33 protein-coding genes and 2 pseudogenes are annotated in these 46525 nt (G+C 42.8%); 13 read left to right on the top strand and 22 right to left on the bottom strand.

The genetic code is table 11. The annotated features are described in order from the left end of the window. Nucleotides 1–111: 111 nt before the first annotated feature. Nucleotides 112–921, bottom strand: a complete 810-nt coding sequence (locus tag AB4583_RS15995; protein ID WP_371725624.1) for a sulfite exporter TauE/SafE family protein — start codon at nucleotides 919–921, stop codon at nucleotides 112–114. A gap of 343 nt (nucleotides 922–1264) precedes the next feature. On the opposite strand from AB4583_RS15995, the gene AB4583_RS15990 reads away from it, so the two are divergent. Both AB4583_RS15990 and AB4583_RS15985 read left to right on the top strand, forming a co-directional pair. Continuing rightward, nucleotides 1265–2242, top strand: coding sequence for a DUF1852 domain-containing protein (locus AB4583_RS15990; protein WP_017064213.1), 978 nt, complete (start codon nucleotides 1265–1267; stop codon nucleotides 2240–2242). A 45-nt stretch (nucleotides 2243–2287) separates the two neighbouring features. Next, nucleotides 2288–3316, top strand: a complete 1029-nt coding sequence (locus AB4583_RS15985; protein ID WP_017062410.1) for a methionine synthase — start codon at nucleotides 2288–2290, stop codon at nucleotides 3314–3316. A 211-nt stretch (nucleotides 3317–3527) separates the two neighbouring features. On the opposite strand, the gene AB4583_RS15980 is transcribed toward AB4583_RS15985, so the two are convergent. From AB4583_RS15980 to AB4583_RS15950, 7 genes are all read right to left on the bottom strand, one after another. Next, on the bottom strand, nucleotides 3528–3929 hold the full coding sequence (locus tag AB4583_RS15980; protein WP_017062409.1) for a hypothetical protein: 402 nt from the start codon (nucleotides 3927–3929) through the stop codon (nucleotides 3528–3530). Then, nucleotides 3922–4371, bottom strand: a complete 450-nt coding sequence (locus AB4583_RS15975) for a GNAT family N-acetyltransferase (RefSeq protein ID WP_372118258.1) — start codon at nucleotides 4369–4371, stop codon at nucleotides 3922–3924. Before AB4583_RS15975 ends, AB4583_RS15980 begins: the two co-directional genes overlap by 8 nt. Before the next feature lie 81 nt (nucleotides 4372–4452). After that, entirely contained in the window at nucleotides 4453–5031 is a 579-nt protein-coding gene (locus tag AB4583_RS15970; RefSeq protein WP_017069666.1) for a DJ-1/PfpI family protein, read from the bottom strand. Nucleotides 5032–5408: 377 nt separating this feature from the next. After that, on the bottom strand, nucleotides 5409–5849 hold the full coding sequence (locus AB4583_RS15965) for a hypothetical protein (protein WP_372052203.1): 441 nt from the start codon (nucleotides 5847–5849) through the stop codon (nucleotides 5409–5411). 407 nt (nucleotides 5850–6256) lie between these two features. Further along, nucleotides 6257–6730 (bottom strand): response regulator, encoded by a 474-nt coding sequence (locus AB4583_RS15960; RefSeq protein WP_017063648.1) that lies wholly within the window; start codon nucleotides 6728–6730, stop codon nucleotides 6257–6259. Then, the gene (locus tag AB4583_RS15955) at nucleotides 6717–8072 is read right to left on the bottom strand and encodes an ATP-binding protein (RefSeq protein ID WP_372118253.1); all 1356 of its coding nucleotides are present in this window, start codon (nucleotides 8070–8072) and stop codon (nucleotides 6717–6719) included. The genes AB4583_RS15960 and AB4583_RS15955 overlap by 14 nt, the downstream gene beginning before the upstream one ends. Before the next feature lie 6 nt (nucleotides 8073–8078). Further along, complete coding sequence (locus AB4583_RS15950) at nucleotides 8079–9497, bottom strand: DASS family sodium-coupled anion symporter (RefSeq protein WP_372052205.1); 1419 nt, start codon at nucleotides 9495–9497, stop codon at nucleotides 8079–8081. A gap of 484 nt (nucleotides 9498–9981) precedes the next feature. On the opposite strand from AB4583_RS15950, the gene AB4583_RS15945 reads away from it, so the two are divergent. Together AB4583_RS15945 and AB4583_RS15940 are read left to right on the top strand one after the other, a co-directional pair. Continuing rightward, nucleotides 9982–12999, top strand: a complete 3018-nt coding sequence (locus AB4583_RS15945) for an EAL domain-containing protein (RefSeq protein ID WP_017069971.1) — start codon at nucleotides 9982–9984, stop codon at nucleotides 12997–12999. 122 nt (nucleotides 13000–13121) lie between these two features. Beyond that, a pseudogene (locus tag AB4583_RS15940) lies at nucleotides 13122–13232 on the top strand (DUF3103 family protein); the annotation flags it as partial. 146 nt (nucleotides 13233–13378) lie between these two features. Here AB4583_RS15940 and AB4583_RS15935 read toward each other — a convergent pair. Continuing rightward, the gene (locus AB4583_RS15935; protein ID WP_372118249.1) at nucleotides 13379–13696 is read right to left on the bottom strand and encodes a Dabb family protein; all 318 of its coding nucleotides are present in this window, start codon (nucleotides 13694–13696) and stop codon (nucleotides 13379–13381) included. A 214-nt stretch (nucleotides 13697–13910) separates the two neighbouring features. Next, the gene (locus AB4583_RS15930) at nucleotides 13911–14150 is read right to left on the bottom strand and encodes a hypothetical protein (protein WP_017069969.1); all 240 of its coding nucleotides are present in this window, start codon (nucleotides 14148–14150) and stop codon (nucleotides 13911–13913) included. 81 nt (nucleotides 14151–14231) lie between these two features. On the opposite strand from AB4583_RS15930, the pseudogene AB4583_RS15925 reads away from it, so the two are divergent. Beyond that, nucleotides 14232–14342: pseudogene (locus AB4583_RS15925) on the top strand (LysR family transcriptional regulator); the annotation flags it as partial. Nucleotides 14343–14469: 127 nt separating this feature from the next. Here AB4583_RS15925 and tnaA read toward each other — a convergent pair. From tnaA to AB4583_RS15910, 3 genes are all read right to left on the bottom strand, one after another. After that, nucleotides 14470–15942 (bottom strand): tryptophanase, encoded by a 1473-nt coding sequence (tnaA, locus tag AB4583_RS15920; protein ID WP_017069968.1) that lies wholly within the window; start codon nucleotides 15940–15942, stop codon nucleotides 14470–14472. Between the two features lie 760 nt (nucleotides 15943–16702). Further along, a complete protein-coding gene (locus tag AB4583_RS15915; protein WP_372118245.1) occupies nucleotides 16703–18379 on the bottom strand; it encodes a GTPase family protein in 1677 nt (558 codons plus the stop codon). Then, complete coding sequence (locus AB4583_RS15910; RefSeq protein ID WP_372118242.1) at nucleotides 18366–19481, bottom strand: YcjF family protein; 1116 nt, start codon at nucleotides 19479–19481, stop codon at nucleotides 18366–18368. The genes AB4583_RS15915 and AB4583_RS15910 overlap by 14 nt, the downstream gene beginning before the upstream one ends. A gap of 239 nt (nucleotides 19482–19720) precedes the next feature. Here AB4583_RS15910 and AB4583_RS15905 point away from each other — a divergent pair, with 239 nt between their 5' ends. Continuing rightward, complete coding sequence (locus tag AB4583_RS15905) at nucleotides 19721–20233, top strand: peptide-methionine (S)-S-oxide reductase (RefSeq protein ID WP_372052474.1); 513 nt, start codon at nucleotides 19721–19723, stop codon at nucleotides 20231–20233. A gap of 167 nt (nucleotides 20234–20400) precedes the next feature. Here the strand turns inward: AB4583_RS15905 and AB4583_RS15900 are convergent, their stop codons facing one another. Further along, the gene (locus tag AB4583_RS15900; protein WP_372118239.1) at nucleotides 20401–22017 is read right to left on the bottom strand and encodes a polysaccharide lyase 6 family protein; all 1617 of its coding nucleotides are present in this window, start codon (nucleotides 22015–22017) and stop codon (nucleotides 20401–20403) included. An 85-nt stretch (nucleotides 22018–22102) separates the two neighbouring features. Then, on the bottom strand, nucleotides 22103–23875 hold the full coding sequence (locus tag AB4583_RS15895) for a sodium:solute symporter family transporter (protein ID WP_171733577.1): 1773 nt from the start codon (nucleotides 23873–23875) through the stop codon (nucleotides 22103–22105). 508 nt (nucleotides 23876–24383) lie between these two features. Here AB4583_RS15895 and AB4583_RS15890 point away from each other — a divergent pair. Both AB4583_RS15890 and AB4583_RS15885 read left to right on the top strand, forming a co-directional pair. After that, on the top strand, nucleotides 24384–24995 hold the full coding sequence (locus AB4583_RS15890) for a toxin-antitoxin system YwqK family antitoxin (RefSeq protein ID WP_017069964.1): 612 nt from the start codon (nucleotides 24384–24386) through the stop codon (nucleotides 24993–24995). A gap of 1041 nt (nucleotides 24996–26036) precedes the next feature. Then, complete coding sequence (locus AB4583_RS15885; protein ID WP_017069963.1) at nucleotides 26037–26786, top strand: oligogalacturonate-specific porin KdgM family protein; 750 nt, start codon at nucleotides 26037–26039, stop codon at nucleotides 26784–26786. A 134-nt stretch (nucleotides 26787–26920) separates the two neighbouring features. On the opposite strand, the gene AB4583_RS15880 is transcribed toward AB4583_RS15885, so the two are convergent. The 3 genes from AB4583_RS15880 to AB4583_RS15870 all read right to left on the bottom strand — a co-directional run bounded on the left by AB4583_RS15880 (nucleotide 26921) and on the right by AB4583_RS15870 (nucleotide 30529). Next, on the bottom strand, nucleotides 26921–27664 hold the full coding sequence (locus AB4583_RS15880) for a 3'-5' exonuclease (protein ID WP_372051278.1): 744 nt from the start codon (nucleotides 27662–27664) through the stop codon (nucleotides 26921–26923). Continuing rightward, entirely contained in the window at nucleotides 27664–29526 is a 1863-nt protein-coding gene (locus tag AB4583_RS15875) for a DUF294 nucleotidyltransferase-like domain-containing protein (protein WP_050621193.1), read from the bottom strand. Before AB4583_RS15875 ends, AB4583_RS15880 begins: the two co-directional genes overlap by 1 nt. Before the next feature lie 283 nt (nucleotides 29527–29809). Then, on the bottom strand, nucleotides 29810–30529 hold the full coding sequence (locus AB4583_RS15870) for a FadR/GntR family transcriptional regulator (protein WP_017072471.1): 720 nt from the start codon (nucleotides 30527–30529) through the stop codon (nucleotides 29810–29812). Between the two features lie 342 nt (nucleotides 30530–30871). Between AB4583_RS15870 and AB4583_RS15865 the strand changes: the two genes are divergently transcribed. The 3 genes from AB4583_RS15865 to AB4583_RS15855 all read left to right on the top strand — a co-directional run bounded on the left by AB4583_RS15865 (nucleotide 30872) and on the right by AB4583_RS15855 (nucleotide 34061). Then, nucleotides 30872–31648, top strand: a complete 777-nt coding sequence (locus AB4583_RS15865; protein WP_372118233.1) for an SDR family NAD(P)-dependent oxidoreductase — start codon at nucleotides 30872–30874, stop codon at nucleotides 31646–31648. Between the two features lie 174 nt (nucleotides 31649–31822). Next, on the top strand, nucleotides 31823–32545 hold the full coding sequence (locus AB4583_RS15860) for a FadR/GntR family transcriptional regulator (RefSeq protein WP_017063624.1): 723 nt from the start codon (nucleotides 31823–31825) through the stop codon (nucleotides 32543–32545). Between the two features lie 148 nt (nucleotides 32546–32693). Continuing rightward, on the top strand, nucleotides 32694–34061 hold the full coding sequence (locus AB4583_RS15855; RefSeq protein WP_372118230.1) for an MATE family efflux transporter: 1368 nt from the start codon (nucleotides 32694–32696) through the stop codon (nucleotides 34059–34061). A 258-nt stretch (nucleotides 34062–34319) separates the two neighbouring features. Here the strand turns inward: AB4583_RS15855 and AB4583_RS15850 are convergent, their stop codons facing one another. Next, complete coding sequence (locus tag AB4583_RS15850; RefSeq protein WP_017069957.1) at nucleotides 34320–35357, bottom strand: polysaccharide lyase family 7 protein; 1038 nt, start codon at nucleotides 35355–35357, stop codon at nucleotides 34320–34322. Between the two features lie 538 nt (nucleotides 35358–35895). Here AB4583_RS15850 and AB4583_RS15845 point away from each other — a divergent pair. Next, nucleotides 35896–36756: an oligogalacturonate-specific porin KdgM family protein gene (locus AB4583_RS15845; RefSeq protein WP_017069956.1), complete on the top strand. Its 861-nt coding sequence runs from the start codon at nucleotides 35896–35898 to the stop codon at nucleotides 36754–36756. Between the two features lie 190 nt (nucleotides 36757–36946). Further along, nucleotides 36947–38785 carry a hypothetical protein gene (locus tag AB4583_RS15840; protein WP_372118227.1) on the top strand — a complete coding sequence of 613 codons (1839 nt, stop codon included), beginning with the start codon at nucleotides 36947–36949 and terminating at the stop codon, nucleotides 38783–38785. Between the two features lie 933 nt (nucleotides 38786–39718). Here AB4583_RS15840 and AB4583_RS15835 read toward each other — a convergent pair. The 3 genes from AB4583_RS15835 to AB4583_RS15825 all read right to left on the bottom strand — a co-directional run bounded on the left by AB4583_RS15835 (nucleotide 39719) and on the right by AB4583_RS15825 (nucleotide 45565). Continuing rightward, complete coding sequence (locus AB4583_RS15835; protein ID WP_017069952.1) at nucleotides 39719–41287, bottom strand: polysaccharide lyase family 7 protein; 1569 nt, start codon at nucleotides 41285–41287, stop codon at nucleotides 39719–39721. A gap of 426 nt (nucleotides 41288–41713) precedes the next feature. Next, entirely contained in the window at nucleotides 41714–43456 is a 1743-nt protein-coding gene (locus AB4583_RS15830; protein WP_372051281.1) for a polysaccharide lyase family 7 protein, read from the bottom strand. A gap of 237 nt (nucleotides 43457–43693) precedes the next feature. Then, on the bottom strand, nucleotides 43694–45565 hold the full coding sequence (locus AB4583_RS15825) for a methyl-accepting chemotaxis protein (protein WP_102428434.1): 1872 nt from the start codon (nucleotides 45563–45565) through the stop codon (nucleotides 43694–43696). Nucleotides 45566–46525 lie beyond the last annotated feature (960 nt).

Raw genomic sequence — 46525 nt, 5'->3', positions numbered from 1 at the left:
TGCTCGGCGCACAACAAAAAGAGCAGTTATGAAACTGCCCTTTTCTAATTATTGGTGGTTGATCAATTTATTCGTTTTTGTTCTGTATATTCACACTTGAACGATCTTTTATTAACGAGCAACCATGCTTGCTGCGATAACCACCAGCAGTACTGAGAAGATTTTCTTAATCGTTGGAACCGGTAAATGGTTGGTGGCTTTTGCGCCTAACGGAGCCGTAAACCAAGACGTGCATACAATACCCAACAGCGCAGGCAGATAAACAAAGCCAGCAAAGCCATCTGATAGAGCAAAGTGGCTGCTGCCTGAACTGATGTAACCTATCGAGCCAAACAACGCGATCACAATGCCACAAGCCGAGGCACAACCGATGGCCTTTTTCATATCGACAGAGAAGAACGTTAATAGCGGAACCAGCAATGCTCCGCCACCAATCCCTATCATTGCAGACAAACCGCCAGTAATGGTTGTCAGAACCGTTAATACACCTTTATTCGGTAGCTTTCGCTCTTTAGGCGCGTCACTTTTACTGCTTAAGAACATCTTAATCGCGATAAGAACCACGCTCACAGCAAACACGATACGAACAACCTTTTCCGGTAATAACGCCGCCATAAAACCACTAACCAAAGCACCTAGAGCAACACCCAACATGATCCAAGGTGCCAAGTCCCAAGGCACGTTGCCGTTCTTGTGGTGAGCGAGCGCAGAAGACGTTGAAGTAAATAGAATCGAGGCCAGTGAGGTCGCAATCGCAGCGACAACAACTTGGTCAGACGGTAGAACTTCTAAATACAGTAAAATGCTGCTTAACACAGGAACAATGATCAGCCCTCCGCCAATACCTAACAAACCGGCTAGAAACCCAACACCACTGCCCAGTAACGCACAGTAGAAAATCAACAACAGCAATTCACTCATTTCATCCATCTCTTAATTAAATTAATCGTCTTAAATAGCACACTATTAATGCGGTTATATTTCCATCAAGCTAATTAATATAACTGACACCGACTAAAATATTCAAACAGAATAGATCATGAATATTCCTCATGTTGAATGTGAAGTAATACCATTGTTAATGGTCAACCTATCAACGTATAAAAACCTTAAGCGATTAACTTTATACGACATTAATTCTACTAAGCATTAATTTCAGACAGCATAGCCTTCGATTCTTAATCCGGTCACAAGCAAAAAATAAAAGCCGTTTTAATACTAAAGACCGAGAGAATCAGAAAAAAAATTGGGATACCAAATCAGCATGAATAAAGAATTTAATTTTACGATTAAGAGCATTAGCCTCGACGAAAACTACCAGCCTGCAGACAGCACGCGTATCACTACCAACTTTGCTAACCTGGCTCGCGGTGACAGCCGTCAAGCGAACTTACGCAATGCACTACAAATGATCGATAACAGTTTCAACGCGTTAGCGCACTGGGATAACCCTAAGGGCGACCGCTACTCTGTTGAGCTTGAAATCATTTCTGTTGATATGGATATTGAAAGCAACGGCGAAGCATTCCCTTCAATTGAAGTGCTGAAAACCAATATTGTAGACCGTAAAACTAACGAGCGTATTGAAGGCATTATCGGAAATAACTTCTCTTCTTATGTTCGAGATTATGACTTTAGCGTACGTCTATTGGATCATAATAAAGGCCAAGATAAATTCAGCATTCCAGAAGATTTTGGTGACTTACACGGTAAGCTTTTTAAATATTTCGTTAACTCTGACGCTTACAAAAAGAACTTCAATAAACGACCTGTTATTTGCTTAAGCGTGTCAGATAATAAAACCTATTACCGCACTGAAAACCAACACCCAGTATTAGGTTTTGAATACCAACCGAATGAGTCTTCTTTAACTGAACAATATTTCAAAAAGATGGGCTTACAGGTTCGTTATTTCATGCCGCCTAACAGTGTTGCACCTTTGGCCTTCTATTTCTTTGGTGATCTGCTGAACGATTACTCTAACCTAGAGCTTATCAGCACCATCAGTACCATGGGTACGTTCCAGAAAATCTACCGACCTGAGATTTACAACGCGAACGCGGTTGCGGGTAACTGTTACCAACCAAACTTGAAAAACTTGGATCACTCGCTGACTCAAATCGTGTACGACCGTGAAGAACGAAGCCAGCTAGCTGTTGAACAAGGTAAATTCGCAGAAGAGAAGTTCATTAAGCCATACCAATCAGTTCTAGAGAACTGGTCGGCAAATTACGCACTTTAATCGTCTATTGCGCTCTCAAACCACCCAAGGATAGGCAATATTATTATGAAAACACTATTACCGACTTCAACAGCGGGCAGCTTGCCGAAACCGTCTTGGCTTGCACAACCAGAGACGCTTTGGTCGCCATGGAAACTTCAAGGCGATGAACTCACAGACGGCAAACAAGATGCGCTGCGTGTCTCTCTGCACGAGCAACAGCAAGCAGGCATTGATATTGTGAGTGACGGCGAACAAACACGTCAACACTTTGTAACGACCTTCATTGAACACCTGAATGGCGTTGATTTTGAAAAGCGTGAAACCGTTAAAATCCGCGACCGTTACGATGCGAGTGTACCGACGGTTGTAGGCCCAGTTTCTCGTCAGAAATCTGTGTTTGTTGAAGATGCGAAGTTCTTACGTCAGCAAACCGACCAACCGATCAAATGGGCTCTGCCGGGGCCTATGACCATGATTGATACACTTTACGATGCGCATTACCAAAGCCGTGAAAAACTGGCGTGGGAATTTGCAAAGATCCTCAACGAAGAAGCCAAAGAACTTGAAGCGGCAGGCGTGGATATTATTCAGTTCGATGAACCTGCGTTTAACGTGTTTTTTGATGAAGTGAACAATTGGGGCATCGCTTGTTTGGAAAGAGCCATTGAAGGGCTTAAGTGCGAAACAGCAGTCCATATTTGTTATGGCTACGGCATTAAAGCGAATACGGATTGGAAAAAGACATTAGGCACCGAGTGGCGCCAATACGAAGAAGTCTTCCCTAAGCTGCAGCAATCGAATATCGACATTATCTCTTTAGAGTGTCACAACTCTCATGTACCTCTTGAGCTGCTTGAGCTCGTACGAGGCAAGAAAGTAATGGTCGGTGCGATTGATGTTGCAACCGATTCGATTGAAACACCGGAAGAAGTGGCCAGCACTCTAAGAGAAACACTTAAGTATGTTGATGCAGACAAGCTCTACCCTTGCACCAACTGCGGCATGGCTCCCCTACCTCGCGAGATAGCCTCAGCGAAGCTTAATGCGCTAAGTGCTGGCGCAGAGATCGTTCGTAAAGAGCTTTCAGCGTAACGCTTTCCTAAAGAACAAAAACTATGCCTTTAAGCCTAAGTATCATATTGATGCTTAGGCTTTTTGTTATGTGAGTTGATGAGCTTTACGCGCTGCTTACCAGGTTTTATCTAGGTCTTGAGCATATAAAGAGATCGCTCGTTGGTACTCTTTAATCGCATCGCTATTCGTCGTGGAAACTAAAAGCTCAAGTAACAGCGATGTCGCTTCTTTATGGCGACCTAGTTCGACACGCTAACATACGGCTCCATTCTTCTTTGCTCATTGCGCCTTTAGAAAGGTAAATATTGTGTTTCTGCATTGCACCTTTCGTGTATGAAAGCTTGATGAATGAGCCAATTTCAAACGGAAGAAAGCTACGCTGTAAAGTCACATCACAAGCAACGCCATTTAAACGTACATGACCGTTCGTGATTTCAAACGAGCTATCGCGAAGCTTCCACCACAACATTAGAATTTTTATTAATGGAGGAACACAAATTATCAGCCCTATGGTTAGCAGCGATGAACGATCACCGTCTGATATCCAATAGACAAGACCTAGTGCAATAACAATAAACAGCAACTCTGAAAATAAGTATTTAACAAAATTTAGTTGGATACGGTTATCCATGACACTCTCTCAATGATGACCCTAAAGGCAGCTCCACTTCAACGAGCCCTTTCACTTCAGACAACTGAGTAAAACCTTTTGATTGATAAAGCTTAATGGCGGGGTTCTCACTGAACACGCGCAACACTAACTGAGCCGATGCTTGATTGTTCGCATGTTCAATAGCCAAATCGAGACACTTAGAGCCAAAACCTTGACCTTGACAGTCAGCTAATATCTGCAAATCCCTAAGAAACGTTGTACCACCGGCGTAACTGAAGCGGATAACACCAATACGGCTATCTCCCACATAAATTTCATAGTTATCCAGCTCATCCCAGCTGCGTAAAAACTGACTATGACCCCAAGCGATGCCACGAGCTTGGTAGTAACTCGCCATATTCGTTTTAGTGATCGATTCAGCGAACTTAGCATCGGAACCTTTGACCAACCTTACTTCCATATTGTGTCCTTTGTTTTCAAATCACATCTGAATACGGCATTGAGAAATGCCACATATGCTGAATCATTTTAGAAAGGTTAGTTATGTACATTCATGCCAACTGTACTCCATTTGACGCGCTACTTTCGAGGCAAATTGCAGACCGTAATGTACTGATACTAAATGTAAGCTCATATCTATACCTGCAGAAATCCCTCCAGAAGTTGTGAATTTTTCTGATGTCACCCATCGTTTATCACTGATCACATCTAAACCTGGAAACTGCAACGCTAAGTCGGAAATATCTTCCCAATGAGTCGTGACTGCTAATCCCTCAAGTAAACCAGCTTTAGCCAAAAGAAATGCACCAGTACAAACAGACACTACTTGCGAGGCTGAACCTGAAACAGAAGCTAACCACTCGAGTACATTTCGTTTGTTCATTTCGTCAGTGTGCGCACCACCAACGACCATTAATAAATCGATCTTTGGATGATTGTTTAACGAATAGTCAGCCAATACCTTGAAACCGCCACGAGCTATAACTGGTCCCGCATTTTCGGAGATTAAGAATACATTTAGATCTTCAGCACCTAAACGCTTTGCAGTGCTGAAAACTTCAAATGGGCCAGAGAAGTCGAGAACTTCTGCTTGATTATAAATATAGATTCCGATGTTCATTGCACCTCCATGTACAACTTCATTAATAACTAGAATTTACCATAAACATCTTGTTCGGCTAATTCATACAACCCATTAAGGATTCTTAACTTTACCCATTTTAGTCAGGATACCTTTGCCCTTCTCATAAAAAAAGATAAACCAAAGTAGACTGAAACCCACAAGACAAAATCAAGAGCGGCTAACTTGATATCAAGTGGTTCTGAAAAGATGTTATAGGTGTGCCCAAACTTTGCTTCAATTGATTTAACTAAAATCACTGTAACGATAAAAATCACAATCCTCATGGTTTTTCCTATCTATATCTTTGAACTAAATCGTACACATGCGTGTGGAAATTGTTTAAGTTATTCCAAGTATATAATGCGTTTACGGCCCTACATGTCATTGGCTTTTTCTATAAACCAAGTGCCTTTACACGGGCCATTGGTTAAATGCCAACGACCATCAAATCTATTGCCACTGCCATGTGCTGAAAATCGATAATCCCACTGGCGATGCTTGGCATATAGACGTAAGTCTCCATTTTCAGAAACCCAACCTTGTAGCGGCGTTCCATTGTAAGTAAGCCTGAGCGTGGCTTTGCCATCATTAATGGTTCCGGTGATGGTTGTGCGTTCACACATATTATTGCCAGTAGTATTAATACGACGACCTAGCCACTCACCGTCGAAATCGGTAGAAGGAACAAATTGGGGACCATCAGGAAGTTTAGGAAACGACTCGGAATTATTGGTCCCGAACCATTGAAGTTCACGGCCAACGAGGAAGAAGACAACAAAGCCAATTGATACTGCGATGACAAATCTCTTTTTCATGAGCCTCTTCCTAATCCACTGACCTTAAGAAAAGAACCCTAACATAATGAAAAGTAATAACTTACTATCAATTTAATTAATTTTGATATGTTCCACAAATTGCATTCAAATGTTGAATATAGAGAAAGCGGCATCGTACGAAGTTCTGCTGTATGTTCAGGGAATCGTTCCTGAAGAAAACACAATGCATCCGTTGGCGTTGGCGTTGGCGTATGAGTTTTAGACTAAAGCCAGCAACCAGTGTGTTAATAACTGAGTACCAAAACCTGAACGACTAAAAGAGGTAGGTAAAATAAGCAGCGAAAGATTACATCTTTCAAAGAAAAACCCTTCAGAAAGCGTCCTTCGGTGCATAGAATTTCAAGCGACTTACACTAGTGAATAATGTAAGTCGCTAACATAAGAGGCTAACGCAAGCGTCTGAACACAACCTGCTGGTCGAGCTCATTCTGATAGTCCGTGTAATCAAGCCCTTGATCAAATATGTACTCAGTGACAAGAGTACGAATGCACTCAACCAATGTGCTTGCTTGCCAAGGCTTTTCAAAGTAACGGTCGATGCCTGCTGCATTAATCGCATTGATGGTATCAGTATGAGTGGCCTGCCCCGTAAGAAGAATTTTCTTGGTATTCGGAAAGCGACTGTCATGGAACACTTCAGTGAGTAACTCCACACCCGTTTTCCCTGGCATCACATGATCAGACACGATGACGGTAATGTGTTCGCCTTCTGCGTCAAGTTCATCAATGAGATCAAGCACTTCTTGCGCTGATTCACAATCTTCAATATTCAGCCAACTCGCCAGCGGCTCTAAATCTTGTATCACTGCGCTCAGTACTTCTCTCTGGTCATCGACACAGATTAAATTAAGCTTCTCCATGTTCACCCTCTATTGGTAACTTGATTCTAAATACCGTTTTAGAAGCATCACTTTTCACAATAATACTTCCGCCATAACCTGCCACAATCCGCTTAACTACTGATAAACCCAAGCCCAATCCAAACGATAAACCACCTTTTTTAGTGGTGAAGTTGGGCTGAAATACCTTTCTACGAGTCGCCTCGTCTATCTCAGGGCCGTTATTCGCGATCGTAACTAATATCCTTTTCTTACTTAATCTGGTTTGAATCTCTATTGCGGCATCGTCTGAATTCGACATTGCATCACAAGCATTCTTTACAATGTTGACCCAAATCTGAACGAGCTCTGTTTTCGAGCCTTTAAAAGACGGTAAATCCGCAGGGCTCAATCGCACAGACACTCTACGTAACTCACTTTGTAGCAACGATAAGGCATGGTTAATGGAGTCGTTAATATCAACCGCTTCTTCGGTGTCGATATCAACTCTGCCAAGTTGTTTAACCGATTTTACGATGCCGACGGTGTGTCTAGATGCCAAACGCAAATCATGTAAATCACAGCCCATCTGCCAAAAACGAATCGCTTCTTCTGGTTTTTTCAGCCAATGCTTTGAAATAACGTCTGTTGCAGATAAAGCATCAATTGGAATCGCCTTTGCAAGAGAGCGAGCAATGTTTTTGTCTAAACCATATTTTCTTTCAAATTGTCGCCCACGTGTTCGTGCTTCTGACGACGACGTTTTCTGACCATGCATTAACCCAAAATCGAAAAATTGACTGGCTTCTGGATGCACTTCTTCAAGCAGATCCATGATGACCGTTTCAAGTCGACCAGATTTACTATTTACGACACCAATAGCGTTGTTAAGCTCATGAGCAATCCCTGCAGCCAATTGACCCAAGGTCGTCATTTGCTCAGCAGTATGTAACTTCTCTAGCGCTTTTTGTTTCGCTATCGCTTCTTGTGTTGCGCGGCGTTGACGACGCGACAACTCATTGACAATCACAGGTGTGAACTGTGCGGTAAGAGGACCAAAGTTACGTTCATCTTCTGCAGGCGTGTCTTTATCGATCCACGCTAACTCAACATCGGTTTTAGCAACAACCGTTGAAGATGCTGTCCAATTACCTGAAAAGAAGCTATGAACGCCTATAAAAGCCCCACTACCCGCGCTAAATACTCGCACTTGCGGTGTATTCGCATCGGTATAAAACCCTTCCAGTTCTCCACTAAACACATAATATAAACGAGTGTTTAACGCTGATTGTTCAATAATGGTGTTACCGGCACAGCACGTCACCCGACGTTCTGTTTGGTTAAAATAGCGCTCGATCAGTGCTTCTAGCTTTTGTTGATACACGTATCGTTATCCTATGTGACCAATTGAATGTAGCACCCACACCATAACAAAACTCAGTAGCACACCAACCACACCCAAAATAATACCGATTCTGGCCATTTGATTACTTTGCACATGACCAGTGGCATGAGCCAACGCATTCGGTGGCGTACTGATTGGCAGCGACATACCTAATGAAGCGGCAAAAGTCACAACCAAAATTAACGTTAGCTCACCGCCTAGTGGCGTGAGTGAAGCCATAGACGAACCTAATGCCGCCATAATTGGCATTAACAAGTTAGCCGTTGCGGTATGAGACATAAAGTTTGCCATTACCAAACACAAGAACGCCGCTCCGAACAACACCACATAGGGTGAGTAGCTATCAAACGGAATACTGTGTACCACGAGCTTTGCTAAGCCAGTTTTATCGAGCGCTAAACCAAGCGCAATACCACCTGATACAAGCCACAATACGTCCCAAGAAATTTTCTTCAGGTCTTCTTTATTGATGATCCCTGTGAGTGAGAACACAGCGACAGGAATCAGAGCGACGGTGTAAGAGTTCATGCCATGGCTTGAACCCATTAACCAAAGAATGATGGTCAGCGCAAAAGTGACGTACACTGCAATGGCTTTGGGCGTTTTAAGGAATTTACCTTTGATGCTTAGTTCAATTTTCTTTTGGTCAGCTTTGTACATAAAGCCTATTAAAAACCACGCTAACGCCATCATAATAACGACAAACGGCACACCAAATGCCATCCATTCACCGAACGTAATGAGGTTGTCACCAACTAAATATTTAAGTGCGATAGCGTTCGGAGGAGTACCGATCGGGGTACCAATGCCACCGATGTTAGCGGCAACAGGGATACAAAGCGCAAACGCTATACGACCGGGGTCTTTCGGGCCAAACACAGCCAGTACCGGCGTTAAAATAGAGAGCATCATTGCCGTTGTTGCTGTGTTAGACATAAACATCGAAAAGATACCAGTGATCAACATTAAGCCGAGCATCACAAACTTCGGGTCTTGTCCAAATGGCTTCAATAATACACGGGCTAAGTTTACGTCTAATCGATACTTAGTGGCGGCCATCGCTAAGAAAAAACCGCCCAAAAACAGCATGATGATTGGGCTGGCGAATGTCGCCATGATGTCGCTGTATTTTAACAACTCACCAAAATGTTCCTGCCCATGCTCAAACCTTAAAAAGATCAGCCCTTTATCCGACAACATCAATAATTGCAGAACGATAATAACAACAGACGTCGCGTAAATCGGGATAGGCTCGAACACCCAGCACAATGCCGCTAACAAAAAGATCGCAATAACGCGTTGTTGAATAATCGTAAGGCCTTCAAATGGAAACGCTGATAGCGGCATTACGAGGATAATGAAAGGAATTAAAATAGGGATAATGTATTTAATATAGGGGCGCATAGCACAAAAACTCTTCCTGAGATAACAACTACTTAGAAATTAGATTTACAGTTCTAATTTAGATCCGACAACGAATTATCGAACTCTCGCCACTATCTCACTCTCGGCTAGATCAATGATTATGTGATCACGATATCCCCTTTTTCGATTCTGTGCGCTACCTCTACGTTTGTATGTCATTTACTGTTGCAATTAAATTCAGGAGAGTGGTTTCTGCGTTTCTATTCATAATCCGTTCCGGTTATTCTAGGTACTGTCAGAACAGATCAGTCGCTTAAGTCATGTCCATAAATTGAGGACAGCTTCTGAGTAACCTCTCAAATATATGAGTTAGACTTACTCGGATTGTGCGTGGTTTTGCATTTCCTTTTGCCGTAAGTTTATTTTCAAGCTCGCTTAGTAGAGCATGGAAGAAATAATAAAAAGATACCTATTCTCCCCCGAAAACAGTTCTACACAACACAACTTTCGACCGGCTAATAACATGACTATTGTTACATCTAAAAAACGTCCTACCGTTGGCATTGTGCTGCCTATGCTCAGTGGCTTCTACATGGGCGAGCTAAATGCAACCCTTAGAAGGCTTGCGAAAAACCATAAAGTCAATCTGATCTTCATCCGCTCGGGTGAGCGAAGAGATTTTAAACTTCCTATATATTTTAATCATCTCGATGCCCTTGTGGTCGTTCTCCATGCAGCGACAGTAAAGTTGATCGAAGAAGCTATAAACGCAAACATTCCAGTCATTTCTATTGGAGCAAGCTATGCGCCGCTGCCAGTTGAGCAGTATTATAGTGTGCAAAGCGATGGTGTCACTAAGCTCTATGAATGGTTACAAAGTCAAGGACACGAAGAAATCGGCTTTTGTGGCGATCTCACTGTTAATGATATCAGGTCTCGCTTCAAAGCGTATCAACGCACGGTGATTGATCATAAAGGCTCATTCAACCAACGCCATTTCTTCCGCGTGTCGAATTGTTCTCTATCTGGGGGACGAGAAGCCGCAATAGAATTTATACAGCGTAAATCCAAATGCACTGCGGTTATCTGCGCAACTGACCACAATGCTGTAGGTATGATGGAGCAACTGTCTCACAGCAATATCTCGGTACCTGACGATGTCGCCATCGTAGGCATTGATAATATTTTCGTCGGTCAACAATTCAATCCCAAGTTAACAACAGTAGACCAACAGCTTGAGCTTCTAGCGACGCAAGTATTTCACCGCGTGTTGGAACGTATTTCTGGGAAGCCTTTTAATAATGCCAATAATAGTGTCCCGCAAAAGCTCATCGTTCATCAGTCTTGCGGTAACACAAACCCAGATCTCGAACATAAAGAAGATATCAACTCAACTCGCCAAATCCTCTTAAATGTGCAAGGGCGTTCTCCCGCTGAGATATTCGAAAATTTCTATTCACAAGCACAAGGAGGTTTTGACTCAATTAGAGATGCTCAAAGCCTTTACGGAAACAATCTTGACTGGGCCTGTCTCGCTGAGTGTAATTCGGAGCAATACACTATTAGGAAATGGGTAGAAAAAGGCATGACTCAGCCAACTACCCTACCGCAACAAACAGATATTCAAGACGATATTCGCAATTTCCCATTTTTCGAACGCTATGATCATTTCGTTGCTTCCATTCTTCCTATCAACTCAGGGCAAGAAGATCACTGGAAGCTCGTCGCTGTTGTTGATTCATTGCAAGATCACCAAGATATCGGTACACAATCGGTATTCAACAATTATTTAGATATGCTCGCACTGTTCATCGAGCGCGACGAGCTTATCAATACAAGTAACAATCGTCAGAAGAACTCCCAACAGTTGTTGCAACAGCTCAAAGTAGTATCTAACAGCTCAAACGATGGTATCTGGGATTGGGACTTACTAACCAATACTCTTGTCTGGAACAGTCGGTTAACCAAAATGATTGGCTGTCAAGATACCTTTTCTGATCGTAAGTTAGGATGTGACCATCTGTTCCAATATATACACTCAGAAGACTTAGAACTTCTCGAGTCCGCCATTCATAACCACTTAAACGAAGAAGTACCGTTCAAATGTGAATTCAGGATGAAGACGCAACATCGCGGATATATCTGGGTTCATGCCAATGGCTCAGCGGTTCATAATGCAGAAGGGCAGGCTGTGCGCTTCATTGGCTCAATGACGGATGTAACTCAAGAGCGAGAAGATGCGGAAAAGATTCAACACATGGCGTATTATGATGCGCTTACTGGCATCGCTAATCGCCGGAAAATAATGGAAAGCATCGCGCAACACATTGTGAATCGACCTAACCAAAAACGCGCGGTCATGTTGATGGATCTTAACCGTTTTAAGATTATCAACGACTCTTTTGGTCATCACGTCGGTGATGCACTTCTTTGCCACGTGACCAAACATATTCAGAACGTGCTATCAAGTGAACACCTTGTCGCACGTTTGGGAGGTGACGAATTCTTGTTTTTGTGTAATGTCAGTTCCGAAGCAGACATCAACGCACTCGCCACGCAGATTTTAAATGCCGTTCAAAATCCATTGATCGTTGATGATATTGAGATTATCAGCCAAGGAAGCCTAGGCATCGCTATGTATCCTTATGATGGCGTAAGTGCCGAAGAATTAATTAAGCAGGCCGACATTGCCATGTATCAAGCTAAAAAGCTGGGAGGACAAAGCTATCTCAACTTTCAAAGGTCAATGGCAAAAGAGACGGAAAACATAATCGAAATAGAGCACCAACTCAGTCGTGCCATCGCTCAACAAGAAATAAAGGTGCACTACCAACCTCAATATTGTGGGCAAGATGAAAAGATTACTGCTGTTGAAGCACTAGCAAGATGGGAATCTCCAACATTGGGGGATGTCCCTCCTGACCAGTTTATCGAGGTTGCTGAATCAGCTGGCCTAATCAGCAAGCTTGGTGAATGTATCATTCATCGAGTTTGTAAGGATGTTGAAGGATCTGAATGGCTACAAACCATGAGCCATATTTCCATTAATATCAGTGCAAAACAGCTGATACAGCCTCACTTCGCTCAAGAAATCATTCGAACTATTCGCCAATACCAGCTTCCTTTGACGTTATTCTGTATTGAGATAACCGAGTCAGCAGCAATTGTCGATTACGAGTTATGCATAAACTCACTTAAAGAACTACACGATGTAGGAATTTCTATCTCTCTTGACGATTTTGGCACGGGATTCTCTTCTCTATCTCTACTAAAGCAACTTCCACTAAGTGAAGTAAAGATCGACCGTTCATTTATCTCTGACATAACTCAAGGGCAGACCAACTTAGACTTCGTCAACACTATGATCATGATGGGTAAAAGCTTGGGCTATCGTGTTGTAGCTGAAGGGGTGGAAACTGCTGATCATAACCAACGCCTAAACGGACTGGGGATAGATCTGCTGCAAGGTTATTACTTCAGTAAACCTCGACCATTAAGTGAACTGGAATCAGAAGTGGCTATCAAATTGACTAGAGCTTAACCGTGGCACAACGGCATTATTTAAAAGTAATGCCATTCTTATTCACGCTTTGCGTTAACTTTACTGCCTATTGGCAGGTTAACGGAATAAAAATGAGCGTAAACAGTAGATGACATAAAGGTCGTTTAGAACCACAGATAGACCTCGTTGAGATGCCTTATCTGGACTACGACAAACAGACGTACTACCCCAATCAGACAGTTATCTTCTGGCCTCGCTACCGCTGGGGCGCAGGCGGGAATGCTGTCGCATCGTTTGCACCAGTCACTATTTCGCCAACAGAGTAAGTCGTTTCTTATTGAGTTAGGGCTTAATTGCTAGGCCCTAACCCTTCATTATTGAAGCTAAGTAAAACACAAGAGGCCTACTCAGAACCTAATTACAGGGAGTAATCAAACACGATAATGTCGTCTAGCAACGGACGAAACACATCTTTCAGCGCATCATGCTCAGGGTGCGGAAGGTAATTCTGACGGCCTTCTTCATCGGCGAACGTCATTAACACCGAGTGGGTATAACCTTGATTCTTGTTTTCAGGGCTGTCATTTAATCCCCATTCTACTGAAGTGACCCCTTCAACCTTGTTTGGCATCGCTTCAAACAACATCTTTAGTTTTTGAACCTCTGAAGCCTCAGCGTTTTGTTTAAACTTAATCAGTAGAATATGACGAATCATTCCCGTTTCTTTTTGAGTCATTCCTAGTCCTTTCGAGCGTTCGCTTACTGGTTTGTAATGCTTAACCAACACCGAGTCGCGTTCTTAAATTAGAGAACAACAAAATGCCACACGTTACACAACATGCCAAGGCTAGATCGCTAGAGTTTATAAAATACTCCACAACCCAATAACGAAAAATGCTGCACCCGAGGGCCCAGCATTTCTCATGACAATGGTAAGCACATCTTTAACGTTAATCACGACGACCTGTAAGCTGGATCGTTTGGTCTTGATCAACGTTCTTTTGGAATTTTATTCCGCCATTAGCGGCGTCATTTCTTCCTTCAAGCACTGGATCAGATTCAACACGCTCAGCCTTTACTTGATTGCCTTCGCTTCTCATCATATCGAGAGTACTCGCATAAGTACCGTCAGCCGCGAAAGCCGTGTTCATAGATAAAGCCATCAATCCAAGTGCGATTAACTTGTTCATACATCACCTCGTTGTATTTCTAATTCTTTGTTCGTTTGGTATCTGTGTTTTTGTTGGAGTAACTTTAACAATCGAACATGAACCATAGATGTGAGCTATGTGATGAGCTGCCGCCGCTCGCAAAAAGACGCACCTTTGAATCAGTGGTTATTCCAAATGTTGAAGTCTACCCTGAAAAACAAACAAGCGTAGTTCAGCTTTTAACGGGTTAACTACTTAAAGACTTAACTGCCTAACTCCCCTACCATCCAAAAAAAGAAAAGGCTCCCGAGGGAGCCTTTGATTATGTTTCTAGTGACTATTCGCTTATGTTTTTATTTTAAAATGCTTCTTCGAGCGTTTGTTCATTCTTTTTTTCTGTCTGTTTTTCAACGGTTTCAACCTCTTTCAAGCGCGCAGTGAAGTGTCTTAACACCGGCGGCTCGTAGGTAAAATCGAGCCCTTTCACTTGTCCTGCATTCTCTTTCACTTTTTCGAATGCTTCGATAATGAAGTCCATGTGTGTTTGTGTGTAGGTCGCGCGAGGAATGGTAAGGCGCAACAACTCAGCAGGACATGGGTGTTGTTCACCTGTTGCTGGGTCGCGTCCTTGCAGCAAAGACCCAATCTCAACCGCTCTGATACCCGCGACTTTATAGAGTTCGCACGCCAAAGCATGTGCGGGAAACTGACCAGCCGGGATATGAGGCAGCAATTTACCCGCATCGACAAACGCAGCATGACCGCCTGCTTGCTGGCACACGATGCCCATCGCTTCTAAGCCATCAACAAGGTATTGAACCTGGCCAATACGGTACTCTAACCAATCTTGGCGCATGCCGTCATAAAGGCCAACCGCAAGACGCTCCATCGCGCCACCTTCTAAGCCACCATAGGTTGGGAAGCCCTCTTGCACCACACACAAGGTTCGACACTCTGTGTACACATCCATGAAAGCGTCGTCTTTAAAGCACAACAAGCCGCCCATTTGCACCATGGCATCTTTCTTGGCAGACATAGCTAAACCATCCGCGTATTTGTAAGACTCACGCGTGATCTGTTCGATTGTCCAATCCTGATAACCCGCTTCACGTTGTTGAATGAAGTAGGCATTTTCTGCGTAGCGTGCCGAGTCCATGATCACAGGAATATCGTACTTCTGAGCGATTTCATACACGGCTTTTAGATTGGCGATAGACACTGGCTGTCCACCAGCAGAGTTACAAGTAATGGTGCTCACAATGTAGGGAACATTGGCTGCGCCCGCTTCTAAGATCGCTTCTTCCAGCTTCACCACATCGAAGTTGCCTTTGAAATCCGCGTTCACTGAGGTATCGAACGCTTCTTTGGTATAAACGTTCTTCGCCACACAGCAATTCACTTGGGTGTGGCCTTGTGTTGTATCGAAGAAGTAGTTCGACAAGGCGACCATTTTGCTGCGATCGAGCCCTTTCTCCATTTCACGCTTCTTAATAAGAACCGGAATGTAGATCTGCTCTGCACCGCGTCCTTGGTGTGTTGGAATAGTCAGCTCATAACCAAAGATATCTTTCACCGCATTCGACAGTGCGTAGTAACTGCGGCTACCACTATAAGCTTCATCACCCATTAACATCGCGGCTTGCATACGCTGAGTGATAGATCCTGTTCCGCTGTCTGTCAGTAAGTCGATAAACACATCATCACTGTCGAGCAAAAATGGGTTCATGCCCGCGTCGACAATGGCTTGTTCACGATAGGCGCGAGTTGTTCTTTTTACTGGCTCTACAACACGAATACGAAACGGTTCTGGTAGATGTTTGAAGTTTTCCATAATAATACCTTTCAATACATTCCGATCAGGTCGAAATGTATTTTCTTTAGATGTCACGAGTCCTCACTATTAAATTAATAGTTCCGTATAAAGATACACAGAAAATTAACAGTGAAAATAAACAAATTAAATAATGACTTATTAATCAAACCTAAACAGAGGCTAAGATAATTAGCGAGAACGACAAAAAACGAATACCCTACACGGAATAATAAGTGCGACATTCATACGTTCAAAGGTTATCAAAGCTGCTGATAGGTAAACAAAGCTCGCTGCTTTGCTGGCGCGTGACGCCTAGAGGGTACTACTCTGAAGAAAGGTGGAACGAGAGTTGGTGATCTAAGGTATACCAAGCTAACAAGGTTAGCCAAGTAGTTGATTGCCATTTCAGATACATGTTCACAATATATCCCTACGTTGAAATCAAGATGATCCGAAGTTTAAATATAGTGCAATTGTTTTATAAATACAGCTTAAAAAAGTATAAATGTGATCAATATTTAGAATGATGATTAAATACGATAGCGTGTTATATAAAATGTGAATCACAGCTGTTTATATACTATTAAACTAGTTCAGCGAGAACCTTAATAATATCAAATCCCTTTTGAAATCAACACCTCTCTAATAAGGGGCGAAGATAGCTGTTTTCTAAAAAAGCCATCATCTAATAAAGCCAAGATCCAAAACTCGCCGATCTAGAAAAGATAAATTCTGATGAGGCTCAAACCTCACCAGAACCGTATTCGCAGTGAATGGCTTACTTCTTCTTCACGGCTTGCTTGATGGCCATTTCAGCCAGTTTTGGTGTCGCCGCTTTCAATACGCTGGGTGCCACCTTCTTACCCACTTTGACTGCTTTATTCAGTTGGCCTTTAACCGACGAGCCTCTTTCCATGGCTTCTAAACGTTGGCGGTTTCTCTGAACGTTATTTGCGTCAGCGATACGCTCTATCAACGTCTGCCTTAAAGTATCTAAACCAAACTGTACCTTTTCTGGCGCAATCGCCAGCGGTAACACGATATCGGTTTGCAGCAATATATGATTGTATTCGAGCGCTTGAGCAATGATCTTCGCTTTGGTCGATGTTGGATTCTCTAAGTCATACGGTGGCTGCCAATCGTCTACAGGCTTTAATCTGTCTACCTGATTCACAACCGACACCACAATCGGTTTCTTGCGTGAGATGTTCTTAGGATCGTCATAGAAAGCATCAAATCTATCTTTCAATTGCTTATCCAAATCACGTGCAGACTGATTGGCTTTAAGCACCCATAGCACCACATCCGCTTGGGTCATCTCTTTCAGCATTAAGGCTTCGGTTTTAGGATTGCCATCAAGCCCCTGAAGATCAACAACGCGAACATCATTGTCGTCGACAAACGCGTTATACACCGTTGAAGTGTCGGTTGATGGCAGCACATCCACTTCTGCAACCAACTCTTGCTTGAGTGCATTGATAAGTGAAGATTTACCCGAACTGGTTTGTCCCACCAGCACGATTCGCACAGGCTCTAGCTCTGGAGCAAAGCGTTGTTCGTCGAGTTCAGAAACATCAGACACTTTAAGTGCCTCATCTTCAATGCTGAAACGTCCGCTGTAGAGGTCAATCGCCACCGCCGCAACTTCATCTAACAAGGCTTGTTTGGCGGCGTATTGCATGTCATCAACCACACCCCTTGTCATCGTTGCTGTCGCTTGTTCTCGTCCTAAATCAGAAATCACCTTGAGTGGATTCAAATACAAGTTTTTAAGGTGGTTACCCCAAATAGCCGCTTTGAAGATCTTCTGTCCTAGCTCACCGTATTTATCGTAGGCTTCGTAGCCCGCTTTGATGTAAGAAACCTTGAGATACTCAATGCCGGGGATATGCTCTCGCACTACCAATTTGTAGCGTCGGCTGACCTCTTCGAACAGCTTTAGCCCTTCAGGAATCGAAAAATCGAGTGATTTCTTATCAAACTTTTTCGCAACAAATTCAAGTACCTCTAAACCGGTTTGGTCTAGGTTACCCCACTCTATGTCGACCATTAATTGTTGGCGTACATGGTGTTTTGAATCATTCCAGATCGACAGTTCTTTTTGAGACCAATCAGCCGAAGCCTTAACCAATGCATCGTTGATATCAGCTTTTTTATGCTGTGATTCAGCTTCAGCAGTATCCTCGCCAAGGCCGCCACTCTCTTTATTCGAGAAAGACTCTTTATTTGAAGAGCGGCTTGAAGAACGGCTAGAAATGAATAAAGGAATGGTGAACACCAAGGTACTCACGGCAATGGCAATCGACATTTCGAGTAGATAACCGTATTTGATCGCCAAGAAGACACCAAAACCCATCATGATAATGCTTGGGAAGATCGCCGGAATCAGGGCAATGCCCCAGCGTCCGCTCGATAGCACCGCCAGTAATCGAAATAGGTTTCTAATTTTCTTCATAACCCGACGCCGCCTTTCCTTTTTTCAGAGATTCTTTGTAGATCTTCTGCATCTCTTGTTCAGACACTTCTTCACCTTTGTTCTTGTGATAGAAGTAAAAACAAGCCGCGCGACCTAAACCATAAGAGGTGCCGAAACTCATTGCCGCTGCAGCCACCGCACCTACCGTTTGACCATAAACTGGAATCAGCTTTATCAACTGTCGAGTGCCCAGCTTCATTCCGTATTGCAAAGCAAAGCTGCTTCCCAGAGTGCCTATCAACTCACTAAAGACTCTCTTATTCCATTCGACCCCATATTGATTGGCCAAGCTGTGAAGCATTTTGGCTTGAATCGTAGGTACCGACACCAAACCAACACCCGGAATCAGGTCACTCGCTGCGGCACTTCCTGCATACCAAAGCACTTCGTTTTCTACTTGATCAAAGTTGGCTTCTTCTTGCGTGGAATGTTCTTTGTCTTGCACCATCATTCCTATCACCGGAAGAATACTGCTCAGCTTTTCTAACAAGATGTCATAGTTGTAAACCGCTTCGCTGTTAGACATAGCGTTGTCATCCGTTTCGAAATCGACCGCTACCGATTCAAACTCTTTACCCCAAGCCTTCTCTACTTGGTTGGTGTTGAACTGAATTTGCCTTGCTCGATCTGGTTCACTGGAAGACAACACCGCCGTATGAACCAGCAACAAGTGTTTAATCTTCTTCTGTTTCTTAATCTGTTTTAGAGCCGTAAGCACAGCGGATTGTTCAGGTTCGTCGGCTTTCATTACAACGACTAACGCATTACCTGCCTGACCAATCTCTTCCAAATCCTCTTTCGCATCGTAATTCGCTTCGCTGAGTCCTCTGGTATCAAGAAACCTCATCACGGGTTTGTCTTGCGGAAACTCATACGACATCGCCGTCATGGTACAAGGCGCAAAACCATTGCCCACTTCTACAGAAGAGTCGCCCGTGACCGCTTGAATAAACGATGACTTGCCCACCCCCGTTTTGCCCAACAGCCACAATGTAGGAAGATGCTTGCGCTGATATTCATGAGCCTGAGTCAAGTCTGGGTTCTTGCTCGGATTAATGAAGTCTTTTATTTGATCAAACATGTTTAGAGTAACGCTCACTTGATGTTGAGATTCGAGTTGATGACAAAGCAATACTGACTTATATAATCACAAATCATATTAAACTTATGTTTGTTCAGTCGCACAGGTTTACAATGCCTAAACGCTTGTTTTTATTTGCGCGCTCATTTTTATAGACGCTTTTTTATACGTACGGGTATCATCGTATTGATTCGGGTACCTAACGAACATCAACAAACACAGAGAGCTCAAAGAGAAGTATGGAACAAATTTATTTAGCTGGCGGCTGCTTGTGGGGTGTACAAGAATTTATTAAGTACGTTCCTGGTGTTATCAGCACAGAAGCAGGCCGTGCTAATGGAAGCGCCCAGCCAACAGAGAACAAAACGACACAAAGCGACGGTAGACAAAGCGATTACAATGGCTACGCGGAGTGCGTACAAATTGAATTTGATCCAAACATCACGTCAGTCACGATTTTGATGGAACACTTGTTTGAGATTATCGACCCTTACAGCTTGAATAAACAAGGTGTCGATGTCGGAGAGAAATACCGCACAGGTGTATACAGCACTAATGCAGAACACTTAACCGAAGCTAAGCACTATGTTGCCTCTCGTGACGACGCCGACCGTATCGCACTCGAGATATTGCCATTGACCAATTATGTTGCCAGCGACGACATCCACCAGCATCATTTGAGCCTATTTCCTGAAGATCATCACTTATGCCATATCCCTTGGGATCTGCTGCATAAGTATAAATCACAGTAGTCACGACGTAAGATCGAGATAGTCACAACCTAAGATCGATAAAGCCTCAACAGACATTATCTGTTGAGGCTTTTTAAGTGTTAATGGTCAAGACAGCTATCGTGAATTGATTTGATAGCTCAAACCATTAAGCATTAGCCATTAAGTAATGACCCATAGCCAATAACTTACTTAGTCGTATTCTCAAGCACGTAGTCCGGACCCGCTGTTTCAGCCGTCACGACCGCAAGTTTAGACACGTCTGCACCTTCGCCTTGATAAGCGTTGATACCGTTCTCAACCGTCATTTTTGGCAGTTCAACCGAATAGCTTTCAATCAACCCAGAATCCGTTACTTGACCTACGTAAGTTTCGTCTGTGTAGGTTGCGCCGACTAATGGGTAATCTTGCGTTGCACGCACACTTACAAACTCAGGAGATTGCGAGTTATCAACCACGTTGTGTTTGAACGCCACATCAACGCCCGCATAAATGCCTTCCACTTCTGCGTTGTCAAACAAACTTACACGGTGGCTTTGGTTGCCGTAAACAATGCCCCACTCAGTGTCGACTAGAGAGTTATTCTCGATGGTGATGTTTTTCGGTGTCCACTGCTTGTTCAGCTCTTTGCCTTTCACCGATTGATCTAGCTGCTCACCATTCGCTACGTCGATAATACCTGTGTTAATAACAATGCCGCCACGTAGGTCAGCGTTGCCTTCGATCAAACCATCGCGGCCTCGAGTGTTTGCAATGTAGTTATTGCGAATCACATGATCTTCATCGTAGATACGGACGCCGCCGGTTAGGCGCTTTCCATTGCCAAGAATCATGTTGTTCTCAACCGTGTTGCCTTTTCCGTGACGCAGTGAAATAAGCGCGGTGCTTTGGAAAATAGTATTACCTGAGATCGTGTTGTCGCCCGACTTAATCGAGATAAGCTCACGCTCACCATCCATATCGATCATCAGGTTGTTCACGAACTTAGAACTTGAATCCCACTGTGAAGCTTTAGAATCACCAATACGGATCGCTTCCCAGCTGTTGCCGTTGTAACGAATCGCTTCTTTGATATCGAATTCATTGAATTGGTTAGGCTTTTGATCCATGAAGATATTATTTGCGATCAGGTGGTTGTCGGCTGTGTCATCTTTTTGTACACCGATCAAAGTGCCGCGTTTTTGCTTACCTTCGAAACGGTTGTTGATGACTTTGCCATCTTTACCCCATAGAGAAACCCATAGGTACTTTGGATACTCAGAACGACGCTCGTCTGGCTCGTACGTGTAATCATGGTTGAAGTAGTAGAATGTTGAGTTTTGCAGCGTGTTGCCATTACCCATCATACGTACTGCACCAAAGCGTTCGTTAGGACCGCCCTCAGTAAATACCAAGCCATCAAGCGTGATGTCATCGCCTTTCAGTTCAAACTGAATCAAACCAGTGATCCACGCAGAGCCTGCTTGCTCAGCCTTGATAGTGATGTCATTCGCCGTGATCGTCACTTGACCTAAGTTCGCGTATTTACCGGCAGGGATAACCACTTCGTCGCCATCTTTTAGGTTTTCAAATTGTGCTTTAAGCGCAGCCACTTGCTCTTCCGAAGCAACGGCTAAAGTGTCGCCATCTACCTCTGTTAAGCGGTCACTGCTCAATAGGTAACTACGGTCAATTTCGCTAACAGCAGGCGTAGCTTGTTCAGCGACACTGACTACGGGTGCTGTTTTTTCTTGTGTTGTACAGCCTGTTGCAAAAGCGAGTGTGAACGCGCTAATAATGCTTACCGATAATAGTTTTCTGTTCATCGTACATCTCACATTAAAGTTTGGATTATAAAAATGACGACCACCCGTTCAGGTGGCCGTGATGTTATTTAGGATGCGTATTAAATTAGCCTTCGGCTGGAGTCACTTCGTCTTGTTGCTCGACTTTGTCATCGACTGCTTTAACAAGTAACAGACCAACAGAGAACACAATCAAGCCACACAGAACGAATACCATGCGTCCCCACATTGGGTTTGGCAGTACGAACATAGTCATTACGCCCACACCCGCTACCGCGATAAGTGAACCCAACATACGACGTTGCTTGTTATCCAGTTTCTTCTGTTCATTACTTTCAGCAACTAGTGGCGTCGCTAGGTTGTTGAAGAACTTGTCTACGTCTTTCTCACGGTGCTCAGCAAGAGGCTTGTAGAACAGTGTTGAAAGAACAAAGAAGCCAGCAGTAAATATGATGTGACCGATAAGGCCGATAGCCACTTTCAGGTCAGCCCACTCACGGCCAGTTAGTTCATTTAGACCGAACCAGTTTTGAATCATGTCCGCAGTGATAACGAAACCAACGAAGTAAGAAACCACACCACCTACAACTAGCGTGCCCCAACCTGCCCAATCCGGTGTTTTACGGATGAAGAAGCCACAGAATGCTGGAATTGTCATTGGGAAGCCGATCAATGCGCCCACGTACATCATGGTGTCGAAAAGGCTCAGACCTTTAAGAGAGTTGATGAACAGAGCAACCAAGATGATCGCGATACCGAAGAAGGTAGACGTTAGTTTAGAAACAACCATTAGCTCTTTCTCTGTCGCTTTAGGACGAAGAATCGGCTCGTAGAAGTTCTTAACGAAGATACCTGAGTTACGGTTTAGACCTGAGTCCATTGAAGACATTGTTGCTGCGAACATAGCGGCAATCAGAAGGCCAACCATACCTGCAGGCATGTATTCTTGAACGAAGTAAAGGTAAGCGAAGTCAGCGGCTTTGCTGCCAGCTTCTGGGTAAGCAGCTGCTAAATCAACACCTTGACCAGCCATGAACCAAGAAGGCATGAACCAGATGATTGGACCAAGCGTCATTAGTACACAAGCAAGCAGTGCTGCTTTACGTGCGTTGTTTGAATCTTTTGCAGCAAGGTAACGGTAAGAGTTAAGCATGTTGTTGGTAATGCTGAACTGCTTTAAGAAGATGAACACAGCCCAGATGCTGAAGATGCTCATGTAGTTAAGGTTGTCACCCGTGATGAACGAATCCGTTGGGAAGTCGCTAATGATCTGCGTAACACCGCCACCGTGGTAAATAGCAACGACTGCACATGTCACCGTTACTGCCATGATGATAACCATCTGCATAAAGTCAGATGCGATTACCGCCCAAGAGCCGCCCGTCACTGACATAATCAGTACAACCAGACCCGTTAGGATAATCGTTGTTGTCATATCAAAGCCGAAGATACCCGATGCGATGATTGCTAGACCATTCAACCAAATACCTGCAGAGATAACGCTGTTTGGCATACCAGACCAAGTAAATACTTGCTCATTCACCTTACCAAAACGCATACGAATCGCTTCAATTACCGTCACAACACGCAGTTGACGGAACTTCGGAGCGAAGTAAAGGTAGTTCATTAGGTAACCGAATGCGTTCGCGATGAAGATAATCGCTACGGCAAAGCCATCGGTAAAGGCTTTACCTGCTGCACCAGTAAATGTCCAAGCACTGAACTGGGTCATAAATGCGGTTGCACCTACCATCCACCACAGCATATTACCTCCCCCACGGAAGTAATCACTTGTCGTACTTGTAAACGTTCGAAACATCCACCCTATCGCAATTAAGAATAGGAAGTAGATGCCAACTATCAGGGTATTGAGTTCCATCGTTAGACCTTTTATTTATGTTTTTTGTTGAGGTCACTATAAATAAATGGCAAGTATATTTGTACTACAATAATCCAAATGCGTGACAATGATCTTACAGTCTGACACTCAATTAATCATACAAGTGATCGAGTTCAAAGTTGCACCACCTAGGAGCGCAATTCCTCAAGTCAGTGCAGTTATCCGCACTAAATTTCGACCAAAACCCCGAAAAACATGAACAAAGTCTCTAAAAATCGAAGATTCATCGTTAAAAACTATTATTCTTGACGATCAAAGCTTAAAGAAGAGCAGCAAAAATATCGTTAGATATAATTTATAAAAATGAATTAAACCAACATATTTGTAGTACAAATAAGATCGATAATTTGCTTTTAAAAGTTCCCTATATTAGGCAGCCAATAATGAAAACTTGAAAACCACTATTAGATACTGACAGGGATACACGGAAGTGAAATGCTTTTAACACACCCGTTACACTTTCCCCGTCCAATAAAAAGGTGTCATTATGAAGAAATACGTTCCAATCTTAATTGCTCTTAGTACGGTATCTTCTATGAGCTATGCAGCAACACCGCGTGAAGATGCTGTTGACTACTTACAGATGCGTAAAGGCGTGGCTTACCAAGTAAACCATTCAAAACCTTTCACTGGTCAATTTGAACAGAAGTTCGATAACGGCCAAGTCGCGACCCAAGCTCAGTTTGCCGATGGCTTAGAACTTGGGCTAGAAACTAACTGGTATCCGAATGGCCAAGTCGCTTCTAAAGTGAATTACGTAAAAGGTGAACTGCAAGGCAAAGCTGAAACCTGGTATCCAAACGGACAGAAAAAAGCAGAACTCAATTATAAAGACAATGAACTATCAGGCACCGCCTCTCGCTGGTATCCCAATGGGGAACAAAGCCTGACAGCTGAATACAGCGACGGACAAAAAGATGGATTGGTAACGGACTACTACCCGAACGGTAATAAGGCCAGCCAAGCGAAGTTTGATGAAGGTGAAGTCGCGAACGGAAAACTTACTCGCTGGAATACTAACGGTGACAAAGTTGAAGAACTGACCTTTAAAGATCACAAAGTCACCTCTAAACAGGTGTGGATGCCTACAGAAAGCTAAGCCTCAAGAACAGCTCTCACGGAGCTCTTTGATATAACTAAACGCCTGCTGTTAAAGTTTGCAGCTACACGTCTGCAACTAAGAGACAAGAGAAGAGAAACGAACATTCATGTGATTAAGCGTGAATGTTCGTGGCTTTGATGCTGTAACAGACTCACTTGAGCGTGTTGTCATCAACCTAAAAGCCTATTCTTAAGCCGCGGTTTACACGCTTATTGAGCCGCACACGACTCTCTACTCAAATTTCAAATAAAAAAACGCTCATGTTGCCTGTATCAACATGAGCGCAAGGGTAGATCTTCGACTACCATCTCCTACCTTTCTAGATGAAAGCAGAAGTTATAATTAGAATAGTTGGGAGCAATAATCAAAATGCTTTCGCAAGCACTTCAACGATTTCTTCTTTGTCGCTGATGAGAACAACGGGTAACGATTCGAACCCAGTTCATTCCTATCAAGTTCATACTTATATAGCAGGCTATGTCACTACCTTGCCTACTACATTTCAAACCTTCTCTGATGAGCTTTAAATCACCTCAAGTAAATGTCTCATGTTCTTAAAGCGGTGGATTTAATCCATTTAGCTTCAAGACCACTCTTACTTATTCGGCTTCACACCGTCTGTTCATGCAATCAACACAGCAAAGTTATGTGTTGCTACAGAAAGTTAGTAAATAATAATGTATTACAAATAAAAATGATATCTAAAGGTTCAATTTTTTGCTGTAGCGCACATTTATTGATGAACAAAACTCTTCAAAACCATTATCAACAGCCAAACAAATCACTAAAAAACATCAACTTAACGAAACAACTCGATTTTGTAACCCTTTGTAAATAGTGGTTTTGTCCTAACAACACGATCAAGTTCACAGATCATCACGCCTCGGATCGCTACTATATTTGTATTATTTAAATGCAAAATAAATTTGAAATAACCAAGAAATAATTTCAAAAACAAAATGCATTTAAGACAAGAACTACTCTATTTGGCTTGTAATTATGGCCAATACTCAACCATATAAATATGGAATTAATACCATGAATAAAACTAAAATCGTGATTGCTGTGGCATCTGTACTCGCTGCTGGCTCTGTATCTGCTGCGTCTTTCGATATGAGACACGAATACAAGAGTCATACAGATCAACACGCTACTCGTGTAAAACTTGGCGATAGCATTGGCAACTTCCTTGTAGATATCGAAGCGAAATTCAAGGGAGAAGACGGTAAATTCATGGAAGATTTGAAGAACAATGGTTGGGAGCTTGGTCTAAACTACCGTCATGTACTAAACGATAACTGGACAATGACTTACGGTATGCCAATTGAAGCTCGTGAATCTGGCGTTACATACAAGCCTCAAGTTCGTGCAACATACAAAGTGGATAGCGTTGATGGCCTAAGCCTAAGTGCTCGTTACCGTTACGATATGAGACAGAACACTAGCAGCTCAGAGTATCAATTCGATGACAATGGTGATGTTATTGTTGATAGTGACGGTGTTCCAATCACGGTTGATAAAAACGTTTCTAATCAACGTCGTCACCGTCTAACGGCAAACGTTAACTACTCAATGGAAAACTGGCGCTTTGGTCTAGAAGGTAACTACTACAAAGCGGATGGCTATGACATCTACGACAACGACGATACCAACTACGAGTTGAACGCAAGCATTCGCCATATTATGGGTCAATGGGCACCATATGTAGAGTTTGGTGATGTGAGCACTTCATCAACTAAAGCGACTCGTGAACTGCGTAGCCGTGTTGGTCTAACTTACAGCTTCTAATCGATAGCTACATGAATAATCTAAGATAATTACTGTCCTAATTTTCTAAGACCTAAACAAAAGCCAGCTTAATCGCTGGCTTTTTTTCCTTTAAAATCAGTAAAATAAGAGCCGCGCACTTGCAGCTCTTTTTCCTAGTGACTAATCCGATAGAGAAAGGCAACGGTCACATTATCGTTAGGCACAACTCGCTTCTGCTGAGCCAAAAACAATTCCGCTGTCGAAACGGCATCGGCTAATGCATTGTGGCTGTTGTACTCAGGAAGCCCGTACCTTTCGCGAGTCCCTGCCAAGGTTAAATCGACTTCTTCATGATTGCTGATCGCTTTCTCCATGCTTTTCTCAATACACAAGGTATCAAGCCAAAGCAGAGGAATCGCTCTTAAACCGTAGCAGCGAAGAAGGTATTGGCTAATGAACTTCTCTTCGACCACACAAGCGTGTGCGACAATGATCTTGCCTTTTGCTGCTTCGAAAAACGTCAGCATCGCATCATGAATAGAGGCGCCCTCTTCTAACATTTGCGGCGTAATATGGTTGATAACAGCGGTTTCAGCGTTGATCTGCGAATCGTTATTCAGATAAATATGCTTGGCTGACGCTAAATCGATTCTCCCTTTAACCACATCGACCCACCCCATAGATAAGATAAGGTCTTGCTCGCTGTCTAAGCCCGTGGTTTCGAGATCTAAAATGATGTATTCGCTGTCTTTGGCCAAGTCCGTCATTTCAGGACAAGGCTGCTCTACGAGATCATGTAACGCCTCTGGCAACTTAACCGTTCCCAAATATTGCTTACGTTTACGTTTAATTCGCTCAAGCGGGTGAAAATAGTTTAGCATTCGTTTTAAACATTTATTAGTTGAACATAGCTTCATTAACGTGCTCCGAAACGAATTTTCGCCGCTTCTTGAAGGTCAGCAATGATCCTAAAGGCATCTTTCAAGTGTTTACGCTCAAAGCTACCAAAGCTATCTGGGTTGATGTTGTTGTCAGGCACATCCCCGTTCTTCAGCGCTTCAAGTTGATGGCCAAAACGGAAAGAGAGAATGAACTGGTAAGCACCCAGAATGTTCTTGAATGCATCGTCGCTCAGCATGCCTTTTTCATTGGCAGCAGCGAAACGTTCGTCAGTCGCCGACAAATCGCACTCCACAGCAAGGCCATAAATACGCGCTAAGTCGATAATCAAGTTGATCGCGTACTTCTTCACGTTCAACGTTTTCTTATTCTCACCTGACTTCTCTAGCACTAAGCTATTGAAGATGCCAAGTGGCGGGTTGGTATTGACCGCGTCTTTCACTAGCGTGCTTAAAAACTCACGGTTACCGCGAATATTGCTATGCAGCTCATCGCGCAGAATACCTTCGAACTCACTGTTGCCGTAGATAGTACGAATTTCTAGGAACACACTGATATTAAGCAAGCGTTCGTACTCTGGGTTAGCCACCCACTTCTTGTAGTAGTGCTTCCATACACTGAGTGGCTGACACCATTTTGGCGTCGCAGCCATGAATTTACCTGGACATAATGGGTAGTGACAGCTTGCTAAGCCGTTGGTCACCATCATCGCTAAGTGTTTGAAGTAAATACGGTCACTGTCGGTTGCATCGTCAGCAAGAACAATCGCGCTGTCTTGGTCCGACAACATGTGCACTTCATTACGTGCGTGCGATCCGGCTACGATCCAAGAGAAATCACACGGTGGTGGGCCTAACTTATCAATCGCTATTTGAATCAATCGACGGGTGTAGGCGTCCATAATCATGGTCATTACCTTGCCGACGGTTTCAGGCGCCACTTTACCTTCCACCAGCGCTTCAAAAATAGCTTGTCGCTCTGAGGTGAACGAAGACATGGTTTTCACGCTGCCCGCGTATTTGATTTTCTCGATCAAGAATATCGCTTGAACACGGTGGTTTTGAACCAAATGAGACGTAGTAAGAAGACCAACGACCTTATTCTCTTTCACAACGGGCAAGTTACGGATATTAAATTGCATCATGATAGAGGCCGCATGCAGCACCAGATCATCCGGTTTTACAGTAAGTGGAGAGTGCGTCATTACCTCTGAGATCAGGCTATCAGTACTCACGCCGTGGGCAATCACTCGCTTAGTCATATCTCGGTCGGTGATCAGACCAACAATGGTTTCACCTTCATAGATCACGGCACATGGTGAGCGTTGATGAAGCATTTCAACCGCAACCGACTGGATGGTTTGCTCAGACTTAACAATCGCCACCTGCCCGCTTGCCACTTCTTCGACTTTACGAATGAATAGGCCTTTCTCTTTATTTGACCAAACCACATCCAGTGCCGACTTCAAGCGAACCTGCGCCTGTGAAGCAAAGTGTTCTGCGCAACTTGGAAAGGCTTTGAAAAGCGTTTGAAGTGCCGAGTGTGGAATCACATAAAGCAAAGTGTTCTCGATTGCGACAGCTCTATAGCCTTTTTCGTCGTTGACTTCAGAATCTAAGAACGTAAAGCCGAACAAATCTTCGCTGCCTAGACGGGCACGAAGCACACCATCCGATTTTCGTTGCTCCATAGAGCCCGTTCGAATGATATAGAGTGATTTTTCCTTCCCCGACTCACACAAATCAACCACATCTCCCTTACCGAGATAAGTAATTTGCACGTTAGAGGCAAGTTCGCGAAGTGCTTCTTTAGGGATCTTATCGAATGGGTCGATTTGACCTATGAATTGAAGAATATTTGGCAGTAGAGACTGGGGCATAATCACACTCACAATAATTTAATTAGTATTATTATATAACTTAAAATACTGGTTACTAGTGCTTTTAACGAAACAGCAAATAATAGATTAAATATTGGACACCAGTCAGGTTTTCATCAAATTTGGATGCAAAAAAAGCACGTATGAAACGTGCTTTTTAGAGGTCACTACTGAAGTTAGCTTTTGTACGACCGTAATTTTAACTTTGACTACCCTAGTTTTACGAGAATGACCTCTCGTCGATAATGCAAAACGATCAAAGCTAAAATAACAGTGAAAACAATTAACTAGCGGCTGGTAATCTGTGGTTTGTTTCTAACAGGTGACTTGCTGACGCGTGGCGTGCTTTGTCACTATTACCTGCCATGATTGCTTCATAAATCTGGCGGTGTTCGTTAATACAAGTACTTCCCTCTTCAGAAGAGTGAGAAATAAAGTTAACAAACATGGTCGTTAAGATGTTACCAAATGGAAGATAGAAGTCGTTACCTGTTGCATTGAAGATCAGGCTATGGAACTTCATATCGATATCTAGCCAACGCTCTTGATCAAGCGTTTCTTCGCTAGAGATTTCTACCATTTGTTGGAAAATACCAGACAGCTCAATGCGTTGTTCTGCACTCGCGAACTGAGCAGCTAAAGCACACGCTTCTGGTTCAATCGCGCGGCGTAAACCCAAAAACTGATGACAGAATTGGTCTGTATCGGCCAAACCGTCCATCCATTCGATCAATTGTGGATCTAAGAAGTTCCAGAATGCACGGTCAACAACGCGAGTACCGATCTTAGGACGAGATTCTAATAGGCCTTTTGAAGTCAGAAGCTTAACCGCTTCTCTTAATGCTGTTCTACTGATACCAAATTGCTCACACAGAGCCATCTCACCAGGGATAATAGAACCTTGAGGCAAATTGCCCGACAAAATACCACGGGCGATTTCACGTGCAACTTGCACATGAAGGCTTCGCTTAGAGCCTGAAATAGAATTGAAAGAGCCAGCCATGTGTCTACTTACCGATTAGATATGTATTATTTAACTCGGACTATAGCACTGATTTATATCTTCACCAACACAGCATCAGAATAACGTGAGGTCACTACCAGTAAAGGTTGGAGCAATATTTCACAAACCTGCTCATCTTTAGGTTTATAAAACCAATTCAACCTATTAATTCATACAAATAGTTCTCATTTACTATTTCAATGTATGCGTGAACTCACAAAACCACCCTTACTCTCACTATTTATGTCGGTAATAACCCGTTTTTAGATAAACACCCTTGAATATAGCAAGTGTTATTGTATGATTTATTGACGTAAATAATCTACAATATAGGCGGCTCTGATGTTTAACGATTTAAAAGGCAAACGCATTCTAATTACTGGCTCTACTGCTGGTATGGGTTTAGCTACCGCACGTGTCTTTGCAAAATACGGCGCAAAAATCGGCATCAATAGTCGTGCTTTCAGCTCAAAAGTCGATGACGTTCTATCTGAACTTACCGCACTGGGTGGCGATGTTGCCTTTTTTCCTGCAAACCTAATGGACACATTAGAGTGCGAAAGGTTAGTCAAAGAGTTCACTGATCATTTTGGTGGCATGGACGTGTTGATTAACAACGCCGGTGGCCTTGGTGGTCGCGCCAATCTAGAAAATATCGATGATGAGTTTTATGAGCGCGTAATGAACCTTAATGTTCGCTCTGCGCTGATGACAACCAAGTTCTCTATCCCGCACTTACGCGCCTCTGCTGCTGAGTCCGGGCAAACATCTTGTGTGATTAGCACAGGATCTATCGCCGCTCGCGAAGGCGGTGGTGTTGGTGCAGGCATCTATGCCGCGTCTAAGGCTTGGTTACACGACATTCACCGCAATTGGGTGAAAGAGTTCGCGCAAGACAATATCCGTTTCAACATTGTTTCACCGGGCACTATCGACACCGCATTTCACGATGGCAAGAGCGACGATTTGAAAGCGACCATTGCTAACAACATTCCAATGGGACGCTTTGGCCATATTGATGAAGTTGCCCCTTCATTCGCTTTCTTTGCATCGCACGCTTGCAGCGGTTACATCACAGGTCAAATCCTAGATGTTAACGGCGGACAAATAACGCCCTAGTTAGCTGGTTTATATAAGCTCACTCAGCGATTTAAGTTCGCCACACTATATAAGGTTAACAGACCCGAGTAGATGAGGGAAAACCTCACACTAAATTCGACGTATACACTGACACTAAACACCAGATTCGTCTGGCTTTTAGTGTTTTCAAAGTTTCAATTTCAGGTGGTTTAAATGTCAATATTTACATTGGTGGAAGATTCAAGCCGCCGAATTCATGTTCAAGTGGCGAGACAAATTGCTCGCAAGATCTTGTCAGGCGAGTTAGAAGAAAATCAAAAGTTACCCAGCGAAATGGAGCTGTGCGAAATCTTTGGAGTGAGCAGAACTGCCCTTCGAGAATCAACTAAGCTACTTTCGGCAAAAGGTTTAATCGAGTCGAAGCCAAAAGTGGGCACTCGTATCAAACCGAGAACACAGTGGCACTTCTTGGACCCGCAATTGCTGTACTGGATCCAAGATTTAGAAGATACTAAACCCTTCTTGTCTCAATTTTTAGGCTTAAGAAAAGCGATTGACCCGGAAGCGTGTGCGCTCGCTGCAACCAATGCAACTGTAGAGCAACGCAAAGAGCTTTCGATTCTTTTCCAGAAAATGACCATCGCAGCAAATAGCTTCGATTATGAAGAGTGGACGACCAACGATCACCTGTTTCACCAAACGATTTTCTTATCGACAGGTAATCAATTTTACATTCCATTCGCGAACATTCTGTCGACTATCTTCAAGCAGTTTATCGACCACTCCGCTGAAGGCGGTCGCTTCTGTTTAGAAGAACACAAAGCGATTTACGACGCAATAATGTCTGGCGATGCCAAGCAAGCTCGAATTGCTTCTCAAGTCCTGCTAGACGATGAGAACCAAAAGCTCTCTAGGGTTGAATTAGCCATCGCATAACCGAGATTAACCAAACTGACTTGTTTTTCAAAGACACAAGTCAGTCTTGTTTTAGCACCCATTTTTTAACCATCAACTACCGTAGTGTTTTCTTCTTTAAACGCTCTACTCCGCCACCTCAGAGAAAGCTTACGGTTATACACATAAGGTGTTGTTTGTGTCTTCACAATCGTACGTAAGGAAAAATTTCTCTCTCGCCTGGCCCCTCGCCTTAAACGGTATCTTGATGCAGTCGATGTTGATGATCGACACACTGCTTGTCTCTCCTCTTGGTGAAATCCCTTTAGCTGCAATGGGGATTGCGACGACTATCGTTGCCTTTGTACTGGGAATTCAAATGGCGCTGGCAAACGGTACTCAGTTAGTATTAAGCCGCGCAGTGGGCTCTGGCATCGCCGCATCATTATCTAAAGCATTTTGGGCAGGGTTATTTATCAACCTTGGCGTAGCAACACTATTTTGGCTTCTACTTACTTTTTTCGAACACCCCTTGATTCAAGCTTTAACAGATGACGCTTCCCTTCACTTAGAAATCAGCCGCTATCTAGACATCTCGAAATACATCGTTATTTTTACCGCGTTAACGCAGGTGATCATTGCTTTATTTAATGCGCTAGGCAGAACTAAAGTCCCATTCAAAGGTTACTTAATTGAACTGCCTATCAATGCTGTACTCTCATATGTGCTGATTCATGGTTTTTCTAATTTTGAAGGGATTGGAGTACAAGGCGCTGCATTAGGCAGCATTATTGCAATAACGATCCGCTTGCTGTATTTGGTTTTGTGCGTGCATTTAAGCTCAGCGATTTCACTCAAATTAGACGCTCAGCGCTCTGAATTCTTTACCAACGTTCGCCGTCACTTTATCGAAATATTCCCTGTAGCAGCGAACGTGACCATGCTTTTGATTGGCGCAACGATATATCAATTGTTGTATTCGCAACTTAACATCAACGCTTACGTAGCGATTACTTTGGTGATGCCTTGGATCAGGGCTGTCTCTCAATTTATTACCGCTTGGGCTCACTCTTCCGCGATTACTATCAGCCAAGCGATTGGCTCCAAAAAGATGGATGACCTAGTCAAAAACGTCGATACCAGTATCGATATTGCAGTCGTCATTTCTTTCGTTTGTGCACTCTTATTCGCAGGATTAAGTCTGGTCATTGGTGACATTTACCCGAACTTGGATGAATCTACCTATCAAGCATTGGCCGTTATCGCCCCACTCTACATATTCTTGCCAATTGTTCGTGGCTACAACACGGTTCATGGGAATGTACTAAGAGCACTAGGAAAAACGACCGCAGTCTTCAAAATCAACTTTACTGGTCAATGGGTAATTTCAATTCCATTGTGTGCATTGATCATCTTTGGTTTAGATGGCTCTATCTTTTGGGCCTTTGCTATCCAACCATTCGAAGAAGTCGTTAAAGCTTTCCCATTCCGTCATTTGGCTCGAAAGTCTCTTAAAGAGTTTGATGCCGACAAAGCTAAAGAGTTGATGTATGACTAAACTCCGTATCGAGTCGCCGTCCTAAAATCTTTCTACGCTTTCTGATTACAACCTTGTCTTTTGACAAGGTTGTATTGTTTTAGCTGTACCATTCATTGGTAGGCTTCAGCACACCCTCATTGATACCAAGGTCACATTAATACCAAGGTCATCTTAAAACTCATATAAAACAAAAAGACCACTCAACATTCGGTTAAGTGGTCTTCGAAAATATTCCTTAAGGACTGCGTCTAGCTAGCCTATTGGTTATGCTATGTGCTATTTACCGTTCAACTTAAGCGCTGAGAAAGTCACACTGTTGTAATCGCCATTCTTTTTATCGATAGCGAAATCGCCAGTACCGCCACAACCAGGTCCCCATACAGGGTGAGAATCGCTCACGCTACATTGGCCGTATGCGCCCGCTTTGTAATAGAAATCATCTTCAGCATAACCCGTTGGTGAATCAAGCTCATCAATACCCTTGCTCAGATCGATTTCATACTTAACCGTATCGTGACGTTCTGTTTCAAACGTTAGGTACATCATGGTGCCTTTCACTTCCACTTTGTAGCTAAACTCTTCACCAAGAGCAATGCCTGCTTCACCCGGTTCCGCTGGGTTTTCCCAAGTGTTACCCCAAACAGGGTAAGCTATATCGGCACGGTTAGGATCTTTTTTCTCTAGGTTACGCTCATAGTTCCAAAATACTGAACCCATTTCTTGGCCAGGAAACTTCTTATAGAAGATCTTTAGTGGTTCATTACCATGCCCGTAACCAGTTCCAGCTTTGATTAACTCATTATGTTTTTTAGCGTGAATCTGACCAACAACCACCGAGTGAGCTGGGTACTTTTCTGGGAACTTAGCGTTAACTGAGACGTGATTAACTTTTAATGTCGCTTCTAATGTTCCGCCAACAGCACTGTATTCACTAGCCGCTGGGTGACTCGACAGTGCCCACTGGTTTCCTTTATCAGCCGTATCGATAGAGAAATCTGCGCCTCTTGGCATTTGTCGTAATTCAGAACGCGCATTCTTCGAGTTTTTCGTCGTAATCGCTTGGTTCTGCACTTCAAATACAAGGTTGCCGTCTTTATCAAGATGGAAGAAATCACTATGTGAGTAGCTCATCATGGCTACCCCTTCTATTTCATCAACACGACCATCTTCATTAATATCTGAAGGTATGGTTATTTTCCAATTATGCATATCGAATTTATCGGCAGGTACGGGGTAAGAAACACCGTTATTTGCGAAAGTAACCATTGGTACAGTCGCTAATAGCGCCACTGCTAATATGTTTTTCTTAAACATGACTCATCCTTTATTGTTAACAGATACCGAGTACACACTCAGTACAGAAACCACTTTTGAACACGAATTAGTACTAAATATTTTCTCTTCGACTTAAATAAGCCAACCGATAAATAGAATTTACATTTAGCCATTTTGTAACTTTTATTAAACATCTGGCTATGGTTTATATTTATGCCTCTCAACATGCTCCCTATGTTTAAGCCACGATGGTTAAAATCATCATTATTAACATATAGAAACACTTAATATTTGTATTATTTTAACACATGCAAAAAAGTGATTTTCTAAGGTTTGTGAATATGAGAAGTACGTCATGATTGATTTAATACACAAGCCATAAATTGAGATATTCATAACATTTAGCTATATACTTGGGCCATTAGTCAGAACTTTTTGATAGATCTCACAGAAATCTGACTCAATAATAAATACCATATTTGTCATACATTAATTTAATACCATGTAAGGTATTGGTTTGTGAGCCACGGGTACATTGGATGTATCCAGAATTAAAAAATAATAGTGAGACAAAGGTATGAATTCTGTTACAAAAATTGCTGCAGCTGTTGCATGTACTCTTTTAGCGGGCACAGCTACTGGTGCATCTCTTGATTATCGTTACGAGTATCGTGCTGCGACGGATTATACAAAAACAAATGGCGACACGGCTCACGTAGACGCTCGCCATCAACACCGAGTGAAGCTAGGTGAAAGCTTTAAACTGTCAGATAAGTGGAAACACTCAACGGGCCTTGAAGTTAAATTCCATACTGACGATTCTTACTACGACGCAGATTCTGGCGAAGTTAAATCAGCAAACAGTAGAAGCTTCTATGACGGCAATTGGTACATTTACGGTATGGAAGTAGAAAATACAGCAACTTACAAAGTCGATAACAACTGGTATCTACAAGTTGGTATGCCGATCGCTTGGGACTGGGATGAGCCGAACTACAACGGCGGTGACTGGAAGATGAAAAAAGTCACTTACAAACCTCAATTCCGTGTTGGTTATAATGCGGATATGGGATTAACGACTGCCATTCGTTACCGTCACGAGTATGCTGATTTCCGCAACCATACACAGTTTGGTGATACGGATTCAGAAACTGGCGAACGTTTAGAATCAGCTCAAAAATCCAAAATAACGCTAACAGGTGCATATAAAATTGAGTCTCTACCGAAGCTTGGTCTTTCTTACGAAGCAAACTATGTAAAATCTTTGGATAACGTACTTCTTTATAATAGTGATGACTGGGAATGGGATGCTGGCTTAAAAGTAAACTACAAGTTCGGTTCTTGGAAACCTTTTGCTGAGATTTGGTCTTCTGATATCAGCTCATCTTCTAAAGATCGCGAAGCAAAATACCGTGTTGGTGTTGCTTACTCATTCTAATTAGAAATAGTCAATTTATAAAATACCCCTCTCCTCTTGTAAATTTTTGGGGCATATTTTAAGCACTTTATTTAAATAATAGGATGTTCTAATTAACGTTAGTTTCATCCTAATAAATATTTAACGACTATTCATTATCTACTTCTTATGTGATTTACATATGGATTTAATATCATAAAGAGAATATTTTATGCAGATTTCTAAAGTCGCTACAGCTGTCGCTCTTTCGACAGGTTTATTATTCGGTTGTAACAGTGATGGTTTACCTATCCCGACCGATGGTTCTACTGATCCAGGTAACCAACCTTCAGCATTAACTACGGGTTACTGGCAAATCAGTGATGGTAACTCCGCTTCAATATCCGCGTCATCAAATGCAGATCTTCCAAATGTGTATGTTTTCCAAGAAGATGGTAATCATAAATACTATGACGACGATGATGACTTAGGTACTTACACGATTAAAGATGCAAGTGCTTCTACTAATAATTATGATGAAGAAGCCGGTACGGTCTCTTTCACATATTATGAAACAGGCACATCAACGATCGAAATTCTAGATGGTGTTTTTTCTTTCGATGACGCTGGTGCTCTGAATATTTCAGATAACACCACTGGCATAGACTACTCTGGTTCAGACCAAACTGCGACTGACGCCGTACAAGAAGCTATCAGTAAAGCCAATGAAGCAAATGGTATCAATGGCTACGTTCAAATCTTGGACACCAACAATGGTGGTGTAAAGAATGATGTGGGTGAACTACGTTTGAAATTGTCTGACAGCAGCACAGGGGCAACAGTAGACAGTATCGCATCAGGAAAGGTAACCGTTGACTTAATCTACCAAGTAGATGAAGACACCGAGCAAGAAGCGAATGGTTCAGGTAATAACGCTTATATTAGTCTCTACGCTTCTGGTACTTCTAACACTAATTTACACGGCGAAGTTATTTTTAATGCTGGAGAAATTTTCTACCGTTCCACGGTTACCGATAGTAGCGGTAAACCTCAAATTCCTGATGAGCCTGTAGGCACTTACACTTTAGGTGAAGATCTCGCGGTTGAAATCAGTTGGGCGAGCGGTTACTACACATTCAAAGTCAATGACACTGTATACGACAATAGCGGCAACGGTTTTGAGGCTTTCGACAAAGCTGCCGTTACAATCGTGTCATTGAAGCTTGGTGATACTTCCAACACAACACATTACGAATTGAACGCTGATAACTTTAAAGTTTATTCAAATGACACGACTACTGACGAGTTAGTATTTGAAGATAACTTTAATAACTATCCGAATGGGCAACTTTTGTCAGGCAATCCGTATAACAACAATACTGCGGAAGCGACTGTTGTTGTGGATGGCGGTAGTACTGAGCCAGAACCTGAGCCAGAACCTGAACCAGATCCAGATCCAGAGCCCGGCGAAGTAACAGACAACTTCGATTCTTATACTGTAGGTACGCAGATCGATGTGGCTAACCCTGCGTACCAGACAAAAGGTGTTGATGGGGTTTTAAATACAGCAGTGATCAGTAGTGACTTTGCCAAGTCGGGTTCTAACTCTTTACGAATTGAAGATGGTGCGGACTCAACCACTGATAATAACAAAGCTATCGTTGGCCGCGACTTTGCTAATGGCGCAGCAGAAACTGGCTCTGTTTCTACATCTGTATACATCCCTAGCGATGGCTATGTAAAAGCATCATACATTTTCTTAGGTTCTAATAACGATGCATCATCTAGTGGTCGCTTCACTGAAGTTGTATTTACATCTAGTATGATTAAATTCCGCAACGAATCAGGCAGCCAAGTTGACCTTGCTTCATACTCAAAAGACACATGGGTAGATGTGACCATTTCATGGGTAGATACAGACATTACCGTCAATGTTGATGGAACAGACTACACTGGGTTAAAAGCTGAAAGTGCAGGTGGTTCCCCGACCGCTATTGCGCTATACAATGGTGACAATGGTTCAAAAGGGACATACACCTACTTCGACAACCTAGATTCAGACCTATTCTAGTTCTCACTAGAAAGTCTGTTTGACTTGATTGCTAGATAAAACAAATCCCTATCAACGTAATTTGATAGGGATTTTTTATTGTTAGCTCAAGAATAAAAAGCAGACTGGCGATTCAGTTAAGCTCTCTGACTCAGCGGAACTTTGCTTCAGCGTTGAATAAGCACCGATGCTGCTAGTAACGAATGCCCCCTTGCCTCTCTAACTTATTTAACCCTCTCAAAAGCCCTGTATCTATCATAGATAAACAAAACCCCTCAGCTCAGCACTCAACCCACAAATTATTATTCAGCATCACCGTAGCATACAATCAAGGTATTTACGGCCTGCAAGCAACTAACCCTCAAGCGTATCCCCTTGAGCACTAGATGCGTTTGATCATCGACTTGAGCCCGCCTGAGTATTTCATTAAGCATTGGCGCTAATAAAGTGATGGCTAACCGCCCTTCTATTTATGCAAGAGTTAGAGCACGATTTATGGCTGTTGCTAGGAGTCTTGCTAAACAATCCAAAAGTGGAGGTTTCAAAAACAGTACGGGAGTAATCAGCCGAGTTAATGCTTATTAGTAGACCACGCACAACAATACGTTCATGTGTAGACGTCGCATTAGTACATACCTTGAGAACGAAGTCGAAGTTTTCTAGCTCTGGCGATTCCAAAATAATATTGGCATTGTTTAGCTTTGAATGAGAGCCAATATCACCTGTTGTCAGCTGAGATTAATCATGACTGAGGTTAATGGTGATCGGCGATTGGGGAAAGGATAGTGACTGAAACTGATAATGACTACAGTTAATACTGAATGAGCTTAATGATATTGTCTTAAACTATGTGTAACTGATAACTTCAACTTAAACGACAGGCACAAAAAAGCCTCCAAACCCTGAGGCTGGAGGCTATTGCGATAGCTTAATATTAAGTGTTATTCGGTTAGATTACTTTTTGTATTGATCGTGCGATACGTCTAGTTGGTAGAAAGTCGCTTGTGAGTAATCGTCTAGGTCGCCGCTGATGTTTTGGTTGTAAACACCGGCTTTGAAGTACATGTACTTGCCGCCTACGTCGTAGCCGCTGTTGCTCATATCAACCACTTGTACAACGTCGTCTTTGCCTTCACGCATTAACGTTACAGTCATCGTGTTGCCTTTAACGTCAATACGGTAGCTGAACACTTCGCCAAGTGCGATACCATCGTCACCCACTTCAGCCGTCATGTCGCCCACTAGAGGGTAGAAGTCCTCTTTAGTTGCGTCTTGGCTTTCGTGTGCGAAGTAAACCGCACCCGTTGCTTGGTTTGGCAGTTTACGGTAGTACAAACGAATTGGTTCATCGTTTTGATCGTGAATCTGACCAATGATAAAGCGGCCTACTTCGTTCGCATTACCTGTTGTTGTTGCGTGATCGATTTTCAACGTTGCTTCTAAAACGCCATCAATACCAGCAGCAGCTTCTAAGTCAGACTCAGGTGCGCTTGAGAATACCCAGTTGTTCTTGTTAACACCTTTAGTGCTAATAGACTGGTCACCACGGCGCATCATTTCGCGAAGCTCTGTACGCGCATACTTAGTATTTTTAGAGGTACGAACACCTTTCACGTAAGACTTGAAGACTAGACCACCATCGTCAGCTGTGTAGAAGATCTCTGGGTGTTGGTAACCGTTTGCAAGGTTCCACTCAGAAACATCATCAGGCTTACCGTTTTTGTCATGGTCGAATGGTTGAGATAGGTACCAATGCGTCATGTCAAAGTTTTCGCTTGGCGCGTTACCTGCAACTGGTGTCGCTGGCAGGCCTGTCGGAACTGGCAGTGCACTGCGTGTGTCACATTCAACTGAGGTCTCACAAGGGTAAACCGCTGCTACACCAAAGTTACCTGAACGAAGATCTTTGCGCGCATCTTTACGTGCTTTTTCCACTGCTTTCATTTCAGCGATAATAACTGCTTCTGCTGCTACCACGTCTGAAGTGATGATATGGCTAGCAGGACATGCGTTAATGTTACAGTTAACCGCAGCTAACCCTGTCACACTGTTCCAACCATTTTTGGTGTTACCGTGACCAACGTATCTTACGTAGCGCGCTTGCACTGCTGGCTCGAATTGGAAACGCTCTAGGCCGATCGCTTTACCTGAGCTCAGTTGGTTTTCAAGTACGGTTGTCCAGGTTTCACCATCGACACTTACTTGAATATCAAATTTAGACTGGCGCTCGTTACCTTTGCTGAAAGATGCTTGAACCGCATCAAATTCTTGAACTGAACCATAATCTAGCATTGCCCACTCACCGTCACCCGCTGAAGACCAACGTGTAGTTAGGTCTTGGTCAATGAGACGATCAGGTCCGTTACCATCATGGCTACTAGCGGCAACAGCAACTGGCGTCAGAAGCGCTTCACCAGTTTCTTTGTTATTTGGGAAATCAACAGTCGGTGTGCTCGTGCTCGCACAACCAACTGCAAGTAAAATAGAAGAAGCGAGTAAGGTTTTTAGAGTAATTTGTTTCATATCTAATCCATTATTATAATACAAAGACAGCGTTCGTAAGTGAAAGATAAATTGGCAAACACGAGCTATAAGGCGTTTTCTCTCTCAGTATTTGCGATAACACAAAAATATTACGTAATCTTATAATACAAATAAAACACTTCGTTGAATAAATGAGACTGGGAACACTTTTCGCTTTTTCCATACTTTAACTGGATCACACTTCCTATTGATAAAAGACAACATATGAAAATTTAGAATGCGAAATGGGCTATCAAGGGCGAAAAATCCGAGCGGTAATGGTGAGAATGTGCATCACTCGAGCAGAGCATTTATCGTTCAGAACATCTCATTCACCAGTGTCGCAGCAGTTAAAAAAAGACCACATTGTTAGGAATCAATATGGTCTTTAAAGCAGTCATTGTTGTTACTCAAACGTTAGCTAATTCAATAATGTTCAGCTCTAAGAGAGCTAAAGCTCACATCAAACACTTCACCCGCATAGTCGCTATCAGGCTTAAATTGTGGGTAGATGCCCGCTTTGAAATAGAAAGCGATGTCTGTCGATGTCCAATCTGATGTTAACGAAACCGTGTCCCCATCTTTATCTGTGTAATCTTGTCCCCAAGGGATTAAATGAGAAACGGTGTTGGTTCCATCTAAATCATGAGTCGCCAAGTAGATACCGTCTTGATTGGCACGAATCGTATATCGCCACTCTTCACTTGCCGAATAAGTCCCTAACTCGACACTGAACGGGTCACAATGATTACAGTCTTGGTTGTTGCGCTCAAAATCAGAGTTCAGTATCACTCTTACTGGCTTACTCTCGCCTTCCCATAATAGTTTCACCAATGCTTGATTGATCTTCCAACCATGGATTTGTCCAAGTACCACTTTTGGATCTTGATTGTTGATGTTCGGGTAATCTTCAATTCGCAAGCTTGCGGTTAACTCGTGACTGGTAGCGTTCGATCTAGTGTCGTCCAAATACCAACTTGTATCTTCATCGCTGGTGCTACAATCCGGTTGAACACTGCTTTGATACAACTCCCTGAGCTCAGAGCGAATATAGCTAGAGTTTTGGGTAGAGGTGCCGTATCCCATATCCGCTCTAAAGTGCATTCTTCCTTCATCAGTATTGAAGTAAGAAAGATCAATATCACTGTCGTACACATCGCTGTCATTTGAAAGAAGATCTTTACTCGATTCACAACGTTCTGGTTCTAACTCAGCAGCACTGTCACCACCGCTTCCATACCAATCATTCTTACTCGGTGGAATAGTCAGCTTCCAATCATTAATGTCCCAATCGTTTGATCCATCGATTTGAGTCGTGGTGTATCTCAACGCCTGATAGTAAGCAATCGCTTCACCATTCTCAAATTGGTTATAGATACCCGCTTTGAAGTAGCTCAATAAATGCTGCCAGTAAGCGATGTCTTGATTCACTTTTACTTCATCATTCACTTTGAGCGACAGTGTGTTCTCATAAACAGAAAGATCAAATTTGGTAAAACTGTCCAATTCCGCCTCACCTAAATCGTAGCGATTGTATGACGTAGCATAACAATCCGAAGAGTCAGCAGCGCTGCTACAATCAATGGCATTGTTTTTCATGACTGCCCAGTAGTGACCTGTGAGGCCATCTCGTTCTTGCTCCCAAACCACACGCAATAGCGGATGAGGGATATAACCCGTACCACTCTCATCAGTCCCCTTATTGTGTATCTGCAGCAACGTCACTTCATCATGGTCGGCAGGTGAACTCGCCATTGCATGCTCGATATCAGGTAAGCTTATTTCCGCATACAAGCTTCGTCTTACACCCGTTTCATTGATATCGAAGTTTTCTCCCTCACGAACTTCAGAGCGCATCTTGTAGTTCGTCATTTTGAAGATAAGATTTTCCGTCTCTTCGTCAGCATAAAAATAATCACTGACATAACCATCGAAGTTACCATCTTTGACTTCAGAGGTTTTATTGCCCTCCTCTCCATTAGGATCAGAGACCTGAAGATCTGAGCTGGAAAGGATGTTTTGATACTTGGTAATATCATAAGGCGCAACAACACCAGCGGGCATTCCTGGGTTATTGGTATCGGAAGGATCACTGCTGTCACTGGAGCTGCTTCCACCGCAGCCATACGTAAGCGAAGCGAGTACTACGACGAAGATTGGCTTATTCACATTTATCTCACTTATCCATAAGAATAGAGTGACAATGTATATTTGTACTATTTTATGTCAATTATATATTTATCAGAATGTGAGATGCGGCAAATGAAGTGGGATGAATGAGTATTGCGTAGAGTTAGACTCAAGAAAAACGCAGAAAGGCCACTCTAAACTCGCAAGCTATTGAGTGGCTCTCAGATCAACAACTAAACTTAGTATTTTGATTTTTAAATATAAATATTAGAAAAGTTAAACCTTAAAGCTGCTCATCAAGTCACTAACGCTGCCGTTAAGTGTTTTGATTTCTGCTGATTCAATCAACTGATCTTGGCTTAGCTTATTAAGCTCCTCAACAAAGCTTTCAATCTTATGCATGTTCTTAGCAATGCTCTGAATAAGGGCGTTCTGCTCAACAGACGAACCCGAAATATCGTTATTAAAACGACTTACCGTTTCCATCTGTTCCGTTAGCTTGGCCAACATATTTACCGCTTGAACCACTTGGGCACGCGTCATTTCACAGTTACTTTTGGTCAACTCAATCGATTTAACCAAACCATCTGATTTAGACTGCAAGCCAGACAGCGCTTCATCAATTTCAGAAGTACTGATTTGAGTTCGGTTGGCTAACGCACGGACTTCATCAGCAACCACCGCGAAACCTCGGCCATGCTCACCCGCTCTCGCCGCTTCAATTGACGCATTCAATGCCAGCAAATTAGTTTGTTCTGCAATTCCTCCAATCACAGACACGATAGACTGGATACTCTGCGTTTCATTCGCCATTGAGCGAATATCATCAGAGGTGGTGCAGACTTGCTTCTCAAGATCACTGATATAGGTTTCCGTCACGGTGTTAATTTGTTTCGTCTCATCACTGAACACAGCGGCCTCTCTTGCTGCTTCTGCCGCCGACTGAGAACTCTTCTCGACTTCGTTTGATGCTTCAGATAAGCCGTTAATTGCAGAGACCACTTGAACCGTTTCATCAGTGTGAACTTTCAGTACATCGCTGGTTTCTTTACAACCTTCACGAATACTCAGTACCTTAGTATCGAGATCCGAGTTCTTAAATTTGACGTCCTTAACCATCTCTTGCAGACCAATGATGAACAAGTTGATGTCTTTGGCGATATGCCCTAAGTCATCATTCCCCTTCTCAACAAGCCTTTGAGTCAGGTCCCCGTTACCTTGAGATAGATCGTGGACGATTTTTCTCAGTGACACGATTGGGCGGTAGAAGCGATTCAGCAGTAAAATCATCAATATCACCGAGCCAAGCACACATGCCACGATAAGGATACGCGCACTCGACATCACGCCATTCAACTGATTGAGCGCGAGTTCAGGATCGATACTAGATATCATGTACCATTCTTTCTGGCTGCCAATATCCACTTTCTTGGCCATCAAAATTCTCTGGTTGCCATCAATCACACCCTCAATGAATTGGTCAGGCTGTTCAATGGCACTATTGAGTCTCATCTGAGTATCTGCAGAAGATATATTGCTTTGCGGAAGTACGTTTTCGACTGTTGAAGCGACCACCATCCCTTTCTCGTCGATAATAATGCCTTTGGCTTCGTAGATACTGTCCAGCTGTTTAAGCTGAGTTTCCAAATCGTCAAAACGTATGTCGGCCATGATGACACGATCTTGGTATGAGTAGGTCACACCGATCATAGGCACTTGAGTACTCTTAGTGAAAAACAGATCACTAAAAGATAAGCCTGATTTCAATTTGGCTTGTTGATACCAAGGTCGAACGGTTGGATTGTATTTTTCTTTTATCCCTACACCGTTAGGAAAAGACTCTGAAGGGCGAGAGGTATAAGAACGGCCGTCGTCAAAACCCACCACAATCTTGTCAATGCCACCCAGCTTTGCAGCATAATGCATGAGTGCTTCATTCGGCACTTGGTATGGGGATTTCATGAACTCTTGTGCAACAGAGTTAACGGTATCGATGGTGCGCTGAACGGTATTTTCTATTTGATTAATTTCTATCGTTAACGAGTGATCAATCTCGTTATAAATCGTTTGGTTTACTTGATCAGTCGCCAAGTTAAGCGTGAACCAGTTCGTAAATGCCAAGGCACTGGAACTGACGATCGCCACCATTAAAATCAATTTTCCTTTAAACCCTAGAGACAATTTTGAATTCATAAAACTCATAATCCATATCAACCTATGTCTATTATTTTTATCCGAATGAAATGGTCATTTTTTAGATATTCGAAGATACGGGAAGCAAAACTTGTTCATGCCGTTCCATCGTCACAACCATCAATTTAATTAATATTGTATGTTTAATTTACTGCACTTTCTGTGAGCAATCTTGACATATCAAAACTGGTTAAAATCACCCTGTGACATAGGTATCATTTATGAGTTTGAACTTTTAACATGATTAGAAAGGAATAATTAACCAATTAAAAATGATCAACTTTCAGATGATTACCTCATAACTTCGCCGATAATGCCTCCACTCAAATTATTCATATCACTTTCGGTCACCTGACTAGGAAAGTGAGCCTTAGGTCACATTTTCACTAACCAACCATTCACTCAAGGCATTCAATCTTAAAATTTATTTGTAATACAATAAGCCTTAAGTTATGATGTATTTGAATCATAACTTAAGTTCTTTCTGGATGCTTTTGTTCAGTTCAAAGTGATAATTGAAGCAGCCGCTTTAAGGTCATTGAACGCGTTTAACGTAGAAACTGTCGGGGGATCTCGTTATTCGTTTTTTCACTTTCTATTGATCATTTGTTTTTCCAGACGGCTCGTCCGAACATGCCCATACAGTCACCAGCTGTGTGGGTTTTTTTTACTTTCTTTTCAGACCCGATATACGAGCGGTGTTAAGCCATCGCCAACAATCAGTTAAGTGCACTGGTTTAAGCTTGCGAGGAAAAGTGAGTGAGTTGGTTCTAGAAGGCTTTGAATTTACAAATAGATATAGATATAGATATAGATATAGATATAGATATAGAAACAAAAATAGGAATTGAGGCAGTAACAAAGTTGAACAGAGTTTTGAGTAGGTGTAGCTGAGGAAGTAGAAGTAGAAGTAGA

It is taken from the genome of Vibrio sp. 10N.222.49.C12, from assembly GCF_041475025.1.
GTDB lineage: Bacteria > Pseudomonadota > Gammaproteobacteria > Enterobacterales > Vibrionaceae > Vibrio > Vibrio crassostreae_C.
The sequence above is the reverse complement of the archived record's forward strand: the minus strand, read 5'-3'. Positions and strand labels throughout refer to the sequence as shown.

Excerpts from the sequence above, each read along its gene's own strand:
- AB4583_RS15990 (WP_017064213.1), top strand. The coding sequence starts at position 1,265 with ATGAATAAAGAATTTAATTTTACGATTAAGAGCATTAGCCTCGACGAA.
- AB4583_RS15965 (WP_372052203.1), bottom strand. The coding sequence starts at position 5,849 with ATGAAAAAGAGATTTGTCATCGCAGTATCAATTGGCTTTGTTGTCTTC.
- AB4583_RS15985 (WP_017062410.1), top strand. The coding sequence starts at position 2,288 with ATGAAAACACTATTACCGACTTCAACAGCGGGCAGCTTGCCGAAACCG.
- AB4583_RS15885 (WP_017069963.1), top strand. The coding sequence starts at position 26,037 with ATGAATAAAACTAAAATCGTGATTGCTGTGGCATCTGTACTCGCTGCT.
- AB4583_RS15845 (WP_017069956.1), top strand. The coding sequence starts at position 35,896 with ATGAATTCTGTTACAAAAATTGCTGCAGCTGTTGCATGTACTCTTTTA.
- AB4583_RS15850 (WP_017069957.1), bottom strand. The coding sequence starts at position 35,357 with ATGTTTAAGAAAAACATATTAGCAGTGGCGCTATTAGCGACTGTACCA.
- AB4583_RS15935 (WP_372118249.1), bottom strand. The coding sequence starts at position 13,696 with ATGACTCAAAAAGAAACGGGAATGATTCGTCATATTCTACTGATTAAG.
- AB4583_RS15895 (WP_171733577.1), bottom strand. The coding sequence starts at position 23,875 with ATGGAACTCAATACCCTGATAGTTGGCATCTACTTCCTATTCTTAATT.
- tnaA (WP_017069968.1), bottom strand. The coding sequence starts at position 15,942 with ATGGAAAACTTCAAACATCTACCAGAACCGTTTCGTATTCGTGTTGTA.
- AB4583_RS15870 (WP_017072471.1), bottom strand. The coding sequence starts at position 30,529 with ATGGCTGGCTCTTTCAATTCTATTTCAGGCTCTAAGCGAAGCCTTCAT.
- AB4583_RS15910 (WP_372118242.1), bottom strand. The coding sequence starts at position 19,481 with ATGTTTGATCAAATAAAAGACTTCATTAATCCGAGCAAGAACCCAGAC.
- AB4583_RS15995 (WP_371725624.1), bottom strand. The coding sequence starts at position 921 with ATGAGTGAATTGCTGTTGTTGATTTTCTACTGTGCGTTACTGGGCAGT.
- AB4583_RS15835 (WP_017069952.1), bottom strand. The coding sequence starts at position 41,287 with ATGAAACAAATTACTCTAAAAACCTTACTCGCTTCTTCTATTTTACTT.
- AB4583_RS15930 (WP_017069969.1), bottom strand. The coding sequence starts at position 14,150 with ATGAACAAGTTAATCGCACTTGGATTGATGGCTTTATCTATGAACACG.
- AB4583_RS15825 (WP_102428434.1), bottom strand. The coding sequence starts at position 45,565 with ATGGTGGCGATCGTCAGTTCCAGTGCCTTGGCATTTACGAACTGGTTC.
- AB4583_RS15860 (WP_017063624.1), top strand. The coding sequence starts at position 31,823 with ATGTCAATATTTACATTGGTGGAAGATTCAAGCCGCCGAATTCATGTT.
- AB4583_RS15915 (WP_372118245.1), bottom strand. The coding sequence starts at position 18,379 with ATGAAGAAAATTAGAAACCTATTTCGATTACTGGCGGTGCTATCGAGC.
- AB4583_RS15890 (WP_017069964.1), top strand. The coding sequence starts at position 24,384 with ATGAAGAAATACGTTCCAATCTTAATTGCTCTTAGTACGGTATCTTCT.
- AB4583_RS15865 (WP_372118233.1), top strand. The coding sequence starts at position 30,872 with ATGTTTAACGATTTAAAAGGCAAACGCATTCTAATTACTGGCTCTACT.
- AB4583_RS15880 (WP_372051278.1), bottom strand. The coding sequence starts at position 27,664 with ATGAAGCTATGTTCAACTAATAAATGTTTAAAACGAATGCTAAACTAT.
- AB4583_RS15960 (WP_017063648.1), bottom strand. The coding sequence starts at position 6,730 with ATGGAGAAGCTTAATTTAATCTGTGTCGATGACCAGAGAGAAGTACTG.
- AB4583_RS15970 (WP_017069666.1), bottom strand. The coding sequence starts at position 5,031 with ATGAACATCGGAATCTATATTTATAATCAAGCAGAAGTTCTCGACTTC.
- AB4583_RS15975 (WP_372118258.1), bottom strand. The coding sequence starts at position 4,371 with ATGGAAGTAAGGTTGGTCAAAGGTTCCGATGCTAAGTTCGCTGAATCG.
- AB4583_RS15875 (WP_050621193.1), bottom strand. The coding sequence starts at position 29,526 with ATGCCCCAGTCTCTACTGCCAAATATTCTTCAATTCATAGGTCAAATC.
- AB4583_RS15980 (WP_017062409.1), bottom strand. The coding sequence starts at position 3,929 with ATGGATAACCGTATCCAACTAAATTTTGTTAAATACTTATTTTCAGAG.
- AB4583_RS15905 (WP_372052474.1), top strand. The coding sequence starts at position 19,721 with ATGGAACAAATTTATTTAGCTGGCGGCTGCTTGTGGGGTGTACAAGAA.
- AB4583_RS15840 (WP_372118227.1), top strand. The coding sequence starts at position 36,947 with ATGCAGATTTCTAAAGTCGCTACAGCTGTCGCTCTTTCGACAGGTTTA.
- AB4583_RS15900 (WP_372118239.1), bottom strand. The coding sequence starts at position 22,017 with ATGAACAGAAAACTATTATCGGTAAGCATTATTAGCGCGTTCACACTC.
- AB4583_RS15945 (WP_017069971.1), top strand. The coding sequence starts at position 9,982 with ATGACTATTGTTACATCTAAAAAACGTCCTACCGTTGGCATTGTGCTG.
- AB4583_RS15950 (WP_372052205.1), bottom strand. The coding sequence starts at position 9,497 with ATGCGCCCCTATATTAAATACATTATCCCTATTTTAATTCCTTTCATT.